The following is a 56,981-nucleotide window of genomic DNA, read 5'->3' as shown; positions in this document are numbered from 1 at the left end:
GCAGGCGATCGGCAGGTCGACCTCGGTCCGCGGCAGCGCGGCCAGTTCGGCCAGGGACAGGCGCGAAACCCCGTGCGGGGTCACGACCTCCAGCCGCCAGGCCACGTCCTGTGCCTCGGCCACCACGCCGGCGGCCTGGGCGGTGCGGTTGACCGGCAGCCCCTGCGGACCGGTGCCCGACGACCACGCCAGCACGGAAACCCGGCGCAGCAGCGGGACGCCGGCCCCGGCGGTCGCGACCACGGCCACGCCCACCGCCAGCCAGGTGGTGCGCAGGAACGAGCGCCGCGCCGGCTCGGCCGGGTCGGCGGTGGGCCCGCGCCGGGTCAGGGCGGCGCGGATCACCGGCAGCTGCACGGCCACGTGCAGCAGGATCGCGCCCACCGCCAGCCAGGCCACGGCGTGGTGGGCGGCGGGGAAGAAGAACGTCCACGGGTAGTTCTGCGCCACGTTGAACAGGCCGGTGGTCACCTCGAACAGGGCCGCGCCGGACAGCACCAGCACGCTGGCCCGCTCCAGCGCGTGCGGCAGCGAGCGCACCAGCGGGCGGGTGAACAGCTTCGGGTACACGCTCCACAACTTGGCCAGCAGCAGGGGAATCGCGGCGATCCCGGAGATCACGTGCAGTCCCTGGGTGATCCGGTAGAGGCTGACCGGCCGGCTGGGCCAGGACAGCCACCCGGGCGGGTGCTGCGCGGCGTGGCTGAGCAGTCCGGTCACAAAGCACAGTCCGAACGCGACACCGAGCCAGAGTCCCAGCCGGGCGCTGACCCGCGCGTGGTGGGCGGCGGCGGTGAAGTCGGACTCGCGCACCCCCCGCCTCACCGCGCGCGCTCCAGTTCGGCGAACCAGCGGGCACCGCACCGGCCGGCCCAGCGCACGGCCAGCCCGGCGGCGGCAGCCACCTCGGGCACGGCGTCCGCGCCCAGCCACGCCCACGGGAACCACCCGTCGGCCTCGGCCAGCCGCACCGGGCCGGGGCGCAGGCCCACGCCCGGCTCGTCCACCTCCGCCACCACCGTGCCGCCGCCGGCGAGCAGCGCCGCCACCCGGCGCAGCAGCCGCACCGGGTCGCCGCCGATGCCGATGTTGCCGTCGGCCAACAGCACGTGCCGCCAGCGCCCGGCGCCGGGCAGGGCGCCGAACACGTCGCGGCACACCGCGATCCCGCCCCTGGCCCGGGTCAGCCGCACGGCCACCGGGGAGATGTCCACGCCCAGGGCGGCCACGCCGCGCGCGGTGAGCGCCGCAGTGAGCCGGCCCGGCCCGCAGCCCACGTCCAGGGTCGGACCGGTGCAGCGGGCCAGCAGCAGCCGGTCCCCCGCGCCCGGAGCGGCGTGCCAGCGGGCGATGGGCAGGGCCACCCGCTCCCCCGTGGCCAGTTCCAGTGCGCAGTGCTCGCCGCGCAGGCCCCGGTCGAAGGCGGTGGCGGTCACCGCACCGCTCCCGGCGCCACCGGCACGCCGACCCCCGCCGCCGCGCCGACCCGTGCGACCGCCGCCGCGAACCGGCTGTGCGGCAGGCCGGCCGCGACCTCCCGCGCCGCGGCCATCGTGTCCACATCGGACAGTTTGGCGCCGGTGGCGGTGACCAGGCCGGCGCGGCGCAGTGCCGCCAGGGTGTGCCCGGCGGTGTCCGGTCGCGACATCGGCACCTCGCGCAGCACCGCGGCCTGCCCGGGGTCCCGCAGGCCCAGCGCCCACCAGCCGCCGTCGGTGGCCGGGCCGAGCACGGCGGGCGCGGTCGCGAGCAGCGCCGCCGTGTCGGCCAGCAGCTCCGGGGTCACCTGCGGGGTGTCCATGCCGATCTGCAGCACCGGCCGGCCGGGACAGCACGCGGCCACGTCGGCGTGCGCGTTGCTCAGCCGCTCGGCGAACCCGGTGCCGCGCTGCGGCAGCACCACCAGCCCGGCCAGTGCCTCGGCCAGCCGGTCCCGCTGGCTGGCCGAGTCCAGCGCACCGGTCAGGGCGACCACCACGGTGGCGCGCGGCACCCCGGCCACCGCCGCCAGGGTGTCCAGCAGGGCCGCCGCCGCGATGTCGGCGGCCTGCGCCGGGCTGGCCGGCGGGCACAACCGGGTCTTGGCCTGCCCGGCCACCGGGGCCTTGGCCACCACGAGCAGACACAGGTCCGCGCTCACCGCAGCACCGCCGCCATGTCGTTGACCGCGCGCAGCGTGCCGCGCACCGAGCCGGACACCTTGGACCTGGTGCCCTTGGCCCTCGGGCCGTAGCCGACGTCCAGCTCCACCACCCGCCAGGACCGCTCGGCCGCGCGCAGCAGCAGTTCCAGCGGGTAGCCGAACGCGCGGTCGGTGACGCCCAGCGCGAGCACGTCGGCGCGGCGAAACGCCCGCACCGGGCCGATGTCGTGCACGGGCAGGCCGCGCCGCCGCAGCAGGCCGGCCAGCAGCGCGTTGCCGGCGCGCGCGTGCCACGGCCAACACCCACGCGCGGTGGGCACCCGCCGGCCCACCGCCAGGTCCGCCCGGCCGGCCAGCACCGGTTCCACCAGGCGCGGCAGCTCGGCCGGGTCCAGTGACCCGTCCGCGTCGATCACGCAGACGATGTCGGTGTCGGCCTGCTCGATTCCGGTGTGGACGGCCGCGCCGTAACCGCGCCTGGGCTCGGACACGACCCGGGCACCGAGGCGCCGCGCGATCTCGGGGGTGCCGTCGGTCGAACCGTTGTCCACGACCAGTGGCCGGAACCCGGGCGGCAGCGCGCCCAGCACCGCCGGCAGCGCTCCTGCCTCGTCCAGGCAGGGCAGCACAACGTCGAAGCGTTCCATGCCCGGCAATGGTGGTGACCGGAACCGGCGAGCACAGCCCGTGCGGTGCTTACCGAATTCTGACGTCTGGCCCAGTTCTTACGAACCGCTGACAGCCGCCGCCGACCGGTTCAGGCCAGCCCCTGACCAGCCCTAGGCTCGCCTGGTGCCCCTGCCCGAAACCGCCGTGACCGCGCCGGCACCGACGCGCCGCACCGGCGTGCGCGCCGACCTGCTCGCCGGGGGCGCGGCCGTGCTGCTGGTGGCGGCGGCCAGCGCGGTGGGCCAGTACCTGAACCAGCACACCGGGGTGCGGATCTTCGCCGGGGCGCCACCGCTGTTCGGCGTCTGGCAGCCGCACCTGGGTCCGGGCACCCCGCTGGCCGTGCTGGTCGCGGTGCTCGTGGTGACCCGGGGGCCAGACCTGGCCTCGGCCCTGCCGTGGCCGCGGCTGCTGCTGGCCGGCTACGCCACCGCGGTGGCCTGGACGCTGGCACTGGCCACTGTGGACGGTTGGCGGGTCGGTGTGGCCGGTCGGCTCGCCACCACCGACGAGTACCTGCACGAGGTCGGCGGAATCACCGACATCGGCGCGCTGCTGCGCGGGTTCGCCGGCCGCGTGCTGGATTTCCAGCCCGACTCGTGGACCACGCACGTGGCCGGCCACCCCCCTGGCGCCACGCTGGTGTTCGTGTGGCTGGACCGGATCGGCCTGTCCGGCGGCGGGTGGGCGGCGCTGTGCTGCGTGCTGGTCGGCTCGCTCGCCGCGGTGGCCGTGCCGGTGGCGCTGCGGGAGCTGGGGGCGGCGCGCGCGGCCCGCGCCGCCGTGCCGTTCGCGGTGCTGTTCCCCGGCGCGGTGTGGCTCGGGGTGTCCGCCGACGCGGTGTTCACCGGCGTCACCTCGGTGGGGGTGGCACTGCTCGCGGTGAGCGCGGCGCGCCGGCTGGTGCTGCCCGGGCTGGCCGCCGGGGTGCTGTTGGGGTTCGGCCTGTTCCTGTCCTACGGCCTGGTGCTCATGGCCGTGCCCGCGCTGGCCGTGTGCCTGCTGGCCCGCGACTGGCGGGCCCTGGTGCTGGCCGGGCTCGGCGCCGCCGCCGTGGTGGCGGTGTTCGCCGCCGCCGGCTTCTGGTGGCTGGACGGCTATCACCTGGTCGTGGCGCGCTACTACCAGGGCATCGCCTCGGCCCGCCCGTACGGGTACTGGGTGTGGGCGAACCTGGCCTGCCTGGTGCTGGCGGTCGGGCCGGCCGCGGCCGCCGGTGTGCGCCGCGCGCTGCGGCCGACGACCGCGCGGGCCCTGCCGGCGCTGGCCGTGCTCACCCTGGCCGGGCTCGGCGCCGTGCTGCTGGCCGACGTGTCCGGACTGTCCAAAGCGGAGGTGGAGCGGATCTGGCTGCCGTTCGCCGGGTGGCTGGTCGCGGCGTGCGCGCTGCTGCCCGCGCCGGCCCGGCGGTGGTGGCTGGCCGCCCAGGCGGTGACCGCGCTCGCCGTGAACCACCTCGTGCTGACCAACTGGTGATGCTGGTGCTGGCTCGGTCACCCCGCGTAGCGTGCCCGGGTGGGACCGCGCTGATCGACAACAGGGAGTCGCCCGCCATGCCGATGATCCAGTTGACCGTTCCCGCCGGGGCGCTGACCCCCACCGGCCGCGACAGCGTCCGGCAGGAGCTGGCCGAGGCGCTGCTGCGCTGGGAGGGCGCGCCCAACACGGCCTTCTTCCGCGCCCAGGCCTGGATCTACCTGCACGAGCTGCCGCCGGGCTGCCAGGTCACGGCCGAGGACGACGCACCCCGCTTCCGGGTGGACATCACCGTGCCGGCGGGCGCGCTGTCCGAGCGCCGCAAGGCCGGCCTGGTCGGCGAGGCCACCTCGATCGTGCTGGCGGCCGCCGGGCTGACCGAGGCCGACGCCCCGCGGGTGTGGGTGCTCATCCACGAGCAGCCCGACGGCACCTGGGGCGCGGGCGGGAGCATCGTCCGCCTCGCCGACCTGGTCGCCATCGCCCAGCGGGAGCGGCAGGCCGCCGAGCCCGAACAGCCCACCACCTGAACCGACCCGGGGGTGTCCATGGACGCTGTCGACGAGGCGACCGGCCGCGTGCTGGTCGTTGACGACGATGTGAACGTGCGGGACGTGGCCCGCCGGTACCTGGAGCGCGCGGGCCACCAGGTCTGGCTGGCCGGTGACGGCGAGCAGGCGCTGCGGCTGGTCGCCGAGCGCGAGCCCGACCTGATCGTGCTCGACCTGATGCTGCCCGGCATCGACGGGCTCGAGGTGTGCCGGCGGCTGCGCCGGCACAGCGCGGTCGCCGTGGTGATGCTGACCGCGCTGGGCGAGGAGGAGGACCGCATCGCCGGGCTGAGCCTGGGCGCCGACGACTACGTGACCAAACCGTTCAGCCCCAGGGAGTTGGCGCTGCGGGTGTCCTCGGTGCTGCGCCGCTCCCGCGTCCGCCCGCCCGAGGTGCGCACCGTGCTCGTGGACGGGGACCTGCGGGTCGACGTGGCCGCCAGGCAGGCGGTGCTGCGCGGTGTGCCGCTCACCCTGACCGTGCGCGAGTTCGACCTGCTGGTGTTCCTGATCAGCAACCCTGGTGTGGCGTTCAGCCGGGGCGAGCTGCTGGAGCGGGTGTGGGGCTGGCAGTTCGGCGACCAGTCCACTGTGACCGTCCACGTGCGACGGCTGCGGGAGAAGGTGGAGCAGGACGTGACCCGACCCAGGCGGATCACCACGGTGTGGGGTGTCGGCTACCGCTACGACCGGCAGGGCTGAGCCGACCGTGCTGGAACACGCGCTGCACATCGCGCCGTACGCCATCGCGTTCTCCCTGCCGGTCGCGCTGCTCGGCGCGATCGTGCTGCGGCTGCTGGGCGAACGCTCCCTGGTCGCCTCGACCACCGTGCTGGTGCTGGTGCCGCTGGCCGCGGAACTGGCCGGGGTGCTCGGCGTGACCGGCTTCATGTTCACCCCGACGCTGACCGTCACCCTGCTGGTGTGCCTGCTCACCGCGGTGGTCACGGTGCCGACCGCGGTGCTGCTCGGCCGCGCCATCGCCCGGCGCAGCGTGTGGGAACGCCAGGCGCGGGACCGGGAACGGGCGGCCGAGGCGTCCCGCCGGGAACTGGTCGCCTGGATCAGCCACGACCTGCGCAGCCCGCTGGCCGGCATCCGGGCGATGGCCGAGGCGCTGGCCGACGGCGTGGTGGTGCGGCCGGACGAGGTGACCGACTACGCCGACCGGATCGGCACCGAGACCCGCCGGCTGTCCCAGTTGGTCAACGACCTGTTCGAGCTGTCCCGGATCACCGCGGGCGCGCTGCGGCTGACCATGTCGGCGGTGCCGCTGCCCGAGGTGGTCAACGACGCGGTGACCGCGCAACTGCCGGTGGCCCAGCGCAAGGGCGTGGGGCTGCGCGCGGACGTGTCCGGCTGGCCGGTGGTGCTGGGCAGTGACCCAGAACTGGCACGGGTCGTGCGCAATCTGGTGTCCAACGCGATCCGGCACACCCCGCCGGACGGCACCGTGGCCGTGCGCATCGACACCGCCGGCGCGGAGGCGCTGATCCAGGTCGACGACGCCTGCGGTGGCATCCCGGAACAGGACCTGTCCCGCGTGTTCGACGTGGCGTTCCGCGGCACGGCCGCGCGCACCCCGACCACCGACCCGGACCAGCCGGCCGGCGCCGGCCTGGGGCTGGCCATCGCCCGGGGCCTGGTCGAGGCGCACCAGGGGCGGATCGTGGCGCACAACCACGGACCGGGCTGCCGGTTCGAGGTCCGGCTGCCCCTGGCCCCAGCGTCCTGATCGGACAGTTGTCGGGTGCTGCCCGCGTGGGTCAGCGGCGGGCCGGATTCCGGCCCGGCACCGGGATCTCGGCGAACCACTCCCTGGCGAACAGCAGTCCGAAGACCGGGGCCGGCAGCCGGAGCAGCGCGGCGAACACCCGGGCGCTGCGCCCGGTCCCGGTCACCTGCGAGCGGTGCGCGGCCAGCGCCGCCCGTTTGCGCGCCGCCCACCGCCGCACCGGGATGGCGTGGGTGATGTCGGCGCGCGGGGTGTAGGCGGTGCGCAGCGTCCGCGCGTCGTAGCCGAACGGCAGTCGCAGCAGCCGGGCCGCCCGGCCCAGTCCGGTGACCAGTTCCCTCGGCATGGTCGCCGCCAGCAGCCGGGGCACGCCGGCCAGCTCGGCGGCGCGCACGCCCACGCGGTGCGCGGCGATGTGGTCGCGGTGGCCGTAGCCGCCGCTGGCGTCGTGGACCAGCAGCACGTCGGCGTTTTCCGCGCGCAGGATCACCGCGAGCCGCTCGGCCGCCTCCTCGGTGTCCGCGCGGGGAAACCGCACCCGGTCGGGCGGGTCCGGGTAGAGGTGCTGGCCGCCACCGCCGTTGGCGTAGCCGAGGCACTCGACCCTGGCCACGCCGAGCACGGCCGCGCTCGCCCGCAACTCGGCCAGCCGGGGTGGCTCACCACTGGCCGGCCGGGCGCCCATCAGCCCGTCGGTGGCGACGACGAGCACCGTCCGGTGGCCTTCGGCCGCTGCCTGGGCGAGCGTGCCCGCCGCGGTCAGCACCTCGTCGTCGGGATGGGCGAGAAAAGCGACAACCGTTGCCATGCGGCCATTCTGGCCGGCTACCCAGGGTCAGCGGCGCGCACCCGGCTCAGTCGCCGGCCATCGCCAGCAGCGCGGTGACCGTCCGCCAGTTGCGGGTGGTCGCCGGCACGCCCGAGCGCCGCTCCCAGAACGCGTTGTTCAGCGTGGTCCGGCCGTAACCCGCGGGGCAGCACAGGTAGACGTCCCGGCCGCGCACGGCGAACTCGTCGGGACGCGTGTCCGGCACGGGGCGTTCCGACCAGCGCGCCGGATCGGGCGGCTCGGCCAGGAACGTCACGTGCAGTGCGGCCGGGTCGGCGCCGCGCGCGACGAACGGGTTGGCCGCGACCAGTGCGCGCAACTCCGCGGCGTCGCGCAGCAGCACGCGCACGGCCAGGCCGAGTTCGTCGGCCAGGGCCGCCTCGATGTCGCCGGCCAGCCGCGCCTGGTCGGTGCTGGCGGTGGCGAAGACGACGTTGCCGCTGCGCAGGTGGGTGCGCACGGCCGAGTGTCCCAACGCGACGAACAGGCCCGCCAGTTCGGCCATGCCGACCTTGTTGCGGTTGCCGAGGTTGATGCCGCGCAGCAGCGCCACACAGGTGTTCACGCTGGTTCCTTCCGTTCCCCGCCAGTATCACCCACCACCGGCGGCCCCGGTCACGCCGACGCTGGCGGGCGCGCGCAGCGGGTCGGTGGCGAACGCCGTGACACCCTCGGCGAACCCGACGCGCGCGGTGAACCCGAGCAGGCGGCCGGCCTTGGCCGGATCGGCCACCACGTGCCGCACGTCGCCCGGCTGGGCCCCGCCCACCACCCGGGGGCGCGGCCCGCCGCAGGCCCGCGCCAGCTCGTCGGCGAGTTCCCCCACGGTGTGCGACACCCCGGAGCACACGTTGACCGCCTCCAGGGTGTGGCTCGGCGCGGTCGCGGCCACCGCCAGCACGTTGGCCGCGGCCACATCGGTGACGTGCACGAAGTCCCGCCGCTGCCGGCCGTCCTCGAACACCCGGGGCGCCTGGCCGCGCTCCAGCGCCGAGCGGAACAGCGACGCCACCCCGGCATAGGGCGTGTCCCTGGGCATGCGCGGCCCGTACACGTTGTGGTAGCGCAACGCCCAGCCGCTGCCGCCGGTCTGCCTGGCCCACGCCGCCGCGTAGTGCTCCTGGGCGAGCTTGCTGGCCGCGTAGGTGCTGCGCGGGTCCAGCGGCGCGTCCTCGGGAACCAGGTGTGACTCCAGCGCCGCCCCGCAGTGCGGGCAGGGCGGCTCGAAGTGGCCGGCGGCGATGTCCACCGCACGGCGCGGCCCCGGGCGCACCACGCCGTGGTCGAAGCAGGCGTACCGGCCCTCGCCGTAGACCACCATGGACGAGGCGAGCACCAGTCGGGACACGCCGGCGGCGTGCATGGCGGCCAGCAGCACGGCCGTGCCCAGGTCGTTGTGCGCGGCGTAGTCCGGCGCGTCCGAGGGCGCGACCCCGTGCCCCACCATGGCGGCCTGGTGGCACACCACGTCAACGCCGCGCAGCAGCCGGGCCAGCAGGTCCGCGTCACGCACGTCGCCCACCACCAGGCCGTGGTCCTCGGCCCACGCCGGCGGGCCGGCCGCGCCGTGTGCCTGTGGCAGCAGGAAGTCCAGCGCCACCACGTCGTGGCCGGCCGCAGCCAGTGCGTCGGTGACGTGGGAACCGATGAACCCGGCCGCTCCGGTAACCAGTACTCGCATGCCAGCCACGCTAGGCACCGATCCACGGCACCGGTGACGTCCCGGCCGCGACGTCACCGAACCGTCAGGGTTTGCCCGCTCCTGGCCGGCCGCAGCTCGGGCGCGACCGGCGGGTGTTCACCGCGGCGCGGTGTGGTCGAGTCCCACCACCCGCAACGCGGCCCTGGCCGCGAGCACCCCGCTGTTGATCGAGATCTCACCGCGCATGCCCGGCGCGGCCACCATGTCACCGGCCAGGAACACGTCACCGCCGCGCTCGATGGCCGGCCGGTCCCGCCAGGTGCGCCCGGGCAGGTCCAGCGCGCCGGTCCGGCCCTTGGCGGCTGCCGTGCGCTGCCAGGTGGTGCGCTCCCGCCAGCCCGGCACGGCCAGGTCGGCGAACCGCTCCAGACGTTGCCTGGCGTCGGCCAGCCGCTCCCCGGCGCGCACCGGCATGTCCAGTTGGAACAGTGACTCGCCCTGCGGCGCGACCGTCGGGTCCTGTGTGGAGTAACACTCGTGGAACCCGCCCTCGTCCAGGTCGAACAGGATGAACCGGTCCCGCCGGCTGGTTCGCACGGCCAGGTCGAGCAGCACGCAGTGCCCGCTCTCCCAGCGCAGCGACTCGTCGCCGAGCAGCGCGCGGGCCGCGGCCAGTTCGGTGGCCACGATCGTGGGCTGGTCGGGCAGGTCGGTGACGCGCGAGCACAGTTCCACGCGCACGCCCAGTTCCCTGGCCCTGGCGGCCATCCGGTCGACCAGGGCCTGCCAACCGCCGACCAGCCAGCGCACCGCGGGTGGTTTGGGCGCGAACACCCGGCGGAAGATGTCCCAGACGAAGGCGGCGGACAGCCGTCCGGTGTCCGCGTCGTAGGTGGCCACCCCGATGGCGCTGGCCGCGGCGCGGGCGGCGACCTCGCCGTAGCGGTGCGCGGCCCAGGTGTGGAAGTCCTGGTCGACCGGTGCGGTCCGGCCCACGTCCAACACCATCCGGAGGAATCCGGCCGGCGGGCGCAGCCTCCGCCGGCCGTCCCGGCGGAACCCGACCCTGGCCAGCGCGCTGCCCGCCGGCCAGCCCAGCGGACCGATCAGCCCGCGCTCCGCCAACCACGTCCAATGTGGACCGTCCTGGTACAGGACGTGGGCGCCCTCGTGGGCCACGTACGGGGGCTGCGTCGCGCGCGCCCTGCCGCCCAGGCTGGCGTGCGCCTCGTGCAGGGTGACGCGGGCACCCGCCTCAGCACACGTGATCGCCGCGACCAATCCGGCGATGCCGCCGCCCACAACCGTGATCTCCCTGGCCATTGCCTCACCTTCCGCCGTGCGTCGATGCGGTGTCGGCTGGTTGACGAGGCGCCCCGACGGGGTGTGACAGTGGCGTACCTCACGCCGTCCGCGCGTGGTGGGCCGCGGCGTGCGCCAGGCACTCGGCCGAACCACATCGCACACGATGTCCGTGCACTACGCATGCGCTTCCCGGGGTCGCTGACCGGCGCCGCCCAAGCAGTGGGTGGCCGCCCAGCCCACTGCGTTGGCCGGCTCGCCCACCAGCGCGGACGCGGTGAGACAGCGGTTTCGCTCAGAGGACGTCGGTCACGGGACGGCGGCCGCCGAGGTGGGCGGGAACAGCGGTGAGTCCCGCCACCGCCAGCACCGTGACCAGCATGAGGGTGATCAACTGCCACGGCACGGGAAGCGTGGTCTTGTCGCTGTCGCCGCCGGTGATCCCGTTGATGGCGGCGAACAGCAGGAAGCCTCCCGGGAAGACACCCAGGACGGCGCCGACGAGCGCGGGCAGCACCTGCGCGGTCGCCAGGGCGACGGACACCTCCCGCGGGGTCGCGCCGAGGGCGCGTGCCAGCGCCGACGCGTGCCGGTTGTCGAGCACGGTGGCCCAGGTGATGACGATGGCGTTGACCGCCGCCAGCAAGAGCAGGATGACCGTCCAGACTCCGAGCACGTGACGCAGCACGGTCACCTGGGCGTCGCTGTAGGCGCCGGTGCCCGGCTGGTTGCCGAGGAAGGTGTTGAGCACCATGAGGACGTAGATCCCGCTGACCGTGACCGCGATGCTGGCCATGCCCAGCACGACCCGTCGCGGCCGGCGGGCGGCGACCCGCAGGGCGAGCAGCAGCGGGACTGGTAGGCGCGTCGAGAGAGCGATCAGCCACCCGGTGCGGCGGGGTGGGCGTGCCGCGTCGGCCAACGCGCTGACGGTGCTGGTGCGCGCGCCGCGCACGGCCGGAACAGCGGTCGCCACCACCGCGACGCCAAGGGCCACCGCGGTCACCACGCCGACCGTGGACACGGTCAACGACGCCGTCCCCGCGCTGCCAACAAGACCCGCGCTCGACTCGGTGAGCAACGGAGCGGCCAGTGCCCCGATCACCAACCCGGCCGCCGCCGCGACCAGGGCCACCAGGAGGTACTCCGCGAGCAGCACGGCGGCGACCAGCCCCGGTGTGCCGCCGACCGCCTTGAGCAGCCCGACGCGTCGGGTCTGATCGGCCATCCGGCCACCGACCAGCACCGAAAGGCTGGCCACGGCGAGCAACCCGAGCAGCCAGGCGCCGATCAACAGCAGGATCTGGGAGTCCCGGGCCAGTTCCGTCGCCGCGGCGAGGATGCTCTGCCAGGTCTGCATGCGAATGGCACCGCTGTGACCGCCGGCGGTCGCGTCCACGAACGCCTGAGCGCCCTCCGGGTCGGCCAGCTTCAGGTTCAGCACATAGGAGATCGGGGCCTGTGCCGCGGCGAGACTCCGCACGTCCGCCTGGGTGAGCCAGACCAGTCCAGGGTTGTGCAACAACGCTTGCGGCAGGTTCTGGTCCTCCGGAATGGCGCCGTTGACGCACCCGCCGGCGACGATGCAGGACGCGCCCGGGTAGGGCGGCATGGCAGCGGTGACCGCGAGTCCGACGACCTCGAAGGACCGGCCGCCCAGCGTCACCGGGTCGCCGACGCTCGCGCCGAGCGAGTTGGCGAAGGCGGCTTCGAGCACCGCGCCGCCGTCGCTGACCCAGCTGCCCTGCGTCACCTCCGGCTGGTCGACCACCGCGACCGTCGCGTCCCGCCCCTCGACCTGCACGTCCGACGTCCGGCCGGACACCTCGAGCTTCCCGCCGATGACGGGGTACGGCCCACTGTGCTCGGTGACGCCAGCCGCGGAGGCCAGTTTCTCGAGGGCGGCGAGGTCGGTGGAGCGGCCGACGCTGGCGACCACGTCGGGTCCCGAGGTCGCCGCTCGGGTGCTCTCGTACGGGTCGCTGGCGGCGTCACGGAGAACCAGTCCGAGCGTCAGCGTCGTGGTGGCCGCCAGGATGGCGATCAGCAGAAGCGCGGCCTCGGTGCGGCGCCGCCGGAAGTCACGCAGCGCCAGCCGGATCACGAGGAGGATGCGGCCCATGCCGGTCAGTCCCCCAGTCCGACGAGTGCGCCGAGCTTCCCGGTGGTGCCTCCGGTCAGCCGGGTCTCGTCCACGAACGTGCCGTCGCGCATGGAGAACATCCGGTCCGCGGTGGCCGCGATCCGCGCGTCGTGGGTGACGATGACCAGTGTCTGCCCGTACTCGTGCAGTTCGTTGAAGAGCTGGAGAACGTCCAGGGTGGCGGCGCTGTCCAGGTTTCCGGTGGGTTCGTCGGCGAGCACGACCAGCGGTTGGTTGCTCAACGCCCGGGCCACCGCGACCCGCTGCCGCTGACCGCCGGACAGCGCGGAGGGCAGGAAGCGGGACCGGCCCGCGAGCCCGAGCTGATCCAGCAGCTCTTCCGCACGCCGCCGGGCGGCCCGCGGCGAGTGCCCGGCCATCAACGCCGACAGTTCGACGTTCTCCACGGCGGTGAGTTCCTCCATCAGGTGAAAGGACTGGAAGACGTAGCTGATGTCAGCGCGCCGCATCCGCGACAGTGCCTTCTCGCTCAGGTTGTCGACGCGGCGGCCGTTCAGCAGCACCTCGCCACCCGAGGGCCGGTCCAACCCGCCGAGCAGGTGCAGCAGGGTGGACTTCCCACAGCCGCTGGGGCCCATGATCGCCACCGTCTCCCCCGCGCTGACGTCGAGATCGACCCCGTCGACGGCACGCACCAGTCCTTCCCCCTTGCCGTACTCCTTCCGCAACGCACGGGCTCGTAGCACGGGTGTGTCAGTGGCCTCGCTCACGATCCACTCCTTCGGTGGGTCCAGTTCTTCTCACATGCCTCGAGCCAGCGCAGGTCCGCCTGAAGCCGGAGCACAACGCCTTCCAACAACAACGCCGCCTTCGAGTGCTCAGGCTCGGCCAAGGCGGCCCGCTGGGCGTCACGCAGCCGGCGCAGCAGCTCCCGCCGCTGGGTGTCGACGACGGCGATCGGATCGGCCAGCCCGGCCGACGCGGCAGCGATCAGCTTGAGGTGGAACTCCGCGAGATCGGGCCGGGGCCAACTCACCTCGGCGATCCACTCGGCGACGCGTTGCTGCCCCTTCGGGGTGAGTGCGTACACCTTGCGATCCGACCGGTCGGCACCGTCGGCGGACTTCTCGGCCGCCAACAGACCGGCCTTCTCCAGCCGGGTCAGCGTCACGTAGATCTGCCCAGCGTTCATCGCATCACCGAGTGGGCCGAGCGCGTCGCGCAACCGCGCGCGCAGCTGGTAACCGTACGACGGCTCCTTCGCCAGCATCGCCAGCACCACTTCCTGCTGCACCGACCCTCCCTATATAACGGTTAGCCATAGGGTCTAACGGTTATCCCCCTGCCGTCAAGCCTGTGATCACATCCCAGCCCGACCGGTGCCCGTCGCCGAAAATCCGGCCGGGCCCCGGCTGTGCCGTCCCGCCGGGCGGGTACCCGTTGGAGGCACGGTGGTCGGGTCGCGGTGCGGGGGTGGGGTGGCGCTGGCAGGGTGGGGGCATGGGCGGCCGGTGGGTGCGGGTCGCGGCCGGGGTCGCGGTGGTGGTCGTGCTCGCGGTCGTGGTGTGGCTCGGCCGGGCCGAGTTGCCGGCGACGTGGCGGGCGCTGGGGCAGGCGCGGCGCGACTGGTTGCTGGCCGGCGGCGTGCTGCTGGTGCTGTGGTGGGCGAGCTGGCTGCTGACGCACCTGGCGTGTCGGCGGGTGACCGGGGTCGGTGGGTACCACGAGGTGTTGACGCTCACCCCGGTGACGCTGGCGGCGGTGGCGCTGAACCTGGTGGTCAAGTCGGGCGGGTTGGCCGGGCTGGCGGTGTTCGCGGCCGACGCCAGGCGGCGGCGGCTGACCACCGGTGGGGTGACCGGGGCCTACCTGGTGGCCACCCTCATGCAGGAGGTGGCCTTCGTGGTGGTGCTGCTCGCCAGCACCGCGGTGGTCGTGGCGGACGCGCGGATCACCAAGGTCGAGGTGGCCGCGGTCGTGGTGTTCCTGGTGACCACGGCGCTGCGGGTGGCCGCGCTGGTGGCGGCGGCGCGCAGCCGGGAGCTGGTGGAGCGGTTGTGGACGCTGCCGGCCCGGGTGGTGGACCGGCTGTTGCGGCGGCCGGCGCGCACGCACGACACCACCGCGGCCGACGAGCTGTTCGAGGCCATGCAGTTGCTGCGCCGGGACTACCGGGACGCGGTGCCGGCCCTGGGGTTCGCCCTGGGCATCGACGTGTTCGGCGCGGCCATGCTGTGGGCGTCGCTGGCCGCGGTGGGCGGCGGTGACCGGCCGGTGGTGGCGCTGGTCGCGTACAGCATCTCGGCGGTGTTCGGGATTCTCGGGTTCCTGCCGGGTGGGCTGGGCTTCGTGGAGGTGGGCGCGGTCGCGGTGGTGGCGTCGTTCGGCGTGCCGGTGGGCGTGTCCGCCGCCGCGGTCATCGTGTTCCGGGTCTACGAGTACTGGCTGCCGGTGCTCGTCGGACTGGTCCTGTCCTGGCTGCTGGCCAGGCGGTGGGGCCGGGTGTCCGGATCGGACCGGCAGCGCGCGCGGCGCTGATGTCCACCGACCGGGTCGAGGGGTGGGTCCGCCGGGTCGTCGCCGGGCTGGTGCTGCTGCTCGGCGGGGTCGACCTCGCGCTGGCCGCCGCCGGTCGGCCGGTGCCGCGCGCCGGGCTGTTCGCGGTGGCGTACCCGGTGAGCGTGGTGGGTGGGGCGCGGTACCTGCTGCTGGCGGCCGGGCTGACCGCGGTGCTGGTGAGCCGGGGGCTCAGCCACGGCCGGCGCCCGGCGTGGTGGGCGGCGCTGGTCGCGGCCGGGGTGTCGCTGCCAGGCCACCACCTGCGCGGCGGCGACCTGGTCGGCATGCTGGTGGCCGCGCTGGCGCTGGCGGCGCTGGTGGGCGCGGCGCGGTTGTTCGCGGCCAGGGCCGACCCGGTCCTGCTGCGCCGGGGTGTCGGCGTTCTCGTGGCCGGTGAACTGGCGGTGCTCGGCTATGCCGTGGTCGGCCTGTACTGGCTGCACCTGGAGCCGCCCGAGACCGGCCGGGCGGCGTGGGCCGTGCGCGACGCGCTGCGGCTGCTGTTCCTGTTGCCCACCGAGGCCGCGCCCACCACCCACCACGGCCACTGGTTCGTCGGGTCGGTGCGGGTGGCGGCGCTGGTGGTGGCCATCGTGGGGCTGAGCCGGCTGGTCGCGGCCGTGCTGGGCGAGCCGGGCCAGCACCGGGACCGGGACCGCGTGCGGCGGCTGCTGGACGCGTGGGCCACCGACTCGCTGGCCTACTTCCACCTGCTGCCCGACAAGAACTGGGTGTTCAGCGCGGACGGCGACGCGTTCGTCGGGTACGCGGTGGTGGGCACCGCCGCGGTCGCGCTGGCCGGGCCGGTCGGCGCGCCCGGCTCCCGGCGGCAGGCCGCGGCCGAGTTCCACCGGATGTGTGTCCGCAACGGCTGGACGCCCGTCTTCCACCAGGTCGACGAGGCCGACCGGGTCGAGTTGGCCGCGGCCGGGTGGAAGTTCCTCACCATCGGCGAGGAGGCCGTGCTCGACCTGACCACGTGGACGCTGGATGGCCGGCCGCGCAAGGGCCTGCGCTCGGCGCTGCGCCGCTGCGAACGGGCCGGCTACCGGGTGGTGGACCTGGCGCAGCCGATCGACGAGTCCACAATGGAGCAGCTGGCCGCGGTGTCGGACAGCTGGCTGGCCGCTGGCGGGCACCGCGAGCGCAGGTTCACCGTGGGGCGGTTCGATCCGGCCTACCTGCGGGACACCCGGGTGGTGGCGGTGTGCGACGCGGCCGGCACCGTCCAGGCGTTCGCCAACATCCTGCCCGCGTTCCAGTCCACTGTGGCCACCTTCGATCTGATGCGTCGGCGGCCGGACTCGGTCAACGGCACGATGGACCTGCTGTTCGTCGGCATGGTGGACCGGTTGCGCGCGGCCGGGTTCACCGGCATGAGCCTGGGACTGGCACCGCTGTCCGGCACGGCCGAGCCGACCGGGGTGGCCGACCGGGCGCTGCGGCTGCTGCACGACTACGGCGAGCGGGTCTTCCACTTCGCCGGGCTGCGCGCGTTCAAGGCCAAGTGGTCGCCCCGCTGGGTGCCGCGCTACCTGGCCTACCGCTCCGAGGCCGACCTGGTGCGCGCGGCCTCGGCCGTGGCCAGGGTGGGTGAGCTGGTCGACCCGAGGGGACCGCTCGGCCGGGCCGTCGCCCTGCTCCGCCGGTTCCCGGTGACCGCGGCCTTCGCCGCGGTCGAGCTGTGGCTGATGGTGGTCACCGCGCTGGACGTCCGGGTGCAGGGCGCGCTGCTGGCGCGCTTCGGGGTCAGCTGGCACGCGCTGGCCGCCGGCCGGGTGTGGGTGCTGGTGACCTCCCCGCTGGTGCCGGCCGAACCGGGGCTGCTGTGGTCGAACCTGGTGCTGCTGCTGGTGGTGCTGCCGCTGGCCGAGTGGCGGGTGGGCAGCCGCGCCGTGCCGGTGGTGTTCTTCCTCGGCGACTGGGCCGGCACGCTGCCCACGGTGCTCTGCGCGCACCTGGCCGCGCTGGCCGGGGTGGCCGGCGCCGCCGAACTCGCCTCGGTGCCCACCGCGGGTTCCTCGGCCGGGTCGGTGGCGCTGGCCGCGGCCGTGCTGTGGACGCTGCCCGCCGGGTGGCCCCGGCGGGTGGGCGTGGCCGGGTTGCTGGTGGTGCTGCTGGCCCGGGTGCTGCTGGCCGGGCACCTGTTCGACGTGCAGCACCTGGTCTCGGCGCTGGCGGTGCTGGCCGCGCTGGCGGTTCGGGACACCAGGGCGGCGCGCACCACCCGGCCGGGGTAGTCGCGGCCGGGGTCAGGGCGTCGGCGTGGTTCTCCTGGTGGGCTCGGGATGTCTGGGCGCGGCGATGTCCACTTCGGACAGCCAGCCCTGGTCGGCGCGGCCCAGGTGGTAGGGCACGCTCACCACGACCACGCCCGGGGTGGCCATCAGCCGGGCGCGCAGCCGCAGCGCGCTCTGGTTGTGCAACAGGTTCTGCCACCACCGGGTCACCACGTACACCGGCACGAACACGGTGACCACGCCGGCCGGGTCGCTCTGCCGCAGCCGGCGCACGTGGTCGACCACCGGCCGCACCAGTTCCCGGTAGGGCGAGCTGAGCACCAGCAGCGGCACGTCGATGCCGCGCCGCTCCCAGTCCCGGCACAGGGTCCGCGTCTCGGCCTCGTCCACCTCGACGCTGACCGCGTCGAGCCGGTCCGGCCGGGTCGCCCTGGCCAGGGCGAGCGCGTGCAGTGCCGGCTGGTGCAGCCTGGACACCAGCACCACCGCGGTCACCCTGGGCGGCAGCGTTGGCAGGCCGCCCGGTGCGGACACCTCGGCCTCGAAGCGGCGGTAGTAGACGCTGATCGAGCGCATCGCGAAGAACAGCACGACCATCGCGACCACCGCGAGCCACGCGCCGTGCGGGACCTTGGTGGCGAACACGACGGCCAGCACCACCGCGGTGAGCAGCGCGCCGACCGCGTTGATCGCCTGGGCCCGGCGGAGGCCGGTGCGCCGGGCGGGATCGGTGGTGCCGGCCAGTTCCCGCTTCCAGTGCCGCACCATGCCGGCCTGGCTGAGCGTGAAGCTGGTGAACACGCCGATGATGTAGAGCTGGATGAGCCGGTCGATGTTGGCGTTGAAGGCGAGCACCAGCACGGCGGCGGTCACGGCCAGCAGCAGGATGCCGTTGCTGAACGCCAGCCGGTCCCCCCGGTTGTGCAGCTGCCGTGGCAGGTAGCGCTCGCCGGCCAGGATCGAGGCCAGGGTGGGGAACCCGTTGAACGCGGTGTTGGCCGCCAGGATCAGGATGCCGGCCGTGGTGGCCTGCAACAGGTAGTACAGCACCGTCGCGTGGCCGAACACGCTGGCGCCGATCTGGGACAGCACCGAGGGGCTGCCGCTGGGCACCGCCCTGGCGTGGATCTCCAGCGCCAGCACGGTGATCCCGGTGAACAGCACGGCGGCCAGCGCGCCCATCACGGCCAGGGTGGTGGCGGCGTTGCGGGCCTTGGGTTTCTCGAACGCGGGCACGCCGTTGCTGATCGCCTCGACGCCGGTCAGCGCGGTGCAGCCGGACGCGAACGCGCGCAGCGCCAACGCCAGCGTGAGGATCCCTCCGGTGTGGACGGTGGGTGGCTCGGACAGGATCGGCGCGTCGGACGGGGGCAGCCCGGTGGTGACGGCGCGGACCGCGGCGACCACGAACATCAGCAGCACCACGGCGACGAAGCCGTAGGTGGGGACCGCGAACACCCGGCCGGACTGCCTGGCCCCGCGCAGGTTCACCAGTGCCAGCAGCACGATCAGCAGGGCGGTGATGGTCGCGGTGTGCGGGACCAGTTCCCGGAACGCGGAGGTCACCGCCACCACCCCGGCGGTCACCGACACCGCCACGGTCATCACGTAGTCCACCAGCAGCGCGCTGGCCGCCACCAGCGCGGCCTGCTCGCCCAGGTTGTCCCGGCTGACCGCGAACGCGCCGCCGCCGCTGGGGTAGGCGTGGCAGGTCTGCCGGTAGGAGGCGACCACCACGACCAGCACCAGCACCACGGCCGCGGCCACCGGCACGGCCAGCGACAGGAAGACCGCGCCCAGCGCGAGGGTGAGCAGGATCTGTTCGGTCGCGTAGGCCACCGAGGAGATGGGGTCGCTGCAGAACACCGGCAGCGCGAGCCGCTTGGGCAGCAGCACCTCGCCCATCCGGTCGGTGCGCAGGGGTCGTCCCACGAACAGCCGCTTGACCACGCTGACCACGTCCGCCCTCCCTCCCCGCCAGGCACCGGACGGCCGGGCGTCCGGACCGCCGGACCGCCCGCCAGCGCCAGTGTGCGGCGCCGGCCCGGCTGTCGCTGGCCAGCCCCGGTGACCGGGCGCGCGACCGGTGCGGCCGGGCCGGTCGGGGTTGCCCCTCGGGGGTTGGGCGGGGCGGCCGTTCGCCCTACGCTCCAGCCTGAGCCGGCCGCCCCGGCCGGTTCCGCCCGTTCCGGTTGGTTGAGCCTGGGAGGCCATGGCGATGAGCACCGACGTTGTCCTGTTGCGCGCGGCCGGCACCGCCTTACTGCTGGACACGGCCGGATCGGCGGTGCCGAGGGTGCTGCACTGGGGCGCCGACCTCGGTGCGCTCACCCCGGGCGAGGTCGCGCAGCTGCGGCACGCCGCCACGCCGACGGTGCAGTCCAGTGCGGTGGACACGCCGATCTGGCTGACCCTGCTGCCCGGTGAGGCCGAGGGCTGGTCCGGGCACGCCGGCCTGACCGGGCACCGCGAGGGCATTGCCGCGCTGCCCCACTGGACGGTGTCGGAGGTGCGGGCGCTGACCCTGGCCGGCGAGCCGCTGCCGGCCGAGCACGCCGACGGCGGCCAGGTGCTGGTGCGCGCCCACGACGAGGCCGCCGGCCTGGCCGTGGAGATCGAGGTCCGGCTGGAGGCCGGCGGCCTGCTGCGGGTGCGGCACGCCGTGCGCAACACCGGGGTGGGGCCGTGGACCCTGGACGGGCTGCGGGTGCTGCTGCCGCTGCCCGCCGAGGCCGGGGAACTGCTCGACCTGACCGGCCGGTGGTGCCGGGAGCGCAGCCCGCAGCGCCAGCCGTTCACCCTGGGCAGCCGGGTGCGGACCGGCCGGCGCGGTCGGACCGGCCACGACGCGCCACTGCTGCTGGTGGCCGGCACGCCCGGCTTCGGGTTCCGCTCCGGTGAGGTGTGGGGCGCGCACGTGGCCTGGAGCGGCGACCACGTGCACCTGGCCGAGCGGCTGCCGGAACGCGCCGGCCAGTCCTCGGCCGTGCTCGGCGGCGGTGAGCTGGTGCGCCCCGGCGAGGTGCGGTTGGCCCCGGGCGAGCAGTACCGGACGCCGTGGGTGTGCTTCGCCTGGTCGGACCAGGGACTGGACGGGCTGTCCCGGCGGGTGCACCACTGGCTGCGCGGCCGGGACCGGCACCCGCGCACGCCCCGGCCGGTGGTGATCAACACCTGGGAGGCGGTCTACTTCAACCACGACCTGGACCGGCTGCGCGCCCTGGCCGACACGGCCGCGCGGGTCGGCGTGGAGCTGTTCGTGCTCGACGACGGCTGGTTCCGGCACCGCCGCCACGACCGCGCCGGGCTCGGCGACTGGACGGTCGACCCGCAGGTGTGGCCGCAGGGCCTGCACCCGCTGGTCGACCACGTGCGCTCGCGGGGCCTGCGCATGGGTCTGTGGGTCGAGCCGGAGATGGTCAACCTCGACTCCGACCTGGCCCGGGCACACCCGGACTGGCTGCTGGCCACGCCCGACCGGCTGCCGCTGGAGTGGCGCCACCAGCACGTGCTCGACCTGGCCCGGCCCGAGGTGTCGGCCTACCTGCTGGACTGCCTGGACGCGCTGGTCCGCGAGTACCGGCTGGACTACCTGAAGTGGGACCACAACCGGGACCTGCTGGAGGCGGTGCACGCGCGCACCGGTCAGGCCGGGGTGCACCGGCAGACCCTGGCGGTGTACGCGCTGCTGGACGCGTTGCGCCAGCGCCACCCGGCACTGGAGATCGAGTCGTGCTCCTCCGGCGGCGGCCGGGTGGACCTGGGCGTGCTGGAGCACACCGACCGGGTGTGGGCCTCGGACACCAACGACCCGCTGGAGCGGCAGCTCATCCAGCGGTGGACCACCCTGCTGCTGCCGCCGGAACTGGTCGGCAGCCACGTCGGCGGGCCCACCGCGCACACCACCGCCCGGGTCACCGACCTGCACACCCGCTGCCTGACCAGCCTGTTCGCCCACGCCGGCATCGAGTGGGACATCACCTCGGCCAGCGCGGGGGAACTGGACCAGCTGGCCGCGTGGACCCGGACCTACCGCGAGCTGCGGCCCCTGCTGCACAGCGGGGACGTGGTCCGCGCCGACCTGCCCGACCCGGGCGCGCTGCTGCACGGCGTGGTCGCCGCCGACCGGACCGAGGCGGTGTTCGCCTACGTCCGGCTGACCACCGTGCCGGAGGCCCGGCCCGGCCGGGTGCGGCTGCCCGGGCTGGACCCGGCCAGGCACTACCAGGTGGCCGTGCGCACCGACTTCGGCAGCGCGCTGACCGGTGACATCCACCCGCCGGCGTGGTGCGCCACCGGGGTGACCGCGCGCGGCTCCGTGCTGGCCGCCGCCGGCCTGGAGATGCCCGCGCTGCACCCGGGCCACGGCCTGCTGCTGCACGTCCGGCCGGCCTGAACCGACCGCACGGCCCGGCCGCACCGGCCAGTGCTCAGTCCTGGTCGGTGCGGTCCCGGGCGGTGGGGTCCTGGGCGGTGGGGTCCTGGGCGGTGGGGTCCTGGGTGGGGGTGGCGGTGCCGAGCCAGCCGCGGATCAGCAGCTCGGCCGCGTCGGCCACCACCTCGTCGCCGATCTCGTCGGGGAACAGCAGCCGCTGGATCAGCAGCCCGTCGCCCAGCGCGTGCACGATCAGGGCGAGGAACGCCGGGTCGGCCGGGGGTGTGCGCCCCCGCTCGGCGAAGGCGTGCGCGATGCCCCTGGTGTGCGCGTCGCGGGCGATCGCCTCCCCTTCGGCCACCCGTGGCCGGATCTCCGGGTTGCGCAGCGCGTACAGCATCAGCTCGGTGCGCAGCGCCAGCCACTCGGTCAGGTGCTCGGCGCGGTCCCGGTGCCACGCGCGCAGCGCCGTGAACGGCTCCGGGTGCTCGCGCAGCGCGCTCAGCTCGGCCCGCTCGGCCAGGGTTCGCCGGGTGAGCAACGCCACGACCAGCTCGTGCTTGTCCTCGAAGTTGCCGTAGAACGCGCCCCGGCTGTAGCCGGCCCGCTCGGCGATCTGCTCGACCGAGGCGCCGTTCACGCCCCGCTCGGCGAACAGTTCCGCCGCGGCGGTGAGCAGTCGCTCCCGGGTCTGTTCCCGGCTCTCCTCCCGGGTGAGGCGCCTGCGTGCCACGTCCGTCCCCAATCCTGCGTGTTCCCGCACGATTCAAACACGGACAGCGGCGGCACCGGCGCCGGTGGTCAGGCGCTGCGGGCGATCGCGGTGGGCCGGCTGGGCGCCTGGTAGGCGTGCCGGAAGTCGTCCAGGATGCCGGTGAGCACGCGGTCCACGTCGGGGTGGACGACCAACTCGTCACCGGACAGGGTGAGCTGGCTGTCCAGCAGGAAGTAGCTCTGCACCACGTGCCTGGCGCCCAGTGAGTGCACCACCGGCCGCAGCGCGTAGTCCAGGGCGAGCACGTGCGCGGTGGTCCCGCCGGTGGCCAGGGGCAGCACTGCCTTGCCGGACAACGCGAACTGCGGCAGCAGGTCGAGGAACGCCTTGAGCAGCCCCGAGTAGGCGGCCTTGTAGGTCGGGGTGGCCAACACCACGGCGTCGGCCCGCTCCACCGCGGCGAGGGCCCTGGCCAGCGCCGGTTCGGCGGTGTCGGCGTGCAGCAGTGCTTCGGCGGGCAGGTCCCGCACCCGGATGTGCTCGACGGCGGCGCCGGTCGCGGCCAGCCGGGCGAGCACGTGACTGGCCACCCGGCTCGTCTTCGAGTTGGCGGACGGGCTTCCGGAGATGGCGACCACTGTGGACATTCAGTCTCCCGGTCTGGTGTGGCGGACGGGCGCGCGGCGGGCCGCGAACTGGCGCGGTCCGGTGCTGCGGCCGAGCGAGGCGGTGCGACGATGGCGGAGGTGGCGGCGGTGGCGGTCGCCGGGTTGGTCGGGGCGGTGGTGGTCGGGGGCGGTGGCACCGGGCCACATCCCGAACGTAAGCAGCGCGGGGTGAGTGGTCAACAGCCTCACCCAGCCGTTCCACCTGCTGAAATCAGCGGCGATTCCTTACCCCAGCGGCATTCCGCTGTCCATCGCCGATCCGGTGCTCCCACATCCTGTCACCGCCTTGACAAGCCGGCCCCGCACGCCGGATTCCTGCCCGGCGCGCGGGGATTGCCCGACGCCGCACCGGATTGCCGGGCCGCGCGCGGCGATGCCGTTGCCGGGGGCGGTCTTCCCGGAACCTCCACCCGCGGAACCTGTCTGGCACCGAGGGTTCGTGGTGCCGCTCGGGCGCGGTGGCCGCGGCCCGCGCACCGCTGTCCACTGTGGCCGGTGACACCCCGTCCCTGGCCGCCCCTGGCCGCGCCCCGGGCCCGAACGGCGCGGGCCGACCGCCGGAGCGCGGTGGGGCCATAAACCTGAGTTATCGCTGGCCCTGGGCCCGTCGGGCTACCCGCGGTCACCGGCTGGTGGCTGCGGGTTGGCCGTGCCCGCCTGGTGGCCGCCACCGCCGCGTGTGGATGCCAACGATTTCGTCGCGGTCGTCGGCGGACCGGCCCGCGCGCATTACCGTTCGCTCATGACATTCGGCCACCCTGTGGGTGAGTTCGACCCGGCTCCGCTGCGTGCGCTCACCGCCGAACTGGCTCGCACCGCACCGGTCCACGACGCCGACGCCACCTTCCCCCTTGAGGGCATCACCGCCGTGCACCGCGCCGGTGTGCTGACCGCCACGGTCGGCCAGGCCTACGGCGGCCCCGGTCTCGGCGTGGGGCAGACCGCCCGGTTGCTGGCCGCGCTCGGCGCCGGCGACCCGTCCGTGGCGCTGATCACCGCCATGACCCTGTTCCAGCACTTCGGCCAGGCCACCCGGCCGCACTGGCCGCCCGAGCTGTACGCCGAGGTGGTGCGGCAGTCCGCGGCGCAGCCCACCCTGCTCAACACGGCCCGCAGCGAACCCGACCACGGCGGGCTGCCGGAGACCGTGGCCAGGCGCACCGCGTCGGGCTGGGCGATCAGCGGGCACAAGCGGTTCGTCACCGGCGCCGAGGGCCTGAGCTACGTGCTGGTGTGGGCGCGCACCGACGAGCCGGTGCCCCGGGTCGCGACCTTCGTGGTGCCCGGCGGTCTGGAGGGCATCGAGATCGTGCGCGAGGCCAACCCGCTGGGCCTGCGCGCGAGCGGCGCGCACGACGTGCTGTTCACCGACGTGGAGATCCCCGCCGACAACGTGCTCGACCCGCTGGAGGAGTCCGGCGCGCAGCAGGACAACCTGGCGCAGGCCCGGCTCGGACTGCCGCTGGCCGCGATCTACCTGGGGGTGGGCCGGGCGGCCCAGCGGTTCTTCCACCGGTTCGCGCACGAGCGGGTGCCCCCGGCCGTGGGGCGGCCACTGGCCAAGACCGAGCGGTTCCGCGTCGCGGCCGGTGAGATCGAGGTGCTGCTGGCCGGCGCCGAGGAGCTGCTGTTCGGCCTGGCCGACCGGCTCGACCAGGGCGCGGCCCCGCCCACCGGCACGGTGCTGGCCGCCCGGGTGCTCGCGGTCCGGCAGATCGTCTCCGCCGTGCAGACCGCGGTGGAACTGCTGGGCAACGCCGGGCTGAGCCGGGAGCACCCGCTGGAGCGGCACTTCCGGGACGTGCAGTCGGCCCGCACGCACGCGCCGCAGGAGCACACCGTGCTGACCGGGATCGGCGCGGCCGTGCTGGCCGCGTCCCAGCCGAACGCGGTGGTGCCCGCGGCGCAGCCGGCCGGGCCGCCGCCGCAGGCCGAGCCGGAGCCGCACGGTCACGCCGGCCTGATCACCCGGTGACGCGAACCGCCTGGTCCGCTCACCCGGTGGTGAACGAGACGCTGTGCCAGCCGGTGGCCCCGTCGGGCGCGGGGTCCGCCGGCTGCTCGGTCTGGGTTCGCCCGGACCGGTCGGTGGCCCGGCACGTCACGGTGTGCTCGCCGGCGGCCAGTTCCACGTCGACGCGCCACATCCGCCAGGTGTCCGCACTGACCTCTGTGGACAGTCGCGCGGGCTGCCACGGCCCGTCGTCCACCCGCACCTCGACCTGGTCGACGCCGGTGTGCTGGGCCCAGGCGATGCCGGCCACGGTCACCGTGCCGGCGGGCAGCGCGGCCCGCGCGCGGGGCCGGTCGATCCGCGACTGCGTCTTGACCGGGGCCTGCTGGGACCAACCCCGCCGCACCCAGTAGGCGGGCCGGTCGAAGGTGGTCACCTCCAGGTCGACCAGCCACTTGGTCGCCGACACGTAGCCGTACAGGCCGGGGGTGACCATGCGGACCGGGAAACCGTGTTCGGCGGGCAGGGGCTCGCCGTTCATCGCGTAGGCCAGCAGGGCGTCCCGGCCGGGGTCGAGCAGCACGTCCACGGGGGTGCCCGCGGTGAACCCGTCCGAGCTGGTGCTGATCACCTGCTGGGCGCCGGGCCTGACCCCGGCCTGGGCCAACAGGTCGCGGACCGGCACGCCCGCGAAGCTGGCCGTGGAGATCAGGTCGCCGCCGACCGGGTTGGACACGCAGGCGAGGGTGATGGTCCTGGTCAGCGCGGGACGGCTGAGCAGGTCGGCGAAGCTGAGCGTCAGCTCGCGCTCGACCATGCCGTGCACGCGCAGCCGCCAGTCCTCGGCGCGCAGCCGGGGCACGATCAGCGCGGTGTCGATCCGGTAGAACTCGGCGTTCGGGGTGATGAAGGTCGGCGTGCCGGCCGGGGCGAAGTCGGCGCCGGCCGGCACGGGCGGGGCGGGCGGCGCGGTCGCCAGCGCGTCGGCGACCCGCTGCCGGGACGCGCTCAGGTCCGCCGACCGGCCGAGCACCGTGCCGCCGGCGGCGGCCAGTCCGGCGCCCACCGCCACCACCGCCGAGGAGGACAGGAACCGCCGCCGGTCGGCGCGCACCACGCTGGTGCGGCCGCCGGACTCGGCCAGCGGTGGTGCGGTGTGCTGGTCCGGCCTGCCCCTGGCCAGCAGCCAGCGGAACACCAGCACGCCGACCAGTCCGGCGGCGATCGGGGCGAGCAGGCCGGTGATCGCGCTGTCCGGTCTGGACAGTGCGGCGACGCAGCCGAGCAGCCCGAACACGGCGATCAGCACGCTGCCCGGGGTGGGATCGCGTCGGGAGAGCAGCCCGGCGAGCACGGCGAGCACCAGGATCACCAGCCCCATGCCGGCCAGCAGCACGGGTTTGTCGGCCGTGCCGAACGTACGGATGGCGAACTCCTTGACCGGCTGGGGTGCCAGGTCGATCACGGAGTTGCCCACGGCCAGCAGCGGCGACGCGCTCGGCTGGAGGGGCGCGGCCACCAGGTGTCCGGCGGCCAGTGCCGAGCCGGCCGCCAGCACACCGCTCACCGCGGCGGCCGGCCGGGACACCATCGCGCTGCTCGTGCTCATGCGGCCATCATGCGGCCCGACCGGGACGGTTGACGCCGGCTGACCGCCACCGGCGGCCTGATGTCCGGAAACCGTAAGGACTGGACACCCGGGAAATCGGCTGTAACATCACCGGTTACAGAGGAGCGGGGAGGTGCGCGGTGAGCGCCAACAGCCGACTGACCGTGGCCGTGCACGTGCTGACCTGGATGGCCCTGGCACGGGGCCGGGGACGCGAACTGGTCACCTCCGACCAGATCGCCACCAGCGTCAACACCAACCCGGTGGTGATCCGCCGGACACTCGGCCAGTTGCGCGCGGCCGGGCTGGTCGCCGTCCAGCACGGCACCGGGGCGGGCTGGCGGCTGGCCCGCGCCCCGGAGGAGCTGACCCTGCTCCAGGTCCACGACGCGGTCGAGCGCGACCAGCCGCTGTTCGGCCTGCACGCCAACACCCCCAACCTGGACTGCCCGGTGGGCCGGGGCATCCGCCCGGCCCTGACCCAGGTCTACGACCAGGTGGCGGACTCCATGAAACGCGAACTGGCGCGCACCTCCATCGCGGACGTGCTGCGCGCGACCCTCGCCGCCTGAGCGCCCAGCCCAACCGAGCCGGCCTCGTGCCGGCTCTTCTTCAGCCCTCCGATGTAACAGATTCAGTTACAACCAGTCCTGAGGAGAGACATGTACCGCCCGCTCGTCGTGCTGGCCCTCGGCACGTTCGCCATCGGCACGGACAGCTTCGTGGTCGCCGGGCTCCTGCCCGGGATCAGCGCGTCGCTGGACGTCGACGTGACCGCGGCCGGCCAACTGGTCACCGCCTACGCACTGGCCTACGCACTGCTCTCGCCGGTGGCCGCGGCGCTGACCGCGCGCTGGCCGCGCCGCCGGGTGCTGCTGGCCGGCCTCGGCGTGTTCGTGCTGGGCAACCTGGCCACCGCGGTGCTGCCCAGCTACGGGTTGGTGCTGGTGTCCCGGGCACTGGCCGGGCTCGGCGGCGCGCTGTTCACGCCCACGGCCACCGCCACCGCCGCCGCCCTGGTGCCGGCCGAGCGGCGCGGCCGGGCGATCGCCGTGGTGATAGCCGGGTCGAGCGGCGCCACCGCGCTGGGCGCACCACTGGGCACCCTGGTCGGCAGCCTCGGCGACTGGCGGACGACCATGCTGTTCGTGGCCCTGCTCGGCACCGCGGCCGGGCTCGGTGTCGCCGTCCTGCTGCCGACCGTGTCCGCCGCGCCGGTGTTGGGCCTGCGCCAGCGGCTGGCCCCGCTGGGCAACCCCCGGCTCGCGCTCACCCTGGCCGCGGTGTTCACCGTCTACGCCGGACTGTTCGTGGTCTACACCTACGTCAGCCTCGGCTTCGACCGCGCCACCGGCGGCGACGGCGGTGTGCTGGCGGCGCTGCTGCTGGTGTGGGGCGTCGCCGCGACCGCGGGCAACCTGAGCGCGGGCGGGCTGACCGACCGGTTCGGCAGCCGCCGGATCATCACCACCGCCGCGGCCGTGGCCGCGCTTGACTTCGCCCTGCTGCCGCTGACCAGCGCGCACCTGCCGACCGCGGTGGTCGCGTTGATCGTGTGGGCGCTGTGCGGCTGGGGCATGCTCGTGCCGTTCACCCACCGGCTGATCGGGTTCGCGCCGGCCTCGGCGCCCCTGCTCACCGCGCTCAACTCGACCGCGGTCTACCTGGGCGTGTCCGCGTCCGGGCTGGTCGGCGCGGCCGGACTGGCCCTGGTCGGGCCGCACCGCCTCGGCCTGGTCGGCGCCGCGTTCATCGTGGCCGGCCTCGTCCTGGCCGAGTCGGCGCAGCGCGCCCGCCGCCAGCCCGCTCGGCCGGCCGAGTCGGACACCACGCGGTCGCTGGCCGGGTGACGGTGAACCCGACACCGGTCGCGGGGTGCCCGCTGGCGACGGCGTGGGGGCAGCGCCGGGCCGGGACTCCGCGTCGAACCCGCCACCCGCCCGCGAGCCGGACCGACCAGCCAGCGTGCTCACGGTGCGGCGCCGGCCCCCGGGCTAACTGTCACTCACATGGCCCTGCCTGAAGTGTCGACTCGCGGGGTTTGCAAAGTCAACTCGCGCGTCCGTTGGGCAGGTGATCACCCCTTGGGCTGGTTCAGTCGGGCTCGTTGCGGCACCACCGTGTACTTCGGGTCGGCGGCGGAGGCGCGGCCGGCGTGGAAGACGCCGAACCGGGTGCAGGCCGAGCCGGCCAGCAGGGCCACGCCGGCCAGGGCCGCGGCCGCCCGGGAGCGCCCGCCGAACACGGCCGCGCCCAGTGCGCCGGCGAGGGTGAGGACCTTGGCCGCGCGCATCAGCCGGCCGCTCCTGCCCTGCTGGTAGGGCTCGGCGACCAGCTCACCCATCCGGCGCCGCATCCGCTCGGTGGCGGCCAGCTCCAGGACGGCGCCGAGCAGCGCGGCGTTGCGGGCTGGCCCGGCCTGGTGGGCGGGGGCGGCGAGCAGGCCGGCGCCGCCGGCCGCCACGGCCGCCGAGCCGACGAACACGAACGGCATCTCCCGGTACCCCTCGTGCCAGGCCGGCACCGCCGTGTCGGTGAGCAGCACCGCGGTGTAGGCGGCCACGCCCGGCCCCACCAGTGCCGCCAGCCTGGTCGCCACCCGCCCGATCCCGGGATACCGCCCGGTCAGCTCGGTGGCTGCGGCCACGCCGGCCAGTGGGCCGTAGGTGGCCAGCAGCCAGGAGCCCACGCTCATCGGCGAGGTCGGCTTGAACACCCGCAGCATGTACAGGAACCGGCTGGGCCGGCCCAGGTCGTGCACCAGGGCGACCACCGACGCGGAGATGGCGCCCAGCGCGGTCAGCTTGCCGGCCCTGGCCAGCGCCGGCCGTCCGGTCAGCTCGGCGCCGGCCGCCAGCACCGAGCTGGCACCGGCCAGCCCGCCGCAGAACAGGTAGCCGGCGATGTCCGTGGCCGACCAGACCACCTGGTTGAGCACGGGCAGCCCGTAGTAGGAGGTGGGCTGGGCCGCCGGCACCACGGTCGGCTCACCGCCCCGGCCGCGCCGGGGCCGCTGGCCGTCGCCGCCCACCGCGGCCTCCCGGCCGGGCCGGTGCCCGCGCAGCCCCGCCCTGGTCACCTCGGACCCGCTCATCCCCGCCTCCCCGCGAACGCCGCGGCCAGCCCGGCCAGCAGGGTGAGCGCCGCGACCCCGGCGTGCCGCCACATCGACGGCAGGTCGCGGGTGGTCACCACCGGGTCCGGGGGCAGCCCGTACACCTCGGGCTCATCCAGCAGCAGGAAGAACGCGCCGTCGCCGCCCACCCCGTCGTTCGGGTCGTGCCCGTAGAGCCGGGCCGAGGTGGTGCCGGCCGCGTGCAGCTGCTCGACCCGGCGCCGCGCCCGCTGCCGCAGCTCGTCCAGCTCGCCGAACTGGATGGAGTCGGTGGGGCAGGCCTTGGCGCAGGCCGGTTCCATGCCCACGCCGAGCCGGTCGTAGCAGAGCGTGCACTTCCAGGCCCGGCCGTCGGTCTCCCGCCGGCCGATCACGCCGTAGGGGCAGGCCGGGACGCAGTAGCCGCACCCGTTGCAGATGTCCTCCTGCACCACGACCGTGCCGAACTCGGTGCGGAACAGCGACCCGGTCGGGCAGACGTCCAGGCAGGCGGCGTGGGTGCAGTGCTTGCACACGTCCGAGGCCATCAGCCAGCGGAAGTCCGTGCCGTCCCCGTCGCCGGCGGCGGCCCCGCCGGGTGTGGTCGGGGTCTGGCCGGCCCGCTCCGGGGGCGTGCCCGATCCCTGGGCGGCCAGCGCCAGCACGTCCACGCCGCTGTGGTCCACGCCCACCCACTGCTGGGCCAGTGGCTTGCGCTGCTCGACGAAGGCCACGTGCCGCCAGGTGTCGGCGCTCAGGCCGGTGGTGTTGTCGAAGGACATCCCGGTCAGGCGCAGCCCGTCCTCGGGGATCGCGTTCCACTCCTTGCACGCCACCTCGCACGCCTTGCAGCCGATGCACACCGAGGTGTCGGTGAAGAAGCCGTACCGGGGCGGGTGGTCGCGGTAGCCGGCGTCGCCGGTGACGTCGGCCTCCGGACCGGACAGCAGGTTCCTGGCCACGTGCTCACACCTCCGTCGCGGTGCGCTCGTCGATGCCGGCCCGCCGCCGGTAGTCCGCCACGTGCGCGGGCAGGGCCGGTCCGCGTGGCCGCCGCCCCGGCCGGATGTCCGCGGTCCACGCCTTGACCTCCTGGATGTGCACGTTGGGGTCGAGCACGATCGCGGACAGCTCGTTGGCGGCGTCGCCGGTGGTGTAGCCGTTGGGGCCCCAGTGGTAGGGCATGCCGATCTGGTGCACGGTCCGGCCCTGCACCCGCAGCGGCGTCATCCGCTCGGTGACCATCACCCGCGCCTCGATCGCGCCGCGCGCGGTGGTGATGGTGGCCCAGCCCAGGTGGGCCAGGCCGCGTTCGGCGGCCAGCTCCGGGGACACCTCGCAGAAGAACTCCGGTTGGAGTTCGGCCAGGTAGGGCAGGGTCCGGCTCATGGCACCGGCGGTGAAGTGCTCGGTCAGCCGGTAGGTGGTCACCACGTACGGGAACACCGCCGAGCCCGGCTCGTCGCCGCTGGGGTGGTAGCGGTTGCCCGGCCGGGAGTGCAGCTGGCGCACCGGGTTGCGCTGCTGGCCGTAGAGCAGGTTGGGAAACGGCGACTCCTGCGGCTCGTAGTGCGTTGGCAGCGGCCCGTCCACCAGCCCGGCCGGCGCGTACAGCCAGCCCTTGCCGTCGGACTGCATGATGAACGGGTCGATCCCGGACAGCGCCGCGACCCCGGTGGCGCCCTTGGCCGGCCGGTAGGACGGCGGCCGGGTCACCGGGAAGTCGATGGTGTCGTGGCCGACCCACCGGCCCTGGTCGGCGTCCCACCAGACCAGTGCCTTGCGCTCGCTCCACGGCTGGCCGTCCGGGTCGGCCGAGGCGCGGCTGTAGAGGGTGCGCCGGTTGGCCGGCCACGCCCAGCCCCACTCGCTGCCGGTCCAGTTCTGCTCGCTGCCCGGGGTGCGGCGGGCGGCCTGGTTGACGCCGTCCTGGAAGACACCGCAGTAGATCCAGCAGCCGCACGCGGTGGAGCCGTCGTCGGCCAGGTCCTCGTAGGAGGACAGCGGCCGGCCCCGCGCGTCCCAGCCGTTGATCTCCGCAAGCACCGCCTCGGGCACCGGCTCGTCCTGGCCGCCCTCCAGCGGGTAGTCCCAGGTGAGGTCGAGCACCGGCCGGTCGACCGGGTCGGTGGAGCCGGCCAGCTTCTCCCGGATGCGCCGGCCCAGGTGGTAGAAGAACCACAGGTCGCTGCGGGCGTCGCCGGCCGGTTCCACGGCCTGCTGGCGCCACTGCAGCAGCCGGTTGGTGTTGGTGAAGCTGCCGGCCTTCTCGGTGTGCGCGGCGGCGGGGAAGAAGAACACCTCGGTGCCGATGTCCTCGGTGCGCAGCTCACCGCTCTCGATCTCCGGGCCGTCCCGCCACCAGGTGGCGCTCTCGATCAGCGAGAAGTCCCGCACCACCAGCCAGTCCAGGTTGGCCATGCCCAGCCGCTGCATCCGGGTGTTGGCCGAGCCCACCGCCGGGTTCTCCCCCACCAGGAAGTAGCCCTTGCAGGTGCCGTCCAGCTGGGCGAGCACCGTGTCGTAGGTGCTGTGGCTGCCGGTCAGCCTGGGCAGGTAGTCAAAGCAGAAGTCGTTGTCCGGGGTGGCGTTCGGCCCCCACCACGCCTTGAGCAGGCTGACCAGGTAGGCGCGCAGGTTGGCCCAGTAGCCCTTGTCCGCGGCGTCGGCGGTGACGAACCGGTCCAGGGTCTGGTGCACGTGCGCGTGCGGCATGGGGATGTAGCCGGGCAGCAGGTCGAACAGGGTGGGGATGTCACTGGAGCCCTGGATGCTGGCGTGGCCGCGCAGCGCGAGGATGCCGCCGCCTGGCCGGCCGATGTTGCCCAGCAGCAGCTGCAGGACCGAGGCGGCGCGGATGTACTGGGAGCCGACCGTGTGCTGGGTCCAGCCGACCGCGTAGGCGAACGCGCTGGTGCGCTGCGGGCCGGAGTTGCTGGTCAGCTCGTCGCACACGCGCCGGAACAGCCGCTGGGGCACACCGCAGACCTGCTCGACCAGCTCCGGGGTGTAGCGGGCGTAGTGGCGCCTGAGCAGCTGGAAGACGCAGCGCGGGTGTTGCAGGGTGGGGTCGAGGCGGGGTTCGCCGTGCAGCGCCGGCCCGCCGAAGCCGTGCGACTCGGGGTGGGCCGACTCGGCGAGGGAGCGGCCGACCCGCGCGTCGTACTGCCTGTCGCGCTCGCCGGCGGCGGCGGCCACCCGCACGCCCTCGTAGGCCCAGCTGGTGGTGTCGTAGTAGCGGTTCGCCGCGTCCAGGCCGGAGAACACGCCGTCCAGGTCCTCGGTGTCGCGGAAGTCCCGTTCCACGATGGTGGCCGCGTTGGTGTAGGCGACCACGTAGTCGCGGAAGTACTTCTCGCTGGTCAGGACGTGGTTGATGATCCCGCCGAGGAAGGCGATGTCGGTGCCGGCGCGCAGCGGCACGTAGATGTCGGCCAGCGCGCTGGTCCGGCTGAACCGGGGATCGACATGGATCACCGTGGCGCCGCGGGCCTTGGCCTCCAGCACCCACTGGAAGCCCACCGGGTGCGCCTCGGCGAAGTTGGACCCCTCGATGATGACGCAGTCGGAGTTCTGCAGGTCCTGCAGGTAGGTGGTGCCGCCGCCGCGGCCGAACGAGGTGCCAAGGCCGGCCACGGTGGAGCTGTGGCAGACCCTGGCCTGGTTCTCCACCTGCACCACGCCCAGCGCGGTGAGCAGCTTCTTGATGAGGTAGTTCTCCTCGTTGTCCAGGGTGGCCCCGCCCAGGCTGGCGATGCCCAGGGTGCGGCGCGTGCGCACCCCGTCGACCTGCTCCTGCCAGGTCCGCCGGCGGGTGTCGATGACCCGGTCGGCCACCATGTCCATGGCGGTGTCCAGGTCCAGCCGCTGCCAGTCGGTGGCGTGCGGCGGCCGGTACAGCACCTCGTGGCGGCGGTTGTCACCGGTGGTCAGCTGCAGGCTGGCCGATCCCTTGGGGCACAGCCGCCCCCGGCTCACCGGCGAGTCCGGGTCACCCTCGATCTGCACGACCCGGCCGTCCTTGACGTAGACGTTCTGCGCGCAGCCGACCGCGCAGTACGGGCAGACGGACTTGACCACGGCGTCGGCGGTGCTGACCCGGGGGCGCAGCGCGTCGGTGCGCGGTGAGCGCACGGACGCGCCCCTGCCCAGTGGGTCGCCGTCGGCGAGCTGCCGGTACACCGGCCACGACCTGATCCAGCTGCCCAGTGCCACCAGTACCTCCGCGTCTGCTCGCCGGTCAGTCGCCCGGCTCGATGGGTGGACCGACGCCGGCCACCGCGCTCGCGCGGCGCCGGGCCGCGTGCCGCAGCTGCGGGTCGGCCGCGGCGCGGTCGCGCACCCAGTCCAGGACGTCCTCGCGTCGGACCGGGTTGACGTGGTGGGGGTTGACCAGCCGCTGCGCGTGCGGCTGGACCAGGCCGGCGCGCCGCCACTGGTCGCCGGAGCCGTTGTCGCTGCCGTCGGCGGGCAGGCCGGTGGCGATCAGGTAGGCCAGTCCGGGTGGGACGCCCAGTTCGGCGCCTGCCTCCTGGTAGCTGTGGCCGGCGGCGACCAGCCGCAGCACCTGTTCCTTCCTGGGCATCGGCCACCTCCCTGGTCGCCCGCCCGGTTCCGGCGCGCCGTCGGTGCCCGGGCACCTTCTCCAGCCGAGCCGGCTGGGGCTGGCGGGCCGCCGGAGCCGGCGGTCTGACCATAAGCGGGGCGGCGCCGGCCCGCGACCGGTCCACTCAGGACGGACGAGCGCGGAGGTCACCCGAACGGGGACGAGCGGGCGCGGTGCCGGTTCGCCGGGGTGGGCCCGGGTATCCCGGCCCACGATGCCGGCACCGCCGTCCGGCGGCCGCGATCGACCAGCACGGGAGGCGTGCGTGACCAGTGTTGAGGAACCGACCCCGCCGCAGGACCTGTCCGGGATCACCGGCAGGCACTTCATCTACACCTACGCCAACGGCTGGCAGTACGAGATGTACGTCAAGAACGAGACCACGATCGACTACCGGATCCACTCGGGCATGGTCGGTGGGCGCTGGGTCAGGGACCAGCAGGTCGACCTGGTCCAGCTCGACGACGACGTCTACAAGGTGTCGTGGGCCGAACCGACCGGCACGACGGTGAGCGTGACCGTGGTGCCCGGCAAGCGCCGGCTGCACGGGGTGATCTTCTTCCCGCAGTGGGTGAGCCAGCACCCGGAGCGCACGGTGTGTTTCCAGAACGAGCACCTGAGCGAGATAACAAAGTACTGCGACGCCGGTCCGACTTACCCCGTCGTGGTTGTTCCGGAGTTCGCCAGGATCACCTTCTTCGAGGACGCCGGCACCAACAACGAGGATGTGGTGTCCTGCGGTCCGAACGAGCTTCCGGCCGGTTACGCCGCGCGCACCAACTGACCTCCACCAGGGCCGGCTCACTAATGACGGACCAACGATCCGTTAGCTATTTTTCGCCATTTGTGCTGAATCGATTCGAGGTGAACATGTTTCTGATCCACGCGATTCGGAACAACCACGACGAGTCAGCGCCGAGTCGGCAATCCCAGGCAGCTTTCACCCGTTCAGCCTAATCTACCCCAGAGTCAACACTGTCAGTAATCTTTGACGCTGAATTCTTCCACGGAAGGCGATCTGGTGGCCGTCCTGCCCCACCACACCAGGAGCAGCGCGCTACCCAGAGTAGATGTTTGCGGGTCGGGCGCCCCGGTCCGCCAACCGGACGCGCCATCCGCACGGTTGCCGCTGCCGCGCCATAAGCCCAGCCTATCGACGGGTGACCGGCGCTCCGCGCGGCAATTGCCACCCCTGGCAACCCCCCGCCAGGCGCCGCAAACCGAGCGCGGGAGTTCGGTCAACTCCTTTTGGCCTCACCTAAAACGTGCACGTAGTGCTTTGCCGATCAGGTCTGGCGTAATGCCAGATCCGCGTGTACGGTCCTAGCGACGCAATAGCCAACTGGGGATCGTCCACCAGTGGTGGACCTGGGGAAACAAGAGCTTTTTGTGACAGCTGGACAAGGGGCCGCAACGCCCCAGGAGCAACCTTCCCCGACTTTGTCCGGGACGGTGGCCGAACAAATTCATGTCGCACACGACTCAGCCACGACGGCCCACGTGACAGGAGACACTGTCGGGCGAGAGTTTTCTTGGCGTCGTGTTCCGAATACCGCCCGGCGGGCATCCCGCGCCGCGCACACCACATTCGATTCCCTTGCGACTGACCGTCGAGAGCAGCCGTCGGAGGTGCCATGCAGATGAGCGAGCCTGCCGAGATGTCCCACGTCGCGAAGCCCACCGCGGAGCGGCGCCGCAGGACAACCCGCCGGCGGTCGACGCCCACCGTCACCCTGGCCGAGCCGCGCGGCCTGTGCTGGGGCGCCGAGCGCGCGGTCCGGTTCGTGGAGCGGGCCCTTGACCTGCACGGATCAACGGTCTACGTGCGCAGGGAGATCGCGCACAGCGGGGAACTCGTGCGCCACCTCGAACGGCTGGGCGCCCGCTTCGTCGACTCCGAGCGGGAGATCCCCGACGGCGCGGTCTGCGTCTTCTCGGTGCACGGCGTCTCCCCCGCGGTGCGCGCGGAGGCCGAGCGCCGGTCGCTGCGGGTCATCGACGCGACCTGCCCGCTGGTGGCCGGCCTGCACCAGCAGGTCAGCCAGGTCGCCGCGGCCGGCAGGACGGTGCTGCTGATCGGCGACGCCGAGCACGAGGAACTGCAGGGCCTGCGGGGTGAGGCGCCGAACCGGACGGTCGTGGTGACCTCGGTCGCGGACGTGGCCGACCTGGCCATCCCGGTGGACACGCCACTGGCCTACCTGACCCAGACCACGCTGTCCCAGGACCAGACCGCCGAGATCGTCGAGGCGGTGCGGGCCCGCTTCACCGACCTGGTCGCGCTGGCCACCGACAGCGTGTGCCAGGCGAGCCAGCAGCGGGAGAACGGCGTCAAGTCCCTGTCGTCGCGGTGCGACGTGGTGCTGGTGGTCGGCCCGGCCGACTCCACCGAGACGGCCCGGCTGCTGGAGGTGGCCGGGCACGCCGGCGCGCGGGCACACCTGGTCCCCGAAGGCGACCAGGTGCGGGCGGACTGGCTGACCGGGGCCACCTCGGTCGGCGTGACCAGCGCGGACACCCCGGACAGCGTGGTCGACGAGGTGTTGGACCAGTTGGACGAGCTGGGGTTCAAGCACGTGTGGGTGGACCGGACCGCGCTGGCGGACATCCCGCCGCTCGACCCGGGCCGCCTACCGGCCCAGTCCTCCCCCGCTCCGGCCCAGTCCCCCGCTCCGGCACCGCGCGCCGCCCAGCAGCCGGCGGTCCCAGCGGTCCCGCCGGTGGTGCTGTCGGCCCAGCCGACGCGGCCGGTGTTCCCCGGCCAACCCGCCCTGTCGGCCAAGTAGGCACACGCGTTCCACCGGGGTGGCGGTGCTGAGCCGCGCCGTGCCGGCGGCCGCCACGCGACCGCGCGCACCACGTGCGGCCGGGGTGCGCACCAGCCACCCCGGCCGGCGCGGACACACCGGCAGCCCCCCACCACGGCAGCCCCCCCGGCACGGCCGCCCCGGCACGGCAGCCTTCGTGCACCCGACGCCCTGCCGCGGCGGGACCATCCGCGCCCGCTACGTCGTGGCGGCGGACGGCGGCCGGAGCGGCACCCGCACGCTCATCGGGCTCCCCCTGGTCGGCCAGACCTACGCGCAGCAGCGCTGGTACCTCGGTGACGTCACCGGGCCGGACCTCGACCGCGACCACATGCACATCTGGCCGTCCGAGGACCGCATGCTCGGCCTGACCCCGCTGCCCGGCACCGACCTGGGGCAGTTCCAGAGCCCGATCCTGCCCGGGGTGGTGCCGGGGACCCCGTCGCTGGAGTGCTACCAGCGGCTGTTCGACGAGCGCGCCGGCTCCGACGGCGTGGTGCTGACCAGCGTGACCTGGCTGTCGGTGTACCAGGTGAACGTCCGCATGGTGGAGACCTACCGCAGGGGGCGCGTGCTGCTTCGCCGGGGACGCCGCCCACGTGCACTCCCCCGTCCTCGGCACCGGGTCGTACCAGAGCATGCTCCAGCTGATCCGCCTCGTCGGTGACGTCTCGCCGGACCAGCTGCTCGGGTACGGCATCGCCGGCCGGGGCTCGGTGGCCCTGCTGCTCGCGCTGGCCGCGGGCGTGTTCACCTGCATCGCGATCGCGTCCGGCGCGTTCGTGCTCGCCACGGTGCTCGTTGTCGTCCTGGTGCGCACGCAGCGGCGCGGCCGCACCACGCCCGCGCCGGGCACCGACGCCGTGGCCGCGTCCAGTTCCGTGCCAGGCTGAGCCACCGAACCCAGGGAGGAACAGCATGACGACCACCCCGCCGATCACCCTGGACGACGTGTGCGACGCCGCCGCCCGGCTCGACGGCGTCGCACACCGCACCCCCGTGCTGCGCTCGGGCACCCTGGACCGCCTCGTGGCCGCCGAGGTGTTCCTGAAGTGCGAGAACTTCCAGCGCGCTGGCGCGTTCAAGTTCCGCGGCGCCTACAACGCGGTCGCCTGCCTGCCCCGGGAGCGGCTGGCCAGGGGCGTGGTGGCCTACTCCTCGGGCAACCACGCCCAGGCCGTCGCCCTGGCCGCCCGGGAGCTGGGCACCACCGCGGTGATCCTGATGCCCGAGGACGCCCCGCGCTCGAAGCTGGCGGCGACCGCCGGCTACGGCGCGGAGATCGTCACCTACGACCGCTACACCGGGGACCGCGCCGCGCTCGGCGCCGCGCTGGCCGCCGAGCGCGGCATGACCCTCATCCCGCCCTACGACCACCCGCACGTGATGGCCGGGCAGGGCACCACCGCCCTCGAACTCCTGCACGACGCCGGGCAGCTGGACATGCTCGTGGTGCCGGTCGGCGGCGGTGGGCTGATGGCCGGCTGCGCCACCGCCGCCACCGGCCTGCACCAGGGCATCCGGATGGTCGGGGTCGAGCCGCTGGCCGGGGACGACACCGCGCGTTCCCTGGCGGCCGGCCACCGCGTCACCATCGACGTGCCGCGCACCATCGCCGACGGCCAGGCCCTGCCCACCCCGGGCGAGCTGACCTTCGGTGTCAACCAGCGGCTGGTCGACGCCATCGCGCTGGTCACCGACGAGGAGATCCGCCAGGCGATGCGCTTCGCCTTCGAGTACCTGAAGATCACCGTCGAACCGAGCGGCGCCAGCGGTCTGGCGGCACTGCTGGCCGGCCGGGTGGCCGACCTGCCCAGGCGCGTCGGCGTGGTCATCTCGGGCGGCAACATCGACGCGCGGCGCTTCGCCGAGCTGTGCGGGGGCTGACGGAGGACCGCGCGCGCCGGCGGTCGGCTCACCGGCCGCCCACCGGTTCGGGCTTGGCCTGGTACTCCACGGCGTCGGCGGTCAGCCGCAGGTAGGCCTCCTCCAGCGAGGCGGTGCGGGTGGTGATGCCGTGCACGGCGATGCCGGACGCGGCGGCCAGGTCCCCGATGCGGGCCGCGTCCAGCCCGGTGACCGACACCTCGCCGGGCGCCTCCGGCGTGACCTGGCCGCCGTGCGCGGTGAGCACGGCGGCCAGCTCGGTGGCGCGGGGTGAGCGCACCAGCACGCCCTGGCGGTAGCGGTCGGTCAGCTCGCTGACGGTGGTGTCCGCGATGAGCCGGCCCCGGCCGATGATCACCAGCCGGTCGGCGGTCAGCTCCATCTCGCTCATCAGGTGGCTGGAGACCAGCACGGTGCGCCCCTCGGCGGCCAGGGCACGCATGAGCTGGCGGATCCAGCGCACCCCGTCGGGGTCCAGTCCGTTGACGGGTTCGTCGAACAGCAGCACGCCGGGGTCGCCGAGCAGCGCGACCGCGATGCCCAGGCGCTGGCGCATGCCCAGGGACAGCCGGCCGACGCGCTGGTGGGCGGCGCTGGCCAGGCCGACCTGGTCGAGCACGTCGGCGACCCGGGCCCGGCCGATCCGGTGGGTGCGGGCCAGGCAGCGCAGGTGCATCAGGGCGGTGCGGCCGGGATGGGCGGCGTTGGCGTCGAGCAGGGCGCCGACCTGGCGCATCGGGTGTGCCAGGTCGGCGTAGCGGCGGCCGTTGACCAGGGCCTGCCCGGAGGTGGGTGTGTCCAGGCCGAGCACGGCGCGCATGGTGGTGGACTTGCCGGCGCCGTTGGGGCCGAGGAACCCGGTCACGCTACCCGGCCTGACCTGGAAGGACAGCCGGTCCACCGCGGTGGTGCCGCCGTAGCGCTTGGTCAGCTGCTTGACGTCGATCATGTCGCCAACGGTGCCTCGACACCGGCTCGCTCACATCGGACCGGCGGCCGAAATCGCCCCTCCGCCCACGGGCCCATCCCGGTGCGGGCGGCGGCCGGGATCAGCCCGGGGGATGACATCCCGGCGGCCTCGGCAGCGCGGCAGCGTGGTGAAGGATTCTTCACATTCCACGCCAATCACCACCCGGACCTTGCATTATCGCTGGTCAGGCCGTAAACCCGGAGCAGTCCGGTGACCATGACGAGGAGCGAGATGAGCCTGCGCGAGGACGCGAACGCACTGCGCGACGACCTGGTGGCGCTGCGGCGCGCGCTGCACCAGGAGCCCGAGATCGGCCTGCACCTGCCCAGGACCCAGGAGAAGGTGCTCGCCGCGCTCGACGGCCTGCCGCTGGAGATCAGCACCGGCACCGCCCTGTCGTCGGTGACCGCGGTGCTGCGCGGCGGCCGGCCGGGGCCGGCGGTGCTGCTGCGCGGGGACATGGACGCCCTGCCGGTCACCGAGCGCACCGGCGTGGAGTTCAGCTCGCGCGTCGAGGGCGCCATGCACGCCTGCGGCCACGACCTGCACACGGCCGGGCTGGTCGGGGCGGCCCGGCTGCTGGCGGCCAGGCGCGCGGACCTGCCCGGTGACGTGGTCTTCATGTTCCAGCCGGGTGAGGAGGGCTGGGACGGCGCCGGCCACATGATCGAGGAGGGCGTGCTGGAGGCGGCCGGCCGGACGGTGTCGGCCGCCTACGGCCTGCACGTGTCCTCCTCCGGGTTCCCGACCGGCACGTTCGTGTGCCGGCCCGGCCCGTTCATGGCCGCCTCGGCCGGGCTGTACGTGCGGGTGATCGGCGCCGGCGGGCACGGTTCCCGGCCGCACAACGCGCTCGACCCGGTGCCGGCCGCCTGCGAGATGGTCACCGCGCTGCAGACCATGATCACCCGGCGGTTCGACGTGTTCGACCCGGTGGTGATCACCGTGGGCCGGCTGCAGGCGGGCACCCGGCGCAACATCATCCCGGACGAGGCGGTCTTCGACGCGACCGTGCGCACCTTCTCCGAGTCGGCCGCCGAACAGGTCGGCGCGTACGCCACCCGGCTGTGCACGGACATCGCCGACGCGTACGGGCTGAGCGTGGAGGTGCGCTACGAGCCGGAGTACCCGGTGACGGTCAACCACGACTCCGGCCACCAACTGGTGGCCGAGACCGTGCGGGAGGTGTTCGGCGAGCACCGGTTCCACGAACTGGCCAACCCGTTCACCGGATCGGAGGACTTCTCCCGGGTGCTCGACCGGGTTCCCGGCGCGTACGCGTTCCTCGGCGCCACCATGAGCGCGGACCCGGCGACCGCGCCGGCCAACCACTCCGCGCTGGCCGCCTTCGACGACAACGTGCTCCCCGACGCCGCGACGCTGCTCGCCGAGCTGGCCGTGCGGGAGCTGCGCCAGGCCGAGGCCGCCGCCGAGTCCACAGTGGAGAGCACTGATCGGTCCACTGCGGACGGTGCGGAGATCGCGGGGGTGCACGCGTGAGGCGGACGGTTTTCGCGGGCGGACTGGTTTTCGACGGCACCGGCGCTGACCCGGCACCGGCCGACGTGGCCGTGGTCGACGGGCGGATCGTGGACGTCGGCGTGGGGCTGGACGGCGACGAGGTGGTCGACTGCGCCGGCCTGACCCTGCTGCCCGGGCTGTTCGACTGCCACGTGCACGTCACCATCTCCGGCGTCGACATGCTCGGCCTCGCGCAGAAGCCGTTCTCCTACCAGTTCTACGAGGCGGCGCGGAACCTGCGGCGGACCCTGGAGCTGGGCATCACCACCGTGCGCGACGCCTCCGGTGCCGACCTGGGCATCAAGCAGGCCGTGGCGGACGGGCTGATCTCCGGGCCGCGCCTGCAGATCTCGGTCAGCCTGATCAGCCAGACCGGTGGGCACGGCGACGGCTGGCTGCCCTCGGGGCACTGCGTGCCGCTGATGGTGCCGCACCCGGGCCGGCCGGACGCGCGCGTCGACGGGCCCGACGAGATGCGCCGCGTCGCGCGCACGCTGCTGCGTGCCGGCGCCGACGTGCTCAAGGTGTGCACCACCGGCGGGGTGCTCTCGCCGCGCGACGATCCCAGGCACTCCCAGTTCTCCCCCGAGGAGTTGGACGTGCTGGTCGCCGAGGCGAGCCGGCAGGGCCGGTCGGTGATGGCGCACGCCCAGGGCGCCGACGGCATCAAGAACGCGGTGCGCGCCGGCATCCGGTCCATCGAGCACGGCATCTACCTCGACGACGAGGCCATCGAGCTGATGCTGGCGCACGGCACCTGGCTGGTGCCCACGCTGGTCGCGCCGGTGAACGTGATCCGCGCGGCCCGGGCCGGCGCGGCCCTGCCCGACGCGGTGGTGCGCAAGGCCGAGGAGGTCGTCGAGGCGCACGCCGACTCGGTGCGCCGCGCCGTGGCCGCGGGCGTGCGGATCGCCATGGGCACCGACAGCGGGGTGGGCCCGCACGGCACCAACCTGGAGGAGCTGCCGCTGATGGCCGGCTGCGGGATGAGCCCGGCCGAGGTGCTGGCGGCCAGCACCTCGTCGGCCGCGAGCCTGCTCGGCTACGACGGCGAACTCGGCCGGATCGCGCCCGGCCACCGGGCCGACCTGGTGCTGGTGTCGGGCAGCGCGTTCGACCTGGCCGACCTGGCCGGCAACATCCGCCAGGTGTGGCAGGACGGGGTGCTCGTGGTCGACCACACCGCGCGCGGCGAGGTCAGCTGAGGAACTTGTCCAGGGTGATCGGCAGGTCGCGCACGCGCACGCCGGTGGCGTGGTGGGCGGCGTTGCTGATGGCGGCGGCCGTGCCGACGATGCCGATCTCGCCGATCCCCTTGGTGCCCAACGGGTTCACGTACGGGTCGTGCTCGTCGATCCAGTGCGCCTCCAGCTCGGCCACGTCGGCGTTGGCGGCGATGTGGTACTCGGCCAGGTCGTGGTTGACGATGTGGCCGAAGCGCTGGTCCAGCACGCTCTGCTCGTGCAGCGCCATGGACAGGCCCATGGTCATGCCACCGATGAACTGGGACCGCGCCGTGCGCGGGTTGACGATCCGGCCCGCGGCGAACACGCCGAGCAGCCGGGACACCCGGATCTCCCCGGTGTCCTCGCGCACCCGCACCTCGGCGAACTGCGCGCCGAACGCGTGCATGGCGTACCGCTCGGTGTGCGGGTTGTCCGGCATGCCGCCGCTGGCCTCGTCGCCCTCGCTGGGGTTGGCGCCGAACTTGTCGCGGAACGCCTCGGCCGCGTCCAGCACGGCGCTGCCCCACGAGGCGATGCCGGTGGACCCGCCGGCCACGCTGGCCGGCGGCAGCGCGGTGTCGCCGATGCGCAGGTCCACCTCGGCGTAGTCCACGCCCAGCGCGTCCGCGGCGATCTGGCGCAGCGCCGTCCAGGTGCCGGTGCCCAGGTCGGCGGCGGCGGTCTCCACCTGGTAGCGCCGGTCCGGGCCGAACCGGATGGTCACCGACGAGCCCGCGATCCGGCCGGCCGGGTAGGTGGAGGCGGCCACGCCCGTGCCGACCAGCCAGCCCGCCTCGCGCCGGGCCCTCGGCGTGGGGTCGCGGTGCGCCCAGCCGAACCGGCGGGCCCCCTCGCGCAGGCAGGCCACCAGGTTGCGGCTGGAGAAGGGCCGGCCGGTCTCGGGGTCGCGCTCCGGCTCGTTGCGGACCCGGAACTCGATCGGGTCCAGTCCGCAGGCCGCGGCCATCTCGTCCACGGCCGTCTCCAGCCCGAACATGCCGGGGCACTCGCCGGGCGCGCGCATCCACGACGGCACGGGCACGTCCAGCGCGGCCAGCCGGTGGGTGGTGCGCCGGTGCGGCGCGGCGTACATCATCCGGGCGGGCACCGCGGTCTGCTCGGCGAACTCCTTGATCCGCGAGGTCTGCTCGACCACGTCCACGCTGATCGCGGTCAGCCGGCCGGTGCGGTCCGCGCCCATCCGGATGCGCTGGATGGTCGGGGTGCGGTAGCCGACCAGGGCGAACATCTGCTGCCGGGTGACCACCAGGCGCACCGGCCGGCCGACCGCCTTGGCGGCCAGTGCCGCCAGCACCAGGTGCACGTGCGGCTGGCCCTTGGAGCCGAACCCGCCGCCCACGTGCGGGCAGATCACCCGCACCCGCTCCGGGGCGACGCCGAGCACGGGCGCGACCGTGTCGCGCACCGCGGTCACGCCCTGGGTGGAGTCGTGCAGGGTGAGGTCGCCGCCGTCCCAGGACGCGATGGTGGCGTGCGGTTCCATCGGGTTGTTGTGGTACCAGGCGGTGGTGTAGGTCTGGTCCAGCCGCACGGCCGCGTCGGCCAGTGCCGAGGGCACGTCACCCTGCTCGGTGTCGGTGGGAAAGGCCGGGTTGACCTTGTCCGGCGCGTACAGGTCGGCCCGGTCGGGGCGCAGCGCCACGTCGTGCGGCTGCTCGACGTAGCTGACCTGCACCAGTCCGGCGGCGTGCCGGGCGATCTCCGGGGTGGTGGCCACCACCGCGCCGATCACCTGGCCGCGGAAGGCCACCTCGTCGGACTGGAGCACGGCCAGTTCCGGGTCCTCGGTCGAGGCCAGCCGGGGCGCGTTGGCCGGCGTGAGCACGGCGATCACCCCGTCCAGCGCCTCGGCCTGGGCGGTGTCGACCGCGCTGACCCGGCCGCGCGCGATGGTGGCCTGGACGGGGTGCAGGTGGGTCAGGCCGGGCACCGGGTGCTCGGCCGCGTACGTGGCGGTCCCGGTGACCTTGGCCATGCCGTCGGCGCGCTCCAGCGGCTGGCCGATGACGCGGGCGGGCAGCAGGCCGGTCACGGCGTGTCCTCCTGGGTCGGTTCGGTCGCTCCGGTCAGTTCGGTCAGTTCGGTCAGCACGCTCACCAGGGTGTTGCGCGCCAGCGGCACCTTGAAGGCGTTGTCCGCCAACGGTTGCGCGCCCACCAGTTCCGCCTCGGCCGCCCGCTGGAAGGTCGCCGCCGTGGCCGGGGCGCCGCGCAGCACCTGCTCGGCGCGTTGGGCCCGCCACGGCTTGTGCGCCAACCCACCGAAGGCGATCCGCGCCTGGCTGATCTCCCCGTCGCGCAGTTCCACCTCGGCGGCCACCGACACCAGGGCGAACGCGTAGGACGCGCGGTCGCGCACCTTGCGGTAGGCCGAGCGGCGGGTGGCCGGCACCGCGGGCAGGTCCACCGCGGTGATCAGCTCACCGTGGTCCAGCACGGTGTCGCGCTCGGGCTGCGCGCCGGGCAGCCGGTGGAACTCGACCAGCGGGATGGCGCGTTGTCCGGCCGGCCCGTGCGTGCGCACCACGGCGTCCAGCGCGGCCAGGGCCACGGCCATGTCCGAGGGATGCACGGCCACGCACTGCGGTGAGGCGCCCAGGACCGCGTGGTGGCGGGTGTAGCCGTCCAGCGCGGCACAGCCCGACCCGGGCATCCGCTTGTTGCACGGCGTGGTGATGTCCTGGAAGTACACGCACCTGGTGCGCTGCAACAGGTTCCCACCGGTGGTGGCCAGGTTGCGCAGCTGCCCGGACGCGCCGGACAGCAGGGCCTGGGCCAGCACCGGGTAGCGCGAGCGGATCACCGGTTCGGCGGCCAGGTCGCTGTTGCGCACGTTCGCGCCGACGCGCACGCCCCCGCCGGGCAGCGGCTCCACCCGGTCCAGCGGCAGCCGGGTGATGTCGACCAGCCGGCCCGGCCTGGTCACGCCCAGCTTCAGGTGGTCGACCAGGTTGGTGCCGCCGCCGAGGAACACCGCGTCCGGCCGTTCGGCCACGGCGGCCACGGCCTCGGCCACGTCGGTGGCGCGGCGGTACTCGAAGGGGTTCACCGCGCGGCCTCCTGGATCGCGGCCACGATGTTGACGTAGGCGCCGCACCGGCACAGGTTGCCGCTCATCCGCTCGCGGATCTCGGCGTCGGTCAGCTCCACCGGGCCGACCAGGTCGGTGGTGACCGCGCTGGGGTGGCCGGCGCGCGCCTCGTCGAGCATGCCCACGGCCGAGCAGATCTGGCCGGGCGTGCAGTAGCCGCACTGGAAGGCGTCGTGGTCGAGGAAGGCCCGCTGCACCGGGTGCGGCGCGCCGTCCCCGTCGGCCAGCCCCTCGGCCGTGGTGATCTCCGCGCCGTCGTGGGCCACGGCCAGCGCCAGGCAGGTGGTGGCCCGGCGGCCGTTGAGCAACACCGTGCAGGACCCGCACTGGCCGTGGTCGCAGCCCTTCTTCGGCGCGGTGACGCCCATGCGGTCGCGCAGGGCGTCCAGCAGGGTGGTTCTGGTGTCCACGCGGACCTGCCTGACCTGCCCGTCGACGGTGAGCGTGATGTCGGCGTCCATCCGGGTCAGCCCTTCCTCGGGGAGTCGTCCCGACCGGGCTTCCCGGAATCTCTCCCGCCTAATCCCCGGCCTGCTCGCAGGGTGGGTGCTGGTGGTGGGTGCCGCAACCGCTGGCCGGCCACGGACGGGGGAGATCGCCCCGGTGGTAACCAATCGGTACCAAGCCGCGCGCCCGCCCGTGGTGGCCGGTCCGGTCCGTTAGCGTCGGCGGCGGCGCGGCTGGCCGAGGCGCGAGGGGGTTCGGGTTGGGCACCGCGATCGACGTGGACACCGCGGCTTTTGATCTCGCCGACGCGCTCGGCGCGGACTTCGTCTACCTGGAACCACCCGAGGCGCGCCGGATCGACCAGGCCGCGCTGGCGATCACGCTCGCGGTCTGGCTGCTGCGCGCGGTGGCCGACGGGATCACCCAGGGCGCGCGCGGCGCCGCGGCCAGGGCCCGGGCCGGTGGGCCGGCGGCCACCGTCCGCGCCGGCACCGTCCGGGCGGTCACCGCCCTGGTGCGCAAGTACGTGGCGCGCGCGTTCCTGGCCGGTGCCAACCGGTCCGCGCTGGCCGGCCAGTGCGCGGCCCTGCGGCGCAGCGTGGCCGCGGCCGAGGACGCCAGCGCCGGGCTGGCCGGCGAGCTGGCCCGCCAGTTGCCCGCCGCGATCGGCGCGGCCGTGCGGGACGCGTTGCGCGCGGCCGGCCTGCCCGCCGCCCCGGCCCTGCGGGTCGAACGGGCGGTGCACGCGCAGGTGGCGCTGATCGTGCGGCCGGACCGGGGTGGGCGCCGGCGGCTCAGCTGGTGAGCCGGGCCGCGATGATCGGGGCCAGCCGGTCGGCGATCTTGCGGTGGCCGGTGTCGTTGGGGTGGACGTTGTCCACCGTGTCGGTGGCCTCGGTGATCCAGCCCTCGGTGTTGACGAACACCACCTTGTTGTCGCCGGCGCCGGTCACGGTGTTCACCGCCGCCTGGGTCTCGGCCACGTAGCGCCTGCGCAGCGTCTCCAGCGCGAAGATGGTCGCGTTCGGGTACTTGGCACGGACGTTGCGCAGCAGCGTCACGTACGCGCTCTGGAACTGCGCGCCGGTCACGCCGTGGCCGACGTCGTTGGTGCCGAGGTTGATCACCACGGCGCTGGCCTGGTAGCGGGAGAAGTCCCACGGCGGCGCGGCCGCGGCCAGGCCGGTGCGCAGGAAGCGCTCGCTCATCCCGATGCAGCCGTCCGGCGCCGGGTACAGGCAGGCGCCGCCCACGGCGATCTGGGTGTGCCCGGTGCCCAGCCGCTCGCCGACCAGCCAGCCGTAGGCGGTCAGCGCCTGCTTGGACGACAGCTGGCCCACGGTGATGGAGTCGCCGACGAACTCGACGACCCGGGTGGGCACCTGGGGCACGACCGTGCGGGCGCCGGCGTCCAGGAGCACGCCCTGGAACACGGCGTCGCCGTGGTAGGACCCGGCCACCGGCCGGTAGGACACGCGCAGCGTGTGGGTGCCCCGGGCCAGCGGGGTGGGTGTCAGGTTCACCGTGCCGCTGACGTTCACGTAGGACACGTCCGGTCCGCCGTCGATGCTGGCGAACAGGTCGATGGCGTTGCGCTGCCTGAGTTTCACGGTGGTGCCGGTGAAGCCGACGACCACGTAGGCGCCGGCCCACTCGGACACGTAGGCGGTGGCGGAGCGGGTGTCCCACCGGCCGAAGTACCTGATGTTGGGGTCGGTGGGCGAGCCGTCACCGGCCGCCGCCGAGGCGGGTCCGGCGGCGGCGACCAGCAGTCCGGCGAGCAGCGCGAGCGCGGCCAGCACGGCGGGCACCGGGCGTCGCGTCCCGGGGTTGGGCAACACAGCGGTCCTCCCTTGCGTCGTGCACTGGAGAGCGGCGTGGCACGTCCGTCCACTGTGGAGAGCGCCGGCGGCAGGCGGGGACCCCGAGCGCGGCGTGGGGCGGTCCATCATGCGGGCGCCGGCCGCGGGACGACAAGGGCTTCGACGGCGTTCGACCCGGCTGCCACCCGCCCGGCGCAGCGGCGGCCACGGCCGCGCGAGCTGAATCGGTCCACCTCTCGGCTGCCCGCACGGGTGACGTGGCCCACTCTTGACGCGGCCGAGGATCGGCCTATTTCCTATATGAAATCTGAAAGGGGGTCGAAGATGACCTACACCAGCGAGGACTGGCCGATCGCCGCCGCCCTGCTGCAGTTCCCGAACACCACCGAGGACGGCACGTCCGTGCAGGACCTGCCCGCCGAGCAGTGGGCGGAGACGCTGCGCGAGGTGGTTGACGCCGGGTTCACCGAGGTCGACCTGACCGACGGCTGGCTGCGGCCGGGTGACCTCTCCCCCGCGCGGCTGGCCGAGTTCAAGGACGTGCTGCGCGAGGTGGGTCTGACCGCCCCGGCGATCTCCGCCATCCGCCGCAGCGTCATCGACCCGGTGGACGGCGACGACAACCTGGCCTACAGCCACCGCACCCTGGACGCGGCCGCCGCGCTCGGCGTCCCCCTGGTGTCGGTGGGCCTGCACCGGCCGCTGACCGAGCAGCAGCGGTCCGTGCTCTGGTTCTGGACCGTGCCCGGCCCGCAGGACCCCGTGGGCGACCAGGAGACCTGGGACCGCGCGGTCAGCCGGCTGCGGGAACTCGCCGACCACGCGGCCGGTCTCGGTGTCCAGCTGTCCCTGGAGATGTACGAGGACACCTACCTGGGCACCGCCGACTCCGCGGTCGCGCTGCTCACCGACATCGACCGGGACAACGTCGGCCTCAACCCCGACCTGGGCAACCTGCTGCGCATGCAGCGGCCGATCGAGCCGTGGGAGTCCATGGTCGCCAAGACCCTGCCGCACGCCAACTACTGGCACGTCAAGAACTACTACCGCGCCGAGGACCCGGCCACCGGCGCCGTGTTCACCACGCCCGCGCCGCTGGAGTCCGGGTTCATGAACTACCGCAAGGCCGTCCGCTACGCCGTCGAGCACGGCTTCCAGGGCGCGTTCTGCGTGGAGCACTACGGCGGCGACGGGCTCAGCGTCAGCGCGACCAACCGCGAGTACCTGCGCCGCATCCTGCCGAGGCGCAGCGCCGGCTGAGCCGGTCCCCCGTGTCCCGTCCACCACGACGAAGTGGAGTCGCACCCCCATGACCAGGTTGTTCACCGACCCCGACCGGTTCAGCGAGGACTCGCTGCGCGGTTTCGTGGCAGCCAACCCCGAGTACGTGCGCGCCGTGCCCGGCGGCGTGGTGCGGGCCCGGCCCGTGCGGGAGGGCCAGGTCGCCGTGGTGGTCGGCGGCGGCTCCGGGCACTACCCGGCCTTCAGCGGCCTGGTCGGCCCCGGGCTGGCCGCGGGCGCGGTGGTCGGCAACATCTTCACCTCGCCGTCGGCGCGCCAGGCCGAGTCGGTGGCCAGGGCCGCGCAGCGCGGCGGCGGGGTGCTGTTCAGCTTCGGCAACTACGCCGGTGACCGGATCAACTTCGGCATGGCCAGCGAGCGGCTGCACGACGCCGGCATCCCCACCCGCACCGTGCTGGTGACCGACGACGTGGCCAGCGCGCCACCCGAGGCGCGGGCCGACCGCCGGGGCATCGCCGGTGACTTCGTGGTGTTCAAGGTGGCCGGCGCCGCCGCCGAGGAGGGCCTGGACCTGGACGGGGTGGAGCGCGCCGCGCGCCGGGCCAACGACGCCACCTTCTCGTTCGGCATCGCCTTCGCCGGCTGCACCATGCCCGGCGCGGACCAGCCGCTGTTCACCGTGCCGGAGCGCACCATGGCGCTGGGCCTCGGCATCCACGGCGAGCCCGGCATCAGCGACCACCCCATGGCCGACGCCGCCGAGATCGCCACGATCCTGGTCGACCGGCTGCTCGCGGAGCGGCCGGCCGGTGCGGGCGGCCGGGTCGGCGCCATCCTCAACGGCCTGGGCGCCACCAAGTACGAGGAGCTGTTCCTGCTCTGGGCGCACGTGGCCGACCGGCTCGACTCGGCCGGCCTGACCGTCGTCCGGCCCGAGGTGGGCGAGCTGGTCACCAGCCTGGACATGGCGGCCTGCTCGCTGACCCTGGTGTGGCTGGACGAGGACCTGGAGCGCTGGTGGACCGCGGCGGCCGACACGCCCGCGTTCCGCCGCCCCCGGCACACCGGACCGGTCGAGCCGGTCGACGCCGACGAGGCGGGCGAGGCGGACCAGGCCGACCTGCCGGTGGCCGACGCCGACTCCCGGGCCGCCGCCGACCAGGTGCTCACCGTGCTGCGGGCGCTGCACGACACCCTGCACGAGCACGCCGAGGAACTCGGCCGGATCGACGCGGTGGCCGGCGACGGCGACCACGGCCGGGGCATGTGCAAGGGCGTTGACGCGGCCGTGCGCGCCGCCGAGCGGGTGCACGCGCGCTCCGGCGGCGCCGCGTCGGTGCTCACCGCGGCCGGCGACGGCTGGGCCGACGAGGCCGGCGGCACCTCGGGTGTGCTGTGGGGCGCGGGGCTGCGCGCCTGGGCCGGTGAACTCGGCGACCACGGCCGGGTGGACCGGCACCGGGTGGTGGCCGGCGCCCGCGCCGCCCTGACCACCATCACCCGCCTCGGCAAGGCCGAGGTGGGGGACAAGACCCTGGTGGACGCGCTGACCCCGCTGGTGGAACACCTCGAATCCGGGGTGGCCGCCGGCCGGTCGCTGGCCGAGGCGTGGCAGGACGCGGCCGAGCAGGCCGCCGCCGCGGCCAGGGCGACCGCCCAGCTGCGGCCCAGGGTCGGCCGGGCCCGTCCGCTGGCCGAGCGCAGCGTGGGCACCCCCGACGCCGGCGCCACCTCGCTGGCGCTGTGCGCGGCGGCGGTCGCGCGCGTGCTGGCCACCAACACCAACCAGTGAACCCGAGGGAGGACTCCCCGATGAGTGAACCGGAGCGGCTGCGCATCGTGGTCGGCAGCGACGACGCCGGCCTGCGCTACAAGGAGGCGCTCAAGGCCGACCTGCTGGCCGACCCCCGGGTGGCCAGCGTGACCGACGTGGGTGTCGGCCCCGACGAGGACACCGCCTACCCGCACATCGGCGTGGCTGGCGCGCGCCTGGTCGCCGAGGGCGCTGCCGACCGCGCCCTGCTGATCTGCGGCACCGGCCTGGGCGTGGCGATCAGCGCCAACAAGGTGCGCGGCGTGCGCGCGGTGACCGCCCACGACAGCTACTCGGTGGAGCGGTCGGTGCTCAGCAACAACGCCCAGGTGCTGTGCCTCGGCCAGCGCGTGATCGGGCTGGAACTGGCCCGCCGGCTGGTCCGGGAGTGGCTGGGCTACCGCTTCGACCCGTCCTCCCCGTCCGGCGCCAAGGTCGCCGTGCTGGAGGGCTACGACACCGGCGAGCCCGGCGCCGGCGAGTCCGGCGCCGAGGCCGCGGGCTGCGCCTGAGCGCCCTGCCCGTCCTGATCCCCTTCTTTCCCCCGATCCCCTTCTTTCCCCTGATCACACCACCGCCGCTGTGAAGGAACCACACCTCCCATGTCCGTGCTGACCGCCGCGTCACCACCGGCCCGCCTGCTGGCCGCCGACCCCGCCACCACCGCCGCCTGGACCGGCCACGACACCCTGCTGCTGGTCATGGTGGGCGTGGCCATCGCGGTGATCGTGCTGCTGATCACCCTGCTCGACGTGCACCCGTTCCTCGCGCTCATCGCCGGCTCGCTGGTGCTGGGCATCGGCGCGGGCATGGGGCTGGACAAGGCGGTGTCCGCGTTCGGCGACGGCATGGGCAGCACCCTGGGCCACACCGGAGCGCTGATCGCGCTGGGCGCCATCCTCGGCAAGCTGCTCGCCGACTCCGGCGCGGTCAACCAGATCGTGGACACCCTGGGCTCGCGGTCCGGGCCCAAGCTGCTGCCGTGGACGATGGCGCTGATCGCCGCGATCATCGGCCTGCCGATGTTCTTCGAGGTCGGCCTGGTCCTGCTGGTGCCGATCATCGTGGCGATGACCCAGCGCACCAACACCCCGGTGGCGCGGCTGGCCGTGCCCGCGCTGGCCGGCCTCGGCGCGCTGCACGCGTTCGTGCCGCCGCACCCCGGACCGCTGGTGGCGGTGTCCGCGCTCAACGCCGACGTGGGCCTCACCCTGGGCCTCGGCCTGATCGCGGCCGTGCCCACGGTGATCCTGGCCGGCCCGGTCTACGGCAACTTCATCGCCAAGCGGGTCTCGGCCACCCCGCCGCCCGCGCTGGTGGCGTCGCTGACCGCCGAGGACGACGGCGACCGGCGGCGGCCCAGCTTCGCCGTGTCCATCCTGACCATCGCCTGCCCGGTGGTGCTGATGCTGGCGAAGTCCATCGCCGACATCGCCTTCCCCGGTGACCGGTGGGTGAACTCGCTGCTGGACTTCCTGGGCGAGCCGCTGGTGGCGATGTTCCTCGCGGTGGTGCTGGCGATGTTCACCTTCGGCTACGCCCTGGGCCGCACCCGCGCGCAGGTGCGCGACATCGTCACCGCCGGCCTGCCCGCGGTGGCCGGCATCCTGCTCATCGTGGGTGCCGGCGGCGGGTTCAAGGGCCTGATCGTGGACTCCGGCGTGGCCGACGCCATCGGCAAGGTCGCGGCGCAGGCGCACATCCCGGCGCTGCTGCTCGGCTGGCTGGTCGCGGTGCTCATCCGGCTGGCCACCGGCTCGGCGACGGTGGCCACCACGGCCGCGGCCGGCATCATGGCACCGCTGCTGGTCGGTGTCGGCACCACCGAGGCGAGCCTGATGGCGCTGGCCATCGGCGCCGGCTCACTGTTCTTCTCCCACGTCAACGACGCCGGCTTCTGGCTGTCCAAGGAGTACTTCGGCATGAGCGTGGCGCAGAACGTGAAGACCTGGTCGGTGTTGTCCACCATCGTCGCGGTGCTGGGCCTGCTCATGGCCCTGCTGATGCACGCGGTCCTCGTCTAGCCGCCCCTGTCCACCACTCGCACAGAACCTGGAGCCGCCCCCATGTCCAGCACAACCCCTGCCACGCCCACCGTCGCCGTGCTCGGTCTCGGCGCGATGGGCCTGCCCATGGCCAGCCGGCTGGCCGAAACCCTGCCGGTGCGGGCCTTCGACATCGCCGCGCCCCGGCGCGAGCTGGCCGCGCAGGCCGGCGCCACCCCGGCGACCAGCCCGGCCGAGGCCGCGACCGGCGCCGACGTGGTGGTCGTGGCCGTGCGCGACCAGGCCCAGTTGGAGTCCTGCCTGTTCGGCGGGGAGATCGGTGCCGGCGCGGCCGAGGCGCTGGCCGAGGGCGCGGTGGTCGTGGTCACCAGCACGGTCGGCGTGGACGGGGTGCGCGCGGCCGCCGCCCGCCTGGCCGAGCGGGGTGTCGGGCTGGTCGACGCCCCGGTCAGCGGTGGCGCGCTGCGGGCCGGTTCCGGCGACCTGCTGATCATGGTCGGCGCGGCCGAGGACACCCTGGACCGGGCCAGGCCGGTGCTGGACCGGCTGGCCTCCACCCTGCACGTGGTGGGCCCCAACATCGGCGACGGCCAGATCATGAAGACGGTCAACCAGCTGCTGTGCGGCATCCACACGGCCGCCGCGGCCGAGTCGCTGGCGCTGGCCCGCAGCCTGGGCATCGACCTGGACCGGGCGATCGCCGTGCTCGGCCAGGGCGCGGCTGCCTCGTTCATGCTGGCCGACCGGGGGCCGCGGATGGCCCAGCAGTACCAGGTCGGCCCGGACGGCTCGGGCGGCCCGGAACTGCGCTCCCGCATGGACATCATCCACAAGGACATGAACATCGTGGTGGCGCTGGCCAAGCAGGCCGGGGTGGCCGTGCCGGTGGCCGCCGCCGCCAGCCAGCTCTACCAGCTGGCGCTCACCCAGGGCCTGGCCGCCGAGGACGACTCGGCACTGGTCACCCTGCTCGCGCCGCGCGAGCGCTGAGCACGTCCGTCGAGGTGGTGCCGGGTGGCACCGGTCCGCACCGGGCTGGCGGTGCTGATCTGGCCGCGCGGGGCTGGCTGCACGGGCTGGCTGTACAGGGCTGGCTGCGCCGGTCCGGTGATGCCGGTCCCCACACGGACCAGTGCCCCCGGATACGCTCAGTGGTTGACGGGTGTGGCGGCCGAGCCGCACCCGGGTGACCGCGAACAGGAGCCGAGGAGCTGCGATGGGCGACGCCGACAGGCTGTCCGAGTTGGGGACGGCGACCGTCGCGCTGAGCCGGACCGTGCTCGTCGACGGTGCCTACGACGCGCTGATGTCGCTGATCATGGACCGCGACCTGCGCCCGGGCACCCCGCTGCGGATCGACGCGATCGCCAGGGACTGGGGTGTCTCCCCCACCCCGATCCGGGAGGCGCTGGCCAAGCTGGAGAGCACCGGCCTGGTGGTGCGCGTGCCGCACAAGGGGTACGCGGTGGCGCCGATGCTGACCGAGGAGGAGTTCGTCGAGCTGATGGCGGCCCGGCTGCTGATCGAGCCGTACAACGCCCGCACCGCCTGCCAGCGCGACGCCGCCGGGACCGCGGTCGGCCTACGGGAGTGGCACGCGCGCATGGCCGAGGCCGCCCGGGTCAACGACTCGGAGAACTTCCGCCACTACCTCAAGGCGGACTCCAGCTTCCACGACGTGATCGCCAGGGCGGCCGGCAACCGCTTCCTCAACCGGGCCATCGACCCGATGGCCGCGCACGTGCAGCGGTTCCGCCGGTTCAGCGGCAGCCGGGTCAGTGACGCGGACGAGGCGCTGGCCGAGCACCAGGCCATCCTGACCGCGTTCGAGCAGGGCGATCCTGAGGTGGCCGCGGCGGCGATGGAGGCCCACCTGCGCGGGGTGGCCGAACGCGCCACGCACACCACGACCGACGGCTGAGCCGCCGCACACCAGTGCCCGGTGGCGGCCAGCGGCTGTCCGGCACCGTCGACCTGCTCGGCTTGCGCGACCTGCTCGACCTGCGGGCGCCGGACCGGTGCGGCACGCTGGTCCCGGAACAGCCGAGGCACCGCGGCCCGGCGCGTGCCGGCCGCCAGTCCCCGTCGGGTGGGCCCGTGAGCGATGCGGTGGTCAGCGAGGTGGTGCCGGTGCTCGTGGTCGGGGCCGGCCCCACCGGCCTGACCGCCGCGACCCTGCTGGCCCGCCGCGGAATCCGCTGTCTGCTGGTGGAACGGCACACCGACGTCTACCCCATGCCGCGCGCCGTGCACCTGGACGACGAGGTGCTGCGCATCCTGCAACAGCTGGGCGTCGCCGAGGAGTTCACCGCGCTCAGCCGACCGACCCGGGGGCTGCGCCTGGTGGACCGCCGGCTGCGCACCATCGCCGAGTTCCGTCGGGACCGGGTGGGCGCGCACGGCTGGCCCGAGGCCAACCTGTTCGACCAGCCGGACCTGGAACGGCTGCTGCGCGCCAACCTGCGCCGGCACGGCGGGGTCGAACTGCGCGGTGGCACCGCGGTCGAGCGCGTCGAGCCGGTGTCCGGTGGCCCGGCGCCCGTGCGGGTGCTGCTGCGCCGGGCGGACAGCGCCGGCGACCCCGCCACCGCCGGCGGTGTGTCCACTGTGGTCTGGGCGCACGCGGTGCTCGGCTGCGACGGCGCCAACAGCCTGACCAGGACGGCGGTCGGCACGGCACTGCGCGATCTGGGGTTCACCGAGCACTGGCTCGTCGTTGACGTCCGCTGTGGACGGGACTGGTCCGGGTGGGACGGCATCCACCAGGTGTGCGACTCACGCCGGCCGACCACGTTCCTGCGGCTGGGGCCGTACCGCTACCGGTGGGAGTTCCGGCTGGGCACCGGCGTCGACCCGGCCGAGGTGTCGGTGCGCCGCCTGCTGGCGCCGTGGACCCGAGGCATCCCCGAGGACGACCTGCGCGTGCTCCGCCGGGCCGACTACCCGGTCCGGGCCCGGGTGGCCGAGCGGTGGCGGCGCGGCCGGGTGTTCCTGCTGGGTGACGCGGCGCACCTGACGCCGCCGTTCGTCGGCCAGGGCCTGGGCGCTGGCCTGCGGGACGCGGCCAACCTGGCCTGGAAGCTGGCGGCGGTGCTGCGGAACGGCGCTGACGAGGCACTGCTGGACACCTACCAGGCCGAGCGCGAACCGCACGTCACCCGGGCGATCCGCACGGCCGTGCTGGTCGGCCGGGCCATGACCGGCGGCCAGGACCGGGCCGCCGCCCTGCGCCGGCTGCTGCTCACCCGGGCGTTGCGCGTGCCCGGACTGGCCGCCGTGGCCGCGCGCCGCACCGCGTGCCGACTGCCCGCCGGCGTGCTGGTGCGGCCCCGCCGCCGGTCGGGCGCGGACCTGGCCGGCACGCTGTGCCCGCAGCCGTGGGTGCGCACCGGGCACGGACAGCGGCGGCTGGACGACCTGCTCGGCACGGCCTTCGCCGTGCTCAGCGCCGGCCCGCTGGACGCGACCGCGACCCGCCTGGCCCGTCGGCTGGGCGCGCGGGTCGTGCTGGTGCGGCCCGACCGAACTCGTCCCTCCACAGTGGACGGCGCCGCGGTGGTGACCAGCGACGTGCTGGTCGACTGGCTGCGCCGGGGCCGGGCTGGCTGGGTGTTGCTGCGGCCGGACCGGGTGGTGCTCACCAGTGCGCCGCCGGCCGGTGCGCGCCCCGGGCATCACCACCGGGCCGAGCACGACGTGGCCGACTGGCTCCCGCTGCTCACCCGGGCCGACACCGGGTCCGTGACCGGCCCGGGCGGCGTCAGGTGAACGCCCGGCCGCACTGGTGGGCGATCAGTGCGGCCGGGTCGCTGCGCGGATCGTGCGCACCACTCCGTCGAGTCGCCTCGAATGCCAGC

At 74.3% G+C, this 56,981-nt stretch carries 49 protein-coding genes (1 of these 49 running past the window's edge); 25 read left to right on the top strand and 24 right to left on the bottom strand.

The genetic code is table 11. From position 1 onward, the window contains the following. The 4 genes in view from LX83_RS20710 to LX83_RS20695 are tightly spaced (each overlapping or abutting the next) and all read right to left on the bottom strand, a layout consistent with a single transcriptional unit that may run on beyond the window. Positions 1 to 825: the 5' portion of a molybdopterin-dependent oxidoreductase gene (locus tag LX83_RS20710; protein WP_253773888.1), read on the bottom strand. 294 nt of this gene lie to the left of the window's left edge; the window shows 825 of its 1,119 coding nt (coding positions 1-825); the start codon lies at positions 823 to 825; the stop codon falls past the left edge of the window. Next, positions 822 to 1,436: a methyltransferase domain-containing protein gene (locus LX83_RS20705; RefSeq protein ID WP_253773886.1), complete on the bottom strand. Its 615-nt coding sequence runs from the start codon at positions 1,434 to 1,436 to the stop codon at positions 822 to 824. Before LX83_RS20705 ends, LX83_RS20710 begins: the two co-directional genes overlap by 4 nt. Further along, positions 1,433 to 2,140: a TIGR04282 family arsenosugar biosynthesis glycosyltransferase gene (locus LX83_RS20700; protein ID WP_253773884.1), complete on the bottom strand. Its 708-nt coding sequence runs from the start codon at positions 2,138 to 2,140 to the stop codon at positions 1,433 to 1,435. Before LX83_RS20700 ends, LX83_RS20705 begins: the two co-directional genes overlap by 4 nt. Next, entirely contained in the window at positions 2,137 to 2,790 is a 654-nt protein-coding gene (locus LX83_RS20695) for a glycosyltransferase family 2 protein (protein ID WP_253773882.1), read from the bottom strand. Before LX83_RS20695 ends, LX83_RS20700 begins: the two co-directional genes overlap by 4 nt. A gap of 142 nt (positions 2,791 to 2,932) precedes the next feature. Between LX83_RS20695 and LX83_RS20690 the strand changes: the two genes are divergently transcribed. From LX83_RS20690 to LX83_RS20675, 4 genes are all read left to right on the top strand, one after another. Further along, positions 2,933 to 4,288 (top strand): hypothetical protein, encoded by a 1,356-nt coding sequence (locus LX83_RS20690; protein WP_253774210.1) that lies wholly within the window; start codon positions 2,933 to 2,935, stop codon positions 4,286 to 4,288. Between the two features lie 77 nt (positions 4,289 to 4,365). Further along, positions 4,366 to 4,818, top strand: a complete 453-nt coding sequence (locus LX83_RS20685; protein ID WP_253773880.1) for a tautomerase family protein — start codon at positions 4,366 to 4,368, stop codon at positions 4,816 to 4,818. A gap of 18 nt (positions 4,819 to 4,836) precedes the next feature. Further along, a complete protein-coding gene (locus tag LX83_RS20680; protein ID WP_253773878.1) occupies positions 4,837 to 5,541 on the top strand; it encodes a response regulator transcription factor in 705 nt (234 codons plus the stop codon). Then, the gene (locus LX83_RS20675) at positions 5,510 to 6,574 is read left to right on the top strand and encodes a sensor histidine kinase (RefSeq protein WP_253773876.1); all 1,065 of its coding nucleotides are present in this window, start codon (positions 5,510 to 5,512) and stop codon (positions 6,572 to 6,574) included. Before LX83_RS20680 ends, LX83_RS20675 begins: the two co-directional genes overlap by 32 nt. A gap of 31 nt (positions 6,575 to 6,605) precedes the next feature. On the opposite strand, the gene LX83_RS20670 is transcribed toward LX83_RS20675, so the two are convergent. The 7 genes from LX83_RS20670 to LX83_RS20640 all read right to left on the bottom strand — a co-directional run bounded on the left by LX83_RS20670 (position 6,606) and on the right by LX83_RS20640 (position 13,745). Further along, a complete protein-coding gene (locus LX83_RS20670) occupies positions 6,606 to 7,382 on the bottom strand; it encodes a PIG-L family deacetylase (protein WP_253773874.1) in 777 nt (258 codons plus the stop codon). Positions 7,383 to 7,428: 46 nt separating this feature from the next. Continuing rightward, positions 7,429 to 7,968 (bottom strand): DUF1697 domain-containing protein, encoded by a 540-nt coding sequence (locus tag LX83_RS20665; protein ID WP_253773872.1) that lies wholly within the window; start codon positions 7,966 to 7,968, stop codon positions 7,429 to 7,431. A gap of 27 nt (positions 7,969 to 7,995) precedes the next feature. Beyond that, positions 7,996 to 9,084, bottom strand: a complete 1,089-nt coding sequence (locus tag LX83_RS20660) for an NAD-dependent epimerase/dehydratase family protein (RefSeq protein WP_253773870.1) — start codon at positions 9,082 to 9,084, stop codon at positions 7,996 to 7,998. A gap of 117 nt (positions 9,085 to 9,201) precedes the next feature. Next, complete coding sequence (locus tag LX83_RS20655; RefSeq protein WP_253773868.1) at positions 9,202 to 10,368, bottom strand: NAD(P)/FAD-dependent oxidoreductase; 1,167 nt, start codon at positions 10,366 to 10,368, stop codon at positions 9,202 to 9,204. Positions 10,369 to 10,642: 274 nt separating this feature from the next. Beyond that, positions 10,643 to 12,469, bottom strand: coding sequence for an FtsX-like permease family protein (locus LX83_RS20650; RefSeq protein WP_253773867.1), 1,827 nt, complete (start codon positions 12,467 to 12,469; stop codon positions 10,643 to 10,645). 5 nt (positions 12,470 to 12,474) lie between these two features. Then, on the bottom strand, positions 12,475 to 13,221 hold the full coding sequence (locus LX83_RS20645) for an ABC transporter ATP-binding protein (RefSeq protein ID WP_253773865.1): 747 nt from the start codon (positions 13,219 to 13,221) through the stop codon (positions 12,475 to 12,477). Beyond that, complete coding sequence (locus LX83_RS20640; protein WP_253773863.1) at positions 13,218 to 13,745, bottom strand: PadR family transcriptional regulator; 528 nt, start codon at positions 13,743 to 13,745, stop codon at positions 13,218 to 13,220. Before LX83_RS20640 ends, LX83_RS20645 begins: the two co-directional genes overlap by 4 nt. A gap of 206 nt (positions 13,746 to 13,951) precedes the next feature. On the opposite strand from LX83_RS20640, the gene LX83_RS20635 reads away from it, so the two are divergent. Then, positions 13,952 to 14,989 carry a lysylphosphatidylglycerol synthase transmembrane domain-containing protein gene (locus LX83_RS20635; protein ID WP_253773861.1) on the top strand — a complete coding sequence of 346 codons (1,038 nt, stop codon included), beginning with the start codon at positions 13,952 to 13,954 and terminating at the stop codon, positions 14,987 to 14,989. Next, the gene (locus LX83_RS20630; protein WP_253773859.1) at positions 14,989 to 17,250 is read left to right on the top strand and encodes a bifunctional lysylphosphatidylglycerol flippase/synthetase MprF; all 2,262 of its coding nucleotides are present in this window, start codon (positions 14,989 to 14,991) and stop codon (positions 17,248 to 17,250) included. Before LX83_RS20635 ends, LX83_RS20630 begins: the two co-directional genes overlap by 1 nt. Positions 17,251 to 17,262: 12 nt before the next feature. On the opposite strand, the gene LX83_RS20625 is transcribed toward LX83_RS20630, so the two are convergent. Continuing rightward, positions 17,263 to 19,209 (bottom strand): APC family permease, encoded by a 1,947-nt coding sequence (locus tag LX83_RS20625; RefSeq protein ID WP_253773857.1) that lies wholly within the window; start codon positions 19,207 to 19,209, stop codon positions 17,263 to 17,265. 259 nt (positions 19,210 to 19,468) lie between these two features. On the opposite strand from LX83_RS20625, the gene LX83_RS20620 reads away from it, so the two are divergent. After that, the gene (locus LX83_RS20620) at positions 19,469 to 21,646 is read left to right on the top strand and encodes an alpha-galactosidase (RefSeq protein ID WP_253773856.1); all 2,178 of its coding nucleotides are present in this window, start codon (positions 19,469 to 19,471) and stop codon (positions 21,644 to 21,646) included. A gap of 34 nt (positions 21,647 to 21,680) precedes the next feature. On the opposite strand, the gene LX83_RS20615 is transcribed toward LX83_RS20620, so the two are convergent. Both LX83_RS20615 and ssuE read right to left on the bottom strand, forming a co-directional pair. Next, positions 21,681 to 22,358, bottom strand: a complete 678-nt coding sequence (locus tag LX83_RS20615) for a TetR/AcrR family transcriptional regulator (protein ID WP_253773855.1) — start codon at positions 22,356 to 22,358, stop codon at positions 21,681 to 21,683. Positions 22,359 to 22,426: 68 nt separating this feature from the next. Beyond that, positions 22,427 to 22,987: an NADPH-dependent FMN reductase gene (gene ssuE / locus LX83_RS20610; RefSeq protein ID WP_253773854.1), complete on the bottom strand. Its 561-nt coding sequence runs from the start codon at positions 22,985 to 22,987 to the stop codon at positions 22,427 to 22,429. A gap of 763 nt (positions 22,988 to 23,750) precedes the next feature. Here ssuE and LX83_RS20605 point away from each other — a divergent pair. Next, positions 23,751 to 24,983, top strand: a complete 1,233-nt coding sequence (locus LX83_RS20605) for an acyl-CoA dehydrogenase family protein (protein ID WP_253773853.1) — start codon at positions 23,751 to 23,753, stop codon at positions 24,981 to 24,983. A gap of 19 nt (positions 24,984 to 25,002) precedes the next feature. On the opposite strand, the gene LX83_RS20600 is transcribed toward LX83_RS20605, so the two are convergent. Further along, the gene (locus LX83_RS20600; RefSeq protein ID WP_253773852.1) at positions 25,003 to 26,571 is read right to left on the bottom strand and encodes a molybdopterin-dependent oxidoreductase; all 1,569 of its coding nucleotides are present in this window, start codon (positions 26,569 to 26,571) and stop codon (positions 25,003 to 25,005) included. A gap of 140 nt (positions 26,572 to 26,711) precedes the next feature. Here LX83_RS20600 and LX83_RS20595 point away from each other — a divergent pair, with 140 nt between their 5' ends. Further along, positions 26,712 to 27,143 (top strand): Rrf2 family transcriptional regulator, encoded by a 432-nt coding sequence (locus tag LX83_RS20595; RefSeq protein ID WP_253773851.1) that lies wholly within the window; start codon positions 26,712 to 26,714, stop codon positions 27,141 to 27,143. A gap of 90 nt (positions 27,144 to 27,233) precedes the next feature. Next, the gene (locus LX83_RS20590; RefSeq protein ID WP_253773850.1) at positions 27,234 to 28,421 is read left to right on the top strand and encodes an MFS transporter; all 1,188 of its coding nucleotides are present in this window, start codon (positions 27,234 to 27,236) and stop codon (positions 28,419 to 28,421) included. Between the two features lie 227 nt (positions 28,422 to 28,648). On the opposite strand, the gene nrfD is transcribed toward LX83_RS20590, so the two are convergent. From nrfD to LX83_RS20570, 4 genes are read right to left on the bottom strand one after another with little or no spacing between them, the layout of a single operon-like run. Beyond that, positions 28,649 to 29,665 carry an NrfD/PsrC family molybdoenzyme membrane anchor subunit gene (gene nrfD, locus LX83_RS20585; protein ID WP_253773848.1) on the bottom strand — a complete coding sequence of 339 codons (1,017 nt, stop codon included), beginning with the start codon at positions 29,663 to 29,665 and terminating at the stop codon, positions 28,649 to 28,651. Further along, a complete protein-coding gene (locus tag LX83_RS20580) occupies positions 29,662 to 30,627 on the bottom strand; it encodes a 4Fe-4S dicluster domain-containing protein (protein WP_253773846.1) in 966 nt (321 codons plus the stop codon). The genes nrfD and LX83_RS20580 overlap by 4 nt, the downstream gene beginning before the upstream one ends. Before the next feature lie 4 nt (positions 30,628 to 30,631). After that, positions 30,632 to 33,880, bottom strand: coding sequence for a formate dehydrogenase (fdh, locus tag LX83_RS20575; RefSeq protein WP_253773844.1), 3,249 nt, complete (start codon positions 33,878 to 33,880; stop codon positions 30,632 to 30,634). 25 nt (positions 33,881 to 33,905) lie between these two features. After that, entirely contained in the window at positions 33,906 to 34,250 is a 345-nt protein-coding gene (locus LX83_RS20570) for a helix-turn-helix domain-containing protein (RefSeq protein ID WP_253773842.1), read from the bottom strand. A 286-nt stretch (positions 34,251 to 34,536) separates the two neighbouring features. On the opposite strand from LX83_RS20570, the gene LX83_RS20565 reads away from it, so the two are divergent. From LX83_RS20565 to LX83_RS20545, 5 genes are all read left to right on the top strand, one after another. Continuing rightward, positions 34,537 to 35,055, top strand: a complete 519-nt coding sequence (locus LX83_RS20565; RefSeq protein WP_308204013.1) for a phenolic acid decarboxylase — start codon at positions 34,537 to 34,539, stop codon at positions 35,053 to 35,055. A gap of 856 nt (positions 35,056 to 35,911) precedes the next feature. Continuing rightward, a complete protein-coding gene (ispH, locus tag LX83_RS20560; RefSeq protein ID WP_253773840.1) occupies positions 35,912 to 37,057 on the top strand; it encodes a 4-hydroxy-3-methylbut-2-enyl diphosphate reductase in 1,146 nt (381 codons plus the stop codon). Between the two features lie 178 nt (positions 37,058 to 37,235). Further along, entirely contained in the window at positions 37,236 to 37,745 is a 510-nt protein-coding gene (locus tag LX83_RS20555) for an FAD-dependent monooxygenase (RefSeq protein WP_253773838.1), read from the top strand. Beyond that, entirely contained in the window at positions 37,717 to 37,971 is a 255-nt protein-coding gene (locus LX83_RS20550; RefSeq protein ID WP_253773836.1) for a hypothetical protein, read from the top strand. The genes LX83_RS20555 and LX83_RS20550 overlap by 29 nt, the downstream gene beginning before the upstream one ends. A gap of 25 nt (positions 37,972 to 37,996) precedes the next feature. Beyond that, positions 37,997 to 38,965, top strand: coding sequence for a pyridoxal-phosphate dependent enzyme (locus LX83_RS20545; RefSeq protein WP_253773834.1), 969 nt, complete (start codon positions 37,997 to 37,999; stop codon positions 38,963 to 38,965). A gap of 28 nt (positions 38,966 to 38,993) precedes the next feature. Here the strand turns inward: LX83_RS20545 and LX83_RS20540 are convergent, their stop codons facing one another. Then, positions 38,994 to 39,914 (bottom strand): ABC transporter ATP-binding protein, encoded by a 921-nt coding sequence (locus LX83_RS20540; RefSeq protein WP_253773832.1) that lies wholly within the window; start codon positions 39,912 to 39,914, stop codon positions 38,994 to 38,996. 252 nt (positions 39,915 to 40,166) lie between these two features. Between LX83_RS20540 and LX83_RS20535 the strand changes: the two genes are divergently transcribed. Further along, the gene (locus LX83_RS20535; RefSeq protein WP_253774206.1) at positions 40,167 to 41,435 is read left to right on the top strand and encodes a M20 metallopeptidase family protein; all 1,269 of its coding nucleotides are present in this window, start codon (positions 40,167 to 40,169) and stop codon (positions 41,433 to 41,435) included. After that, entirely contained in the window at positions 41,432 to 42,661 is a 1,230-nt protein-coding gene (locus LX83_RS20530) for a metal-dependent hydrolase family protein (protein ID WP_253773830.1), read from the top strand. Before LX83_RS20535 ends, LX83_RS20530 begins: the two co-directional genes overlap by 4 nt. Here LX83_RS20530 and LX83_RS20525 read toward each other — a convergent pair. Genes LX83_RS20525 through LX83_RS20515 form a run of 3 tightly spaced genes read right to left on the bottom strand, consistent with a single transcriptional unit; the run spans position 42,654 to position 46,254 of the window. Next, positions 42,654 to 44,735 (bottom strand): xanthine dehydrogenase family protein molybdopterin-binding subunit, encoded by a 2,082-nt coding sequence (locus LX83_RS20525; RefSeq protein WP_253773828.1) that lies wholly within the window; start codon positions 44,733 to 44,735, stop codon positions 42,654 to 42,656. The two genes, LX83_RS20530 and LX83_RS20525, sit on opposite strands and share 8 nt — an antisense overlap. Continuing rightward, entirely contained in the window at positions 44,732 to 45,751 is a 1,020-nt protein-coding gene (locus LX83_RS20520) for an FAD binding domain-containing protein (RefSeq protein WP_253773826.1), read from the bottom strand. Before LX83_RS20520 ends, LX83_RS20525 begins: the two co-directional genes overlap by 4 nt. Beyond that, on the bottom strand, positions 45,748 to 46,254 hold the full coding sequence (locus tag LX83_RS20515; RefSeq protein ID WP_253773824.1) for a 2Fe-2S iron-sulfur cluster-binding protein: 507 nt from the start codon (positions 46,252 to 46,254) through the stop codon (positions 45,748 to 45,750). The genes LX83_RS20520 and LX83_RS20515 overlap by 4 nt, the downstream gene beginning before the upstream one ends. A gap of 245 nt (positions 46,255 to 46,499) precedes the next feature. Between LX83_RS20515 and LX83_RS20510 the strand changes: the two genes are divergently transcribed. Further along, positions 46,500 to 47,045, top strand: coding sequence for a hypothetical protein (locus tag LX83_RS20510; protein ID WP_253773822.1), 546 nt, complete (start codon positions 46,500 to 46,502; stop codon positions 47,043 to 47,045). Here the strand turns inward: LX83_RS20510 and LX83_RS20505 are convergent. Continuing rightward, on the bottom strand, positions 47,035 to 48,081 hold the full coding sequence (locus tag LX83_RS20505) for an SGNH/GDSL hydrolase family protein (protein ID WP_253773820.1): 1,047 nt from the start codon (positions 48,079 to 48,081) through the stop codon (positions 47,035 to 47,037). The genes LX83_RS20510 and LX83_RS20505 overlap by 11 nt on opposite strands. Before the next feature lie 306 nt (positions 48,082 to 48,387). Between LX83_RS20505 and LX83_RS20500 the strand changes: the two genes are divergently transcribed. From LX83_RS20500 to mhpA, 7 genes are all read left to right on the top strand, one after another. Continuing rightward, positions 48,388 to 49,323: a sugar phosphate isomerase/epimerase family protein gene (locus tag LX83_RS20500; RefSeq protein ID WP_253773817.1), complete on the top strand. Its 936-nt coding sequence runs from the start codon at positions 48,388 to 48,390 to the stop codon at positions 49,321 to 49,323. A gap of 49 nt (positions 49,324 to 49,372) precedes the next feature. Then, the gene (locus LX83_RS20495; protein WP_253773815.1) at positions 49,373 to 51,097 is read left to right on the top strand and encodes a dihydroxyacetone kinase family protein; all 1,725 of its coding nucleotides are present in this window, start codon (positions 49,373 to 49,375) and stop codon (positions 51,095 to 51,097) included. A 20-nt stretch (positions 51,098 to 51,117) separates the two neighbouring features. Further along, positions 51,118 to 51,630 (top strand): ribose-5-phosphate isomerase, encoded by a 513-nt coding sequence (locus LX83_RS20490; protein WP_253773813.1) that lies wholly within the window; start codon positions 51,118 to 51,120, stop codon positions 51,628 to 51,630. A gap of 189 nt (positions 51,631 to 51,819) precedes the next feature. Further along, a complete protein-coding gene (locus tag LX83_RS20485; protein ID WP_253774204.1) occupies positions 51,820 to 53,142 on the top strand; it encodes a GntT/GntP/DsdX family permease in 1,323 nt (440 codons plus the stop codon). Between the two features lie 42 nt (positions 53,143 to 53,184). Then, positions 53,185 to 54,114 (top strand): NAD(P)-dependent oxidoreductase, encoded by a 930-nt coding sequence (locus LX83_RS20480; RefSeq protein WP_253773811.1) that lies wholly within the window; start codon positions 53,185 to 53,187, stop codon positions 54,112 to 54,114. A gap of 226 nt (positions 54,115 to 54,340) precedes the next feature. Continuing rightward, positions 54,341 to 55,045 (top strand): GntR family transcriptional regulator, encoded by a 705-nt coding sequence (locus LX83_RS20475; protein WP_253773809.1) that lies wholly within the window; start codon positions 54,341 to 54,343, stop codon positions 55,043 to 55,045. A gap of 14 nt (positions 55,046 to 55,059) precedes the next feature. Then, on the top strand, positions 55,060 to 56,892 hold the full coding sequence (gene mhpA / locus LX83_RS20470; protein WP_253773807.1) for a bifunctional 3-(3-hydroxy-phenyl)propionate/3-hydroxycinnamic acid hydroxylase MhpA: 1,833 nt from the start codon (positions 55,060 to 55,062) through the stop codon (positions 56,890 to 56,892). Positions 56,893 to 56,981 lie beyond the last annotated feature (89 nt).

This window comes from Goodfellowiella coeruleoviolacea, assembly GCF_024171785.1.
Lineage (GTDB): Bacteria > Actinomycetota > Actinomycetes > Mycobacteriales > Pseudonocardiaceae > Goodfellowiella > Goodfellowiella coeruleoviolacea.
The sequence above is the reverse complement of the archived record's forward strand: the minus strand, read 5'-3'. Positions and strand labels throughout refer to the sequence as shown.

Coding starts and splice junctions, on each gene's coding strand:
- LX83_RS20695 (WP_253773882.1), bottom strand. CDS start 2,790: ATGGAACGCTTCGACGTTGTGCTGCCCTGCCTGGACGAGGCAGGAGCG.
- LX83_RS20685 (WP_253773880.1), top strand. CDS start 4,366: ATGCCGATGATCCAGTTGACCGTTCCCGCCGGGGCGCTGACCCCCACC.
- LX83_RS20680 (WP_253773878.1), top strand. CDS start 4,837: ATGGACGCTGTCGACGAGGCGACCGGCCGCGTGCTGGTCGTTGACGAC.
- LX83_RS20670 (WP_253773874.1), bottom strand. CDS start 7,382: ATGGCAACGGTTGTCGCTTTTCTCGCCCATCCCGACGACGAGGTGCTG.
- LX83_RS20660 (WP_253773870.1), bottom strand. CDS start 9,084: ATGCGAGTACTGGTTACCGGAGCGGCCGGGTTCATCGGTTCCCACGTC.
- LX83_RS20655 (WP_253773868.1), bottom strand. CDS start 10,368: ATGGCCAGGGAGATCACGGTTGTGGGCGGCGGCATCGCCGGATTGGTC.
- LX83_RS20650 (WP_253773867.1), bottom strand. CDS start 12,469: ATGGGCCGCATCCTCCTCGTGATCCGGCTGGCGCTGCGTGACTTCCGG.
- LX83_RS20635 (WP_253773861.1), top strand. CDS start 13,952: ATGGGCGGCCGGTGGGTGCGGGTCGCGGCCGGGGTCGCGGTGGTGGTC.
- LX83_RS20630 (WP_253773859.1), top strand. CDS start 14,989: ATGTCCACCGACCGGGTCGAGGGGTGGGTCCGCCGGGTCGTCGCCGGG.
- LX83_RS20620 (WP_253773856.1), top strand. CDS start 19,469: ATGAGCACCGACGTTGTCCTGTTGCGCGCGGCCGGCACCGCCTTACTG.
- ssuE (WP_253773854.1), bottom strand. CDS start 22,987: ATGTCCACAGTGGTCGCCATCTCCGGAAGCCCGTCCGCCAACTCGAAG.
- LX83_RS20605 (WP_253773853.1), top strand. CDS start 23,751: ATGACATTCGGCCACCCTGTGGGTGAGTTCGACCCGGCTCCGCTGCGT.
- LX83_RS20600 (WP_253773852.1), bottom strand. CDS start 26,571: ATGAGCACGAGCAGCGCGATGGTGTCCCGGCCGGCCGCCGCGGTGAGC.
- LX83_RS20590 (WP_253773850.1), top strand. CDS start 27,234: ATGTACCGCCCGCTCGTCGTGCTGGCCCTCGGCACGTTCGCCATCGGC.
- nrfD (WP_253773848.1), bottom strand. CDS start 29,665: ATGAGCGGGTCCGAGGTGACCAGGGCGGGGCTGCGCGGGCACCGGCCC.
- LX83_RS20570 (WP_253773842.1), bottom strand. CDS start 34,250: ATGCCCAGGAAGGAACAGGTGCTGCGGCTGGTCGCCGCCGGCCACAGC.
- ispH (WP_253773840.1), top strand. CDS start 35,912: ATGAGCGAGCCTGCCGAGATGTCCCACGTCGCGAAGCCCACCGCGGAG.
- LX83_RS20550 (WP_253773836.1), top strand. CDS start 37,717: ATGCTCCAGCTGATCCGCCTCGTCGGTGACGTCTCGCCGGACCAGCTG.
- LX83_RS20545 (WP_253773834.1), top strand. CDS start 37,997: ATGACGACCACCCCGCCGATCACCCTGGACGACGTGTGCGACGCCGCC.
- LX83_RS20540 (WP_253773832.1), bottom strand. CDS start 39,914: ATGATCGACGTCAAGCAGCTGACCAAGCGCTACGGCGGCACCACCGCG.
- LX83_RS20535 (WP_253774206.1), top strand. CDS start 40,167: ATGAGCCTGCGCGAGGACGCGAACGCACTGCGCGACGACCTGGTGGCG.
- LX83_RS20515 (WP_253773824.1), bottom strand. CDS start 46,254: ATGGACGCCGACATCACGCTCACCGTCGACGGGCAGGTCAGGCAGGTC.
- LX83_RS20500 (WP_253773817.1), top strand. CDS start 48,388: ATGACCTACACCAGCGAGGACTGGCCGATCGCCGCCGCCCTGCTGCAG.
- LX83_RS20495 (WP_253773815.1), top strand. CDS start 49,373: ATGACCAGGTTGTTCACCGACCCCGACCGGTTCAGCGAGGACTCGCTG.
- LX83_RS20490 (WP_253773813.1), top strand. CDS start 51,118: ATGAGTGAACCGGAGCGGCTGCGCATCGTGGTCGGCAGCGACGACGCC.
- LX83_RS20485 (WP_253774204.1), top strand. CDS start 51,820: ATGGTGGGCGTGGCCATCGCGGTGATCGTGCTGCTGATCACCCTGCTC.
- LX83_RS20480 (WP_253773811.1), top strand. CDS start 53,185: ATGTCCAGCACAACCCCTGCCACGCCCACCGTCGCCGTGCTCGGTCTC.
- LX83_RS20475 (WP_253773809.1), top strand. CDS start 54,341: ATGGGCGACGCCGACAGGCTGTCCGAGTTGGGGACGGCGACCGTCGCG.